Origin of the sequence: Mesorhizobium sp. B2-8-5, from assembly GCF_006440675.2 — a bacterium.
Taxonomy (GTDB): Bacteria; Pseudomonadota; Alphaproteobacteria; order Rhizobiales; family Rhizobiaceae; genus Mesorhizobium.
In genome coordinates this window covers 1,177,878-1,235,389 of the sequence record NZ_CP083951.1, presented here as the reverse complement: position 1 = coordinate 1,235,389, position 57,512 = coordinate 1,177,878, and the positions used below count along the sequence as shown (strand labels likewise).

Genomic DNA, 57,512 nt, shown 5'->3' with positions numbered 1-57,512 from the left:
CGAGCACGTTGAGCGCGACCGAATCCTTGGCTCCCATGTCGGCGGCCAAAACGCCGAAGGTCGTCGAGATGTGCTCGCTGACGAAGACGCCGGCGCCTTGCCGCGCTTCGACCAGGCCATCGGCGGCAAGCTTGGCCAGCGCCTCGCGGATGACCGTGCGGCTGACGCCGAAAGTCTCCGTCAGCTGGCCTTCGGTTGGCAGCTTCTGTCCGGGCGGAACCTCGCCTGCCAAGAGCTGCTTGCGGATCGCCGCGACCACTGTCTCCGACAGTTTCGGCTTGCGTTCGACCCTGAGGTCGGCAACTGTTTGGGACACGTGGTGCCCTCCTAATGGAACAGGCTCGGCAGCCACAATGAGATTTCCGGTATGTAGGTGACAAGCATCAGCACCGCGAAGGCAGCTCCATAGAACGGCCAGATCGAGCGCATCGCCGTCCAGATGGGAATGCGACCGATGGCGCAACTGACGAACAGCACCGCGCCGACCGGCGGCGTGCAAAGGCCGATGCCGAGATTGAGGATCAGGATGACGCCGAAATGCACGGGATCGACGCCATAGGCCATGACCACCGGCAGGAAGATGGGCGTGGTGATAATGATGAGCGGCGACATGTCCATGAATGTGCCGAGGATGAGCAGGACGACATTGATCAGAAGCAGTATGACCAGCTTGTTGTCGGACACGGACTGCAAAAACGCGACAAGCGCTGCCGGAACCCGGAGATAGGCCAGCAGCCAGCCGAAGGCCGCGGCGCAGCCGATAATCATCAACACCATCGCTGTCGTGCGCACCGCCGCTGTGGTCGCGGTGACGAAATCGTTCCAGCTCATCGACCGGTAGATGATCAACGTCACCAGGAAAGCATAGACGATGGCAATGCACGAGCTTTCGGTTGCGGTGAAGATACCGGATCGGACGCCGCCAAAGATGATGCCGATCAGGATCAGCCCGGGAATGGCGGCGACAAGCAACTGCAAGGTCCGGCCGAAACCGGCAAACGGTTCCGTCGGATAGCCGCGCCGGCTTGCCACCAGATAGGCGGTGACCATCAGTGACAAGGCCAGCAACAGCCCCGGCAGAACGCCAGCGGTGAACAGATCCGCGATCGAGATGCGGCCGCCGGCCGAGATCGAATAGATGATCATGTTGTGCGACGGCGGGATCAGCAGCGCAATGATGGCGCCGACTGAGGTGATGTTGACGGCATAGTCGACGCCGTAGCCGCGCGCCTTCATCTGCGGGATCATCAGCCCGCCGACGGCTGAGGCATCGGCCACCGCCGAACCGGAAATACCGCCGAACATGGTCGACGCGGCAATGTTGACTTGGCCCAGACCGCCGCGCAGATGGCCGACCAGGGACCCGGCCAATGCCACCAGGCGGGCGGCGATGCCGCCGCGAACCATAAGGTCGCCGGCGAAGATGAAGAACGGGATGGCCATCAGCGAAAAGACGCTGACGCCGGAATTGAGCCGCTGGAACACCACGACGGGTGGCAGGCCGATCGTGAGGATCGTCGCGAAGCTGGCGACGCCGAGGCAGAACGCGATCGGCGTGCCGATAACCAGCAGGAAGACGAAAGTGCCGAAAAGCACGATCAGCGCCATGGTTCAAAGCTCCTCGCCGGTTGCGTAGATGTCGGCATCGACCGGCAGCCCGGCAAAGCGCCCCGCCAGCCGCTCGAGTGAAAACAGGCAGACCAGCCCGCCACCCAGGATGACGGGCAGGAAACTGACGCCGCCAGGCAAGGCGAGCGATGGCATCACCGTGTTCCAGGTCAACCTGGCCAGTTGTACGCCATAGACGATCATGCCGGCGCCGAAGGCCAGCACGACGAGATCGGAAATGCTGCGCAGCACCGCCTTGGCCGAGGCAGGCAAGACATAGAGCAGCACGTCGAAGCCGAGATGCGTGCGCTCGCGCACGCCGACGGCGGCGCCGAGAAAGATGAACCAGCCCATCAGCAGCACGGATGAGGATTCGGTCCAACTCGGCGAGCGGTTCAACACGTAGCGCGAGAAAACCTGCCAGAAGATGATGACGGTCATCAGCGTCAACCCGGTGCCGCTGACCCATAACGCCAACCGCGCAAGCCCAGAAAGGGTCCGTTCCACCCGCAGCCAGAACCCTTTCGGACCCGACCGGCTGGATGGCAGCGCGGAAACCTCCGTGCCACCGGGCCCGTTGCCCATCCCAGTCATTTCGTCGCCTGGATACGGGCGGCGAGGTCCTTGAGCTCGGGAGTCGACAGATATTTGTCGTAGACCGGCTTCATCGCGTCGATCAGCGGCTGCTTGTCGATCTCGCTGACCTTGACGCCGGCCTTCTCGACGATGTCGCGCGACTTCTTTTCCTGCGCGTCCCACAGCTCGCGCATCTTGACGACGCTGTCCTTGGCCGCCTGGCGCACGATCGCCTGGTCTTCCGGCGCGAGCTTGTCCCAGCTTGCCTTCGACATCACCAGCACCTCCGGCACGATCTGGTGCTGATCCAGCGTGTAGTGCTTGGCGACCTCGTAGTGCTTGGCGGATTCGAAGCTCGGCCAGTTGTTCTCGGCGCCGTCGATGACGCCGGTCTGCAGCGCCGAATAGACCTCGCCATAGGCCATCGGCGTGGCGTTGGCGCCGAGCGCGTTCACCATGTCGACAAAGACGTCCGACTGGATGACGCGGAATTTCATGCCCTTCATGTCGGCCATCGAGGCGATGTCCTTCTTGGTGTTGTAGAAGGAGCGCGCGCCGGAATCGTAGAAGGCGAGTCCGACAAGGTCATGCGCTTCGAAGGCCTTCAGGATCTCGTCGCCGATCGGCCCGTCCATGACATGGCGCATATGCTCGACCGAGCGGAAGATGTAGGGCAACGACGGCACAGCGGTTTCCGGCACAATGCCGTTGAACGGCCCCATGGAGACGCGATCGAGGTCGATGACGCCGGCTTGGGTCTGCTCGATCGTGTCCTTTTCCTCGCCGAGTTGCGCCGAATGATAGACCTCGATCGAATAGCGCCCGTTGGTGCGCTGCTTGATCAGCTCGCCCATATATTTGACCGCCTCGACTGTCGGATAGCCGTCCGGATGCGTGTCCGAAGAGCGCAGGACGGTTTCGGCCCGCGCGGTGCCGATCATCAAGGACCCGATGGCGAATGTCGCCGCCAGCAATCTCGAAATACGCAACATGTTCTTTCCTCCCTTCAAAAATCACGGATGCTCTGGCTCAGAGCCGGTACGCTTTCTTGGCAAGCGAGTAGGCAAGCTCCCGCGCCAGCTCATGCGCCTCCTCCTCCCGGAGGCGATGCTCTGCGACCAGCCGCGCCAGAAAGGCGCAGTCGACACGCCGCGCGACGTCGTGGCGCGCCGGGATCGACGGAAAGGCGCGCGTGTCGTCGTTGAAGCCGACGGTGTTGTAGAAGCCGGCCGTCTCGGTGGTCATCTCGCGGAAGCGGCGCATGCCTTCCGGGCTGTCGTGGAACCACCAGGCCGGCCCGAGCTTGAGCGCCGGATAGACGCCGGCGAGCGGCGCAAGCTCGCGCGCATAGCTCGTCTCGTCGAGCGTGAACAGGATGATTGTGAGGTCGCGCTCCAGCCCGACGCAGTCGAGCAGCGGCTTCAGCGCCGTCACATAATCGGTCCGGGTCGGGATATCGAAGCCCTTGTCGCGGCCGAATCTCTGGAAGACAGAAGGCGAATGATTGCGCCATGATCCAGGATGGATCTGCATCACCAGGGCGTCGTCGCGGCTCATCTTGGCCATCTCGGTCAGCATCTGGGCTCGGAACAGTTTTCGCTCGCGCTCATCCTCGGAGCCGCTCCGGATGCGGTTGAACAGATCTTCGGCCGCCACGTCGGAAAGATTGGCGGTCTCGGCCGTCGGATGGCCGTGATCGGACGAGGTCGCGCCGAATTCCTTGAAATAGGCGCGGCGCTTTCGATGCGCATCGAGATAGCCGGACCACCTTCCGGTGTTGCATCCGGTGATCTCGCCGAGGCGATCGAGATTGGAAGCAAACCCTTCGAAATCGGGATCGACCACGGCGTCCGGCCGGTAGGCGGTGACGACACGGCCGTTCCAGCCGCTGTCGCGGATCGTCCGGTGCCATTTGAGATCGTCGAGCGCGCCTTCGGTCGTCGCGATCACCTCGATGTTGAAGCGTTCGAACAGCGCGCGCGGCCGATAGTCGTCGCGCTGCAGCAGCGTGGCTATCGTATCGTAGATGCGGTCGGCGCTGGTCGCGGTGAGCGGCTCCTCGATGCCGAACAGATGTTCGAACACATGGTCGAGCCAGAGCCGTGTCGGCGTGCCGCGGAAGAGATAATAATGTTCGGCGAACCGCCGCCAGATCGCCCGGCCGTCGGTCTCGACCGGCGAACCGTCGAGCGTCGGCACGCCGAGTTCCTCCAGCCGCACGCCTTGGCTGAACAGCATGCGGAAAATGTAATGGTCCGGCACGATCAAGAGCTGCGCCGGATCGGGAAACGGTTCGTTGAGCGCGTACCAGCGCGGGTCGGTGTGGCCGTGCGGACTGACGATCGGCAGGTCCTTCACACCGGCGTAAAGGTCGCGCGCCAATGATCGCGTTTCCGGCGCGAATAGCAGGTCCGGATCGGTCAATGCGGCCACGCGGCTCCTCCCAAGGCTTCGCTATTGGTAGATCGGTCAGAGATAATGTCAACATACAAATATTATGCAGTTGTATGATGACTTTCCAACGGAACGCGGCCATTGTGTATGGTGACAGCGGGTGTTACGTCGCTGCCGTCGTTTTCCGATCGGAGACTGGCTTCCATGAGCGGCCGCCTGTCCAATGCTACCCTTGCGGAACTGCCGGCTGAAATTCTGGTGCCTCGCTACGACCGCAAGTCCGTCGCGCCCGGCATCGTCCATCTTGGCGTCGGCGCCTTTCACCGTGCCCACCAGGCCGCCTATGTCGATGCCTGCCTGGCGGACGGCGAGAGCGATTGGGGCATCGCCGGGGTCTCGCTGCGCAGTCCCGACACGCGCGATGCGCTCAAGCCGCAGGACGGGCTCTACACGCTGGCAATCAGGGACAGCGCCGGCGAACGGCTGCAGGTCATCGGCTCGATCCAGTCCTTGCTCGTCGCTCCGGAGGATCCTGGCGCGGTGCTCGCCGCGCTCACCGACCCACGCACCCGCATCGTCACGCTCACCATCACCGAAAAGGCCTATCTCAGGGCAGCCGACGGCGCGCTCGGCAGCGCGCATCCCGATATTGTCCACGACCTCGCCAACCCCGGATCGCCGAAGACGGCGCATGGTTTTCTCGCCGAGTCGCTCGCGCGCCGCCGCGCCGCCGGCACGCCGCCCTTCACGGTGCTCTGCTGCGACAACCTGCCGGCCAACGGCGCGACGCTGCATCGGCTGCTGATCGAGTTCGCGAAATTGCGCGACGCCCAGACAGGCTCCGGCAGCCAGCCGTTGGCAGGCCTTATCGCCGATGAAGTGGCCTTCCCGTCTTCTATGGTCGATCGCATCGTGCCGGCGACGACGGATACCGATCGCGCCCGCATCGCCGGCGAACTCGGCCTCGATGACGCGTGGCCGGTGATGACCGAGCCGTTCCGGCAATGGGTGATCGAGGACCGCTTTCCCGCCGGGCGGCCGGCCTGGGAGAAGTTCGGTGTCACCATGGTCGAGGACGTGCGACCGTTCGAGGACATGAAACTGAGGCTGCTCAACGGCGCGCATTCGGGCATCGCCTATCTCGGCCTGCTCAGCGGCCACGCCACCGTCGACCGCGCCTTTGCCGATCCGTCGATCCGGCAATTCGTCGATGCGCTATGGCAGGAGGCCATCCCAACGCTGCCGCAGGATGCCGGGCTCGACACAAGCGCCTACACGGCCGAGCTTGCCGCGCGCTTTTCCAACACCGCGCTCGCCCACCGCACCGCGCAGATTGCCAATGACGGCAGCCAGAAACTGCCGCAACGCATCGTCGCCTCCGCCCTCGCCCGGCTGGAAGCGGGTCTGCTGCCGGAACATCTGTCGCTGGTTGTCGCCGCCTGGATCGCCGCTTGCGCCATGCGCGGCGGGACCCTACCGGAGGGCCATTTCACCGATCCGCTCGATGCCGCCCTCGGCGACCTGTTCGGCCGCAATCTGCCGACAGCAGAAATGACGGCGGCCGTGTTCGATCTCGCCGGCTTTGCCAAGGGCCATGCGGAACGGCGGAAATTGATCGAATTTGTCGCCACGCATTTCGTCCATTTCAAGCAGGGCGGCCCGAAGCTGGCTCTCGCCGCGCTCGGCATCGGCAACGAGAGTGGAACCGCCCGATAGCGTTTGTGCCCGGTATTGGCTGGATGGTGAGCCGGGACGGCTTCACACTTGTTTGCCGGCCTATCCGTTACCTGCAGCGCGGGCATAGTCGACCCCGTTCGCATTCGGGACTGTTTCGCAAACGAAAAAACGGGCAAACAAAAAAGCGGGGCAGGCCCCGCTTTCTCGATCGCTTGTCGGCAGCCGAAATCAGGCCGGCAGCAGCGCGCCTTCTAGCGTGGTGAGCTGGCTGAGGAACTGCTCGGCCTTGCTGCGGCTCTCGTCGTCCTTGGCGTCGGCCGCGTCTTCCTTGGCCTCCTGGATGCGGCGAGCCAGATCGGCGCGATCGATGTCGTTCACATGCGTCGCCGATTCGGCAAGAAGCGTGCAGCCGGAAGGCAGGATGTCGGCGAAACCGCCGAACACGACGAAGCGCTCTTCCTTGCCGCCCGCGGTCTTTATCGTGACGACGCCAGGCTTGATCGTGGTCATGACCGGCGCGTGCTGCGCCATCACGGTCATCTCGCCTTCGGCGCCCGGAATGACCACGGACTCCACCTGCTCGGAAACGAGCAGCCGCTCCGGCGAGACCAGTTCGAACTTGAAAGCTTCAGCCATGTAAAACTTAGCAGGTAGGGAATAGTGAGTAGTCAGTAGTGAAGGGACGCAACCGTCCGGATCACACCGCTATTCTCTACTCACTACTCACTACTCCCTATTCGCTTCATTATGCCGCTTCAGCCGCGAGGCGCTGCGCCTTCTCGACCGCCTCGTCGATGCCGCCGACCATGTAGAAGGCGGCTTCCGGCAGGTGATCGTAGTCGCCGGCGCAAAGGCCCTTGAAGCCCTTGATGGTGTCGGCGAGATCGACCAGCTTGCCCGGCGATCCGGTGAACACTTCGGCGACGAAGAAGGGCTGCGACAGGAAGCGCTCGATCTTGCGGGCGCGTGCAACCGTCTGCTTGTCCTCTTCCGAAAGCTCGTCCATGCCGAGGATCGCGATGATGTCCTGCAGCGACTTGTAGCGCTGCAGGATCGACTGCACCTGGCGGGCGACCTGGTAGTGCTCCTCGCCGACGACCATCGGGTCGAGCATGCGCGAGGTGGAATCCAGCGGATCGACGGCCGGGTAGATGCCCTTTTCCGAGATCGCGCGGTTCAGCACGGTCGTGGCGTCGAGGTGGGCGAACGATGTCGCCGGCGCCGGGTCGGTCAAGTCGTCGGCCGGCACGTAAATGGCCTGCACCGAGGTGATCGAACCCTTGGTCGTCGTCGTGATGCGTTCCTGCAGCGCGCCCATGTCGGTGGCCAGCGTCGGCTGGTAACCCACGGCGGAAGGAATACGGCCGAGCAGCGCCGACACTTCCGAGCCAGCCTGGGTGAAGCGGAAGATGTTGTCGACGAAGAACAGCACGTCCTGGCCCTGGTCGCGGAAATATTCGGCGACGGTGAGGCCGGTCAGGCCGACGCGGGCGCGCGCGCCCGGCGGCTCGTTCATCTGGCCGTAGACGAGTGCTGCCTTCGAACCCTGGCCGCCGCCCTTCTTGTTGACGCCCGATTCGATGAACTCGTGATAGAGGTCGTTGCCTTCACGGGTGCGCTCGCCGACGCCGGCGAACACCGAGAAGCCGCCATGCGCCTTGGCGACGTTGTTGATCAGCTCCTGGATCAGCACGGTCTTGCCGACGCCGGCGCCGCCGAACAGGCCGATCTTGCCGCCGCGGGCGTAAGGCGCCAGCAGGTCGAGGACCTTGATGCCGGTGACCAGGATCTGCGCTTCCGTCGACTGGTCGACATAGGCCGGAGCCGGCTGATGGATGGAACGCAGTTCGACGCCGTCGACCGGGCCTTCCTCGTCGACCGGCTCGCCGATGACGTTGATGATGCGGCCGAGCATGCCCGGGCCGACCGGGACCGAGATCGGCGCGCCGGTGTCGAAGACGTCCTGGCCGCGGACCAGGCCTTCGGTCGAGTCCATGGCGATGCAGCGCACGGTGTTCTCGCCGAGATGCTGGGCAACCTCGAGCACCAAGCGATTGCCGACATTGTCGGTTTCCAGCGCGTTCAGAATGGCCGGCAGGTGATCTTCGAACTGCACGTCGACGACGGCGCCGATGACCTGGCGGACCTTGCCGGCGGCGCCGACGCGCTTGGCCGCAAAGGCCGGCGCGTTGGCGGTCGCTGCCGCCTTGGCGGGGGCTGCTGCCTTGGCCGGAGCGGCCGCCTTCTTGGCCGGAGCGGCTTTCGCCGCCGCTTTGGGGGCCTCTGCCGCCTTGGCGGCGGTCTTCGGGGTAGCTGCTTTCGCCATCGTCTTTGCCCTTTTCGTCTATCCGTTGTTCACGCCGTCCGCCGGATGTCCCGCGCGGCGCGTGATTAGAGCGCCTCGGCGCCCGAAATGATCTCGATCAGTTCCTTGGTGATCTGCGCCTGCCGCTGGCGGTTGTAGGTGATCGACAGCCTGTTGATCATGTCGCCGGCGTTGCGCGTCGCATTGTCCATCGCGCTCATCTTGGCGCCCATCTCGCCGGCCGCGTTTTCCAAAAGCGCGCGGAAGATCTGCACGGCGATGTTGCGCGGGATGAGGTCAGAGAGGATCTCGCCTGGCTCCGGCTCGTATTCGTAGACAGCGGTGGCGCCGTTGCCCGTTTCGGCGACGGCCGAAGCCTGCGCCGCCGGGATGATCTGCTGCGCCGTCGGGATCTGGCTGATCACCGATTTGAACTGCGAATAGAACAGCGTGCAGATGTCGAAGCCGCCCTCGTTGAAGAGGTGGATGATCTTGCGCGCGATCGCATCGGCATTGACGAAGCCGAGAGTCTTGACTTCGCGCAGGTCGACACGCTCGAGGATCATCGAAGCGTAGTCGCGGCGAAGGATGTCGAAACCCTTCTTGCCGACGCAGATGATCTTCACCTGCTTGCCGTCGGCCAGCAGCCGGCGGATGTGGTCGCGGGCGAGGCGCGCGATCTGCGAGTTGAAGCCGCCGCACAGGCCGCGCTCGGCCGTGCAGACGATGAGCAGATGCACATCGTCCCTGCCGGTGCCGGTCATCAGCGCCGGGGCATCGCCGCCGCCGCCGATCGCCTGGGTGATGTTGGCCAGAACCGCGCCCATGCGCTCGGAATAGGGACGCGCCGCTTCCGCCGCTTCCTGCGCGCGACGCAGCTTCGCCGCGGCGACCATCTGCATCGCCTTGGTGATCTTCTGCGTCGCCTTGACCGAGGCGATACGGTTACGAAGGTCTTTTAATGAAGGCATGCTTCAAACCTGATCCCGTGCGTCCGGCTTGTTGTTAGGCGAAGGTCTTGGCGAAGGCGTCGATCTCGGCCTTGAGCTTGGCGCGCAAATCGTCCGACAGCGCCTTCTCCTTGCGGATAGCGTCGAGCACGTCCTTGCCGGCCGAGCGCATATGGCTGAGCAGGCCATGTTCGAACTTGCCGACCTGGTTCAGCGGCAGCTTGTCGAGATAGCCGTTGACGCCGGCGAAGATCACCGCGACCTGTTCCTCGACCTTGAGCGGCGAGAATTGCGGCTGCTTGAGCAGCTCGGTCAGGCGCGAACCGCGATTGAGCAGACGCTGCGTTGCCGCGTCGAGGTCGGAGCCGAACTGCGCGAAGGCGGCCATTTCGCGATACTGCGCGAGCTCGCCCTTGATGGAGCCGGCGACCTGCTTCATCGCCTTGATCTGCGCCGAGGAGCCGACGCGCGACACCGACAGGCCGACGTTCACCGCCGGACGGATGCCCTGGAAGAACAGGTTGGTCTCGAGGAAGATCTGGCCGTCGGTGATCGAGATCACGTTGGTCGGGATGTAGGCCGACACGTCATTGGCCTGCGTCTCGATGATCGGCAGCGCGGTCAGCGATCCGTTGCCGTTGTCGTCATTGAGCTTGGCGGCGCGCTCGAGCAGGCGCGAATGCAGGTAGAAGACGTCGCCCGGATAGGCTTCGCGGCCCGGCGGGCGGCGCAGCAGGAGCGACATCTGGCGGTAGGCGACGGCCTGCTTCGACAGATCGTCGTAGCTGATCAGCGCATGCATGCCGTTGTCGCGGAAATATTCGCCCATGGTGCAGGCGGTGAACGGCGCCAGGAACTGCATCGGCGCCGGATCGGACGCGGTGGCGGCGACGATGATCGAATATTCGAGCGCGCCGCGCTCTTCCAGCACCTTGACGAACTGCGCGACGGTCGAGCGCTTCTGGCCGACGGCGACGTAGACGCAGTAGAGCTTTTCCTTTTCGGGGCCGTTGTCGTGCACCGACTTCTGGTTCAACATCGTGTCGAGGATGATGGCGGTCTTGCCGGTCTGGCGGTCGCCGATGACCAGCTCGCGCTGGCCGCGGCCGACCGGGATCAGCGCGTCGATGGCCTTGAGGCCGGTCGACATCGGCTCATGCACCGACTTGCGCGGGATGATGCCGGGCGCCTTGACGTCGACACGCTTGCGTTCGGTTGCCTTGATCGGGCCCTTGCCGTCGATCGGATTGCCAAGTGCGTCGACGACGCGGCCGAGCAGGCCCATGCCGACAGGCGCGTCGACGATGGCGCCGGTGCGCTTGACGGTGTCGCCTTCCTTGATGTCGCGGTCGGCACCGAAGATGACGACGCCGACATTGTCGGCTTCGAGGTTAAGCGCCATGCCGCGGATGCCGCCCGGGAACTCGACCATCTCGCCGGCCTGGACGTTGTCGAGGCCGTAGACGCGGGCGATGCCGTCACCGACGGACAGAACCTGACCGACTTCGGAGACCTCGGCCTCCTTGCCGAAATTCTTGATCTGGTCTTTCAGAATTGCGGAAATTTCCGCGGCGCGGATGTCCATCAGCCGACCTCTTTCAGTGCAAGCTTGAGCGAATTGAGTTTGGTTTTGAGCGACGTATCGATCTGGCGCGAGCCCATCTTGACGATCAGCCCGCCGAGCAGCGACGGATCGACGGTCATGGCGATGGCCACGTCCTTGCCGGCGATGCCTTTCAGCGCCGCCTTGAGTTCATCCTGCTGCGCGGCCGTCAGCGCATGCGCCGAGGTGACCTCGGCGGACGCCTCGCCGCGATGGTCGGCGGCGATCTGGCGGAACGCCTTGATCATGCCGGGCACCGCGAACAGGCGGCGGTTCTTGGCCACCACGCGCAGGAAATTGCCGACCAGGCCGGTGATCTTGGCCTTGTCGGCGATGGCGGCGATGGCCTTGGCTTGGTCCTCGCTGGAAAACACCGGGCTGTTGATCAGCCGCGAGAGATCGTCGCTGTCATTGAGCATTGCCTCGAAGCCGCCGAGGTCGGCCTCGACCTTGGCGACTGAATTGTCCTGCAGCGCGAGCTCGAACAGCGAGCCTGCGTAGCGTTCGGCGACAGCTGAGATTGGCGATGACGATTGGGCCACGGACCGTCTTTTCTCTTGTCTGACAGGCCGCAGATTGTTGGCGCGAGCGAAAACTCTGGCTAAATCTTTGACCTTACTGCATTTTTCCAAGCACGGAGGCGCGGCTTCCGCTATCCCCGGTCGAAAGTCGATTGCCGTCTAGCACAGGCTTTTTAAGACCGCAATGCATCGTCCGGCATGGTTTTCAGGCACTTTTGTCGCATCAGGCGGCGAAGGCCAAGCTCAAGCGTCGAATTCACGGAACGAAGCCGAAGGCAAAGGCCAGCGGCAGCGCCGCCAATGCCAATTCAACCACGATCGAAACCCAGTTGAAAGGGGTGTTGGCGCTGTCCGACATCATCGACAGAAGCCGGCCGAAGGCGGTGAACAGCCAGGAGAAGCCCAGCGCCATGTAAAGCAGCGGCTGCGCCAGCAGGATGCAGCACAGGCTGACGCCGAGATAGAAGCCCGACATGCGGCCGCGTCCTTCGGCGATCGCCGCCGCTTTCTCCGGCCTTGGCTGCAGGCGCAGCGCGCGAAAGGCAAGCCCCGGCGCCAGGAACAGGAACAGGCCGAGGGCCAGGGTCACGACGGCGCTCGACCAGGCCAGCCATTCACCCTGGCTCGCGGGCCACGGAAACGCGAAGTCCATATAATCCCCCTCGTATTTCTTGTTCTGAAACACCGGCATTCTAGCGAGGGAATGAAACCGCGCCAGAGGATGGCGGGCACATTAGGTACAGCGCATCAAGCGAGCGCGAAATCGACCGCGGCCTCGGCATGGATCCGCGTCGTGTCGAACACCGGAACGTCGAAATCGCCCTGGCCGATCAGCATGGTGATCTCGGTGCAGCCCATGATGACGCCGTCCACGTCGTCGGTGCGCCGCATCCGGCCGACTTCGTCGAGATAGGCGGATTTCGATTCGCCTTTGACGACGCCCTGGCAAAGCTCGTCATAGATCACCCGGTGCACCATGTCGCGGCCGGCGTGGTCCGGCACCACCGGCTGGAGGCCGTATTTGTCGGCAAGCCGACCCTTGTAGAAGTCCTGCTCCATGGTGAAGCGCGTCGCTAGCAGCGCCGGCCGCTTCACGCCGGCATCGACGACGGCATGCGCCGTGGCGTCGGCGATATGGATAAGCGGGATCGATATGGCCGCCTGCACCGCGTCGGCGAGCTTGTGCATGGTGTTGGTGCAGATCAGCAGGCCCTCGGCGCCGCCCGCCTCCAGCCTGCGCGCGGCTTCAACGAGGAGGACGCCGGCGCCTTCCCAGTCACCGGCATGCTGCCGTTCGGCGATCTCGGCGAAATCGAACGACCACAGGAGCAGCTTGGCCGAATGAAGCCCGCCGAGCCGCTCACGCACGATCTCGTTGAGCAGGCGGTAATAGATCGCGGTCGATTCCCAGCTCATGCCACCGATGAGGCCGAGGGTTTTCATGATCGCGCTGTCCTTTCCTCAGCAATTCCTATATTATGACTACATGAGACCACAAGGAGGTTGCTGTGAAAACAATGCAAGTTCGGGAAGCCAAGGCAGGGTTCTCGGCGCTCGTCGAGGCCGCGGAGGGCGGCGAGCCCACCATCATCACAAAGCATGGTAAGCCAGCAGCCGCCATCGTTTCGGTCGAAGACTTGCAAAAGCTTTATCCGGTCGAGCGTCGAAATTTCGGGGAATTCCTTCTGACCTATCCGGGAGGAATCGAGTTTGAAAGGAATGAGTCGCCGTCGCGGGATATCGACCTTTGAGCGGCTATCTTGTGGATACTTCCATCTTATCGGCATTCGCGCCTGGAAGGCCGCCGCTTGCAAAAGACGTCGCCACCTGGATCGTGACCCAAGGTGCAAAGCAGGCACTCTTCATACCGGTTATAGCGATCACTGAAATCGAGAAAGGCATATGCAAGCTGGCCCGCGCCGGGGCCACAAAACGCGCCGAGGGTCTCACTGCCTGGCTCAATGAAACCATTGAAGACTTCGCTGATCAGATTCTAGAGGTCAATGCCGATATAGCGCGAAGGGCGGGTCAAATGGAGGAGGCAGCCTCTGCACAAGGGAAGAATCCCGGTCTAGCAGACATATTGATCGCGGCCACGGCGGCAACCAACGAGCTCACCGTGATAACTGCAAACATCAGGCATTTTGAGGCGCTTGGTGTTTGGTGTTGGAATATACTGCAAGACCCGCCGAGCGACGATTAGTCACCCCATTCTTACAAAAAGCTCTGCGGGTCGATGTCGACCTGCACCCTGACCGAGCCGCGCGGCTTCGGCCCGTCGGCCAGCATGGCGCGGATGAAGCCTTGCATGTCGGCGCGCCGCTCGCCCTGGATGAGCAGGCGGAAGCGGTGACGACCGCCGATCAGCGACAGCGGCGCCTCGGCCGGCCCGAGCACGAAGAGATCGGAAGCCTGCGGCGCCGCGCGCCTTAACCCCCGCGCATGGCTCTCCGCCTCGCCCCGTGTCGCGGCGCTGACGATGATGCCGGCGAGCCGGCCGAAAGGCGGCAGCGCCGCCCGCTCGCGCTCGGTGATCTCGCGCTCGTAAAAAGCTTCCGAATCGCCCGAGACGATCGCCCGCATCACCGGATGATCCGGCTGGTAGGTCTGCAAGAGGCCGAGGCTCTTCTTGCCGGTGCGGCCGGCGCGCCCCGTCACCTGGCTGAGCAGCTGGAAAGTGCGCTCGGCGGCGCGCGGATCGCCATTGGCGAGCCCGAGATCCGCATCCACCACCCCCACCAGCGTCATGCCGGGGAAATTGTGACCCTTGGCGACGAGTTGCGTGCCGATGACGATGTCGGCCTCGCCATTGGCGACGGCCTCGAGTTCGAGCCGCAGACGGCGCACGCCGCCCAGAAGGTCGGACGAAAGCACGATGGTGCGGGCTTCGGGGAAATGCGCCACCACCTCCTCGGCGATGCGCTCGACGCCGGGGCCGCAGGCCACCAGATGGTCGAGCGTGCCGCATTCCGGGCAGGCCTCGGGCCGCCGCTCATTATGGCCGCAATGATGGCAGACGAGTTGGCCGCGAAACCGGTGCTCGACCAGCCACGCCGAGCAGACCGGGCAGCCGAAGCGATGACCGCAGACCCGGCAGAGCGTCAGCGGCGCATAGCCGCGCCGGTTGAGGAAGAGCAGCGACTGCTCCTTCCTCTCCAGCGTGCGCTGCATCTGCTCCAGCAAGACCGGCGACAGGAAACCGCCGCGCGCCGGCGGCGAGCGCCGCATGTCGATCGACTTCAGGTCGGGGAGCGCCGCCTCGGCGAAGCGCGACGACAGCACCGCCCGGCCGTAGCGGCCCTGGCCGGCGTTGACCCGGCTTTCCACCGACGGCGTCGCCGAGGCGAGCACGACCGGGAAAGCACCGATATGGCCGCGCACCACCGCCATGTCGCGCGCATTGTAGAAGACGCGGTCTTCCTGCTTGTAGGCCGGGTCATGCTCCTCGTCGACGACGATCAGGCCGAGTTCCTTGAACGGCAGGAACAGCGCCGAGCGCGCGCCGGCGACGACGCGCACGCCGCCTTCCGCAACCTGCCGCCAGACACGTTCGCGCATCCGGGGCGGCAGGTCGGAGTGCCACTCCGCCGGCTTGGCGCCGAACCGGTCCTGGAAACGTTCGAGGAACGCATGCGTCAGCGCGATTTCCGGCAAAAGGATCAGCACCTGCCTGCCCTTGTCGAGCGCAGCCGCCACCGCCTCGAAATAGACTTCCGTCTTGCCCGATCCTGTGACGCCGTCGAGAAGGGTGACATTGAAAGCATCGGCCGCGATTGCCGTGCGCAGCTTCTCCGCCGCGACATTCTGGTCCGGCATCAGCTCCGGCACGGCATGGCTGGTATCAGGCGCCGCCACCACCGGACGCGGCGGGATCATCACCGTCTCGAACACGCCCTGTGCCCGCAACCCGTCGATGACGGTCGAGGACACGCCCGCGGCATGCGCCAGCCCCGAGCGCGTCCAGGCAAGTCCGCCCTCGGCCGTCTCCAGCACGCGCCGGCGCGCATCCGTCAACCGGTCCGGTTCGGCCAGCGTGCGCTGCAGCCCTTCGATCCACGGCTCCGGGTCGAAAGCCTCGGGGGCCCTGAGCAGCATGCGCGCCACCATGCCGGGAGCCGACAGCGTGTATTGCGCGATCCAGTCGACGAAGCGGCGCATCGCCCTATCGATCGGCGGGCAGTCGAACACCTCCTCGATCGGCCGCAGTTTCTTCGCATCGACGGTTTCGACGGCGCCGTCCCAGACGATGCCCGCGACTTGGCGCGGCCCGAGCGGCACGCGCACGATCGAGCCCGGCACCACGCGCATGCCCGGCGGCACGGCATAGGTGTAGGGCCGTTCGGCCGGCATCGGCACCAGCACGGGCGCGGCTGCGACAAAGGGCGAATCTTCCATCATCAGGCGTGACCTTGCCCTGACTTTGGGCTAGATCAAAGGGGACCCTCGCATCTGCCTGGCTGGCGCCCGGCAATCCCCAAGGAGACCGCCATGAAATTTTTTGTCGACACCGCTGACATCAAGGAAATCAAGGAGCTCAACGATCTTGGGCTGCTCGACGGCGTCACCACCAACCCGTCGCTGATCCTGAAATCGGGTGGCAAGATCATCGACGTCACCAAGCAGATCTGCGACATCGTCGAAGGCCCGGTCTCGGCCGAGGTCGTGGCGACTGTGTACAAGGACATGATGGCCGAGGCCGAAGTGCTGGCCAAGATCGCGCCGAATATCGCCATCAAGGTGCCGCTGACGCTGGACGGCCTGAAGGCCTGCAAGACCATCCGCACCGAGATGAACCGCATGGTCAACGTGACGCTCTGCTTCTCGGCCAACCAGGCATTGCTGGCCGCCAAGGCTGGCGCCTCCTTCATCTCGCCCTTCGTCGGCCGCATCGACGACACCGGCTCGGACGGCATGGAGCTGATCTCGGAAATCCGCACCATCTACGACAATTACGACTTCAAGACCGAGATCCTGACCGCCTCGGTGCGCACGGTGAACCACGTCAAGCAGGCCGCCCTGATCGGCGCCGATATCGTCACCGCGCCGCCGGCGACGCTGAAGGCGCTGGTCAATCACCCGCTGACCGACAAGGGCCTCGCGGCCTTCCTCGCCGATTGGGCCAAGACCGGCCAGAAGATCGGCTGAGGCCGGAGCAGTTCCAGGAAAAGTATGTAACGATTTTCCGTCTGGGAATTGCGCAAGGCAAAAAGTAGCGAAGAAGGCCGGGCAACCGGCCTTTTTCGTGGCAAAGTGTCTATGCCTTGGCAAGTCACATGCCTTGGCGATTGGCCGGGACGCCTATCGCGATCGTCATCCACGGGCGGCAAGGAGCGAAGCGACGCGCGCAGACCCGAGGATGACGAAGTTCGGAAGGCTTCAGCCAATCCCCGACGAGGAACTAGGCCCTTTTGCCGTGCTTGGCTAGGTCCTGCGCGATCGACAGCCGCAGAAGGTCGGCCAATTCGCGCGCGGCGCGGTTCTCCGCGTCGATCTGCGCGCGGTAGGCTGCGAATTCCTGGCGCGGCCGGTCGAAGGACGACGGGATAGAGCGCTTGCCGACGGCAATCACCGTGTTGGTCGCGGTGTCCCGCAGCACGTAATTGGCGGTCAGCGTGACCGTGCCCGCCGTCGGCTCGTCTTCCTGGGTCTGCACCTGCACGATGGCCGCCGATTCGACGAGCTCGGTGACGCCGAGATCGAGCGTGTAGGCCGGCGAGGCCGGCTCGCCCGAGCCTTGCCCGAAGGCGAAGATCAAATTGTTGCGCACCTGCTGCGCGTAGCGGGTATTGACCGGCTTGATCGAGATCGAGCCGAGCTCGGCGGACGCGCTGAGCCGCGATCCGGGCGACAGCGGCTGGTTGGAATAGAGCGGCCGCACGGTGCAGGCCGAGACCAGCGCGAGCGCGGCGACCATGCCGCAGACCGCCAAGCGGCCGCGCAGGCGGGCCGCTTCTGACTTCACCGGATCAGGCAACGACATTGACGATTCTCTGCGGCACGATGATCACCTTGCGCGGGGCCTTACCTTCCAGTGCTTTTTGCACGAAGTCGAGGGCCAGCACCGCTTTTTCGACGGCACCTTGATCCGCGTCGCGGGCAATTGTCAAATCCCCCCGCTTCTTGCCGTTGACCTGTACCGGCAGCACGATCTCGTTGTCGACGACCAGAGCAGGATCGTAGACCGGCCAGGGCCGTTCGGCGACCATCTCGGCGCCGCCGAGCTCCTGCCAGCACTCTTCGGCCAGATGCGGCATGACGGGCGCGACGATGTGCACCAGGATCTCCACCGCTTCGCGGCAGGCGCCTTTCAGCGCGGCATCGGCCTTGCCCTCGGCAACGTCGGCGAGCGGCGTCGCCAGCGCGTTGGCCAGCTCGTAGATACGCGCGATCGCCCGATTGAAGCCGAGCTTCTCGATATCCTCGCCGACCGCCTTCAGGATCTTGTGCGCGGCCTTGGACACGGCGCCCGCCTCGCCATCCGTCGCCGCCGCCGGTTTCACACCGGCAAGCTGCTCGGCCGCGATCTGCACCAGGCGCCAGACGCGCTGCACGAAGCGGTGCGCGCCGGCCGCACCGTCGTCGGTCCATTCGACGTCGCGCTCCGGCGGCGAGTCCGACAGCATGAACCAGCGCGCGGTGTCGGCGCCGTAGCCGTCGGTGATCTCTTCCGGGCTCACCGTGTTCTTCTTCGACTTCGACATCTTCTCCAGCGCGCCGACCGTCGCCTCCTCGCCGGTGGCGATCTCGACGGCGCGGCGCTTGCCGCCCACGTCCTCGAGCCTGACCTCGCTTGGTGACAGCCAGCGTCCGTTGTTGGACGGGCCGCCGACGCGGTAGGTCTCGTGCACGACCATGCCTTGCGTGAACAGGCCCTTGAACGGCTCGGCCAGATCGAGGTGACCGGTCTCGCGCATGGCGCGGGTGAAGAAGCGCGAATAGAGCAGATGCAGGATCGCGTGCTCGATGCCGCCGATATATTGGTCGACCGCCAGCCATTCGTCGGCCGCTTTCGGCTCGGTCGGCTCGTTCGCCCAGGGCGCGGTGAAGCGCGCGAAATACCAGGACGAATCGACGAAGGTGTCCATCGTGTCGGTCTCGCGCCGCGCATCGCGACCGCATTGCGGACATTTCACATGCCGCCAGGTCGGGTGCCGGTCGAGCGGATTGCCCGGACGGTCGAACTCGATGTCGTCGGGCAGCTTCACCGGCAGGTCGGCCTTCGGCACCGGCACGACGCCGCAATGCTCGCAATGGATCATCGGGATCGGACAGCCCCAGTAGCGCTGGCGCGAGATGCCCCAGTCGCGCAGGCGGAAATTCACCTTGCGTTCCGCCATCGGCCGGCCGCCGATCGTCTTTTCTTCCAACAGCTTCGCGACTTCGTTGAAAGCCTTCTGCGGCTTCATGCCGTCGAGGAAGCGCGAATTGATCATCACGCCGTCGTCGACATAGGCCTCCTCGATGATCTGGAAGGTCTTTGCGTCGGCGTCTTCCGGCATCACCACCGGGATCACCGGCAGGCCGTATTTGTTGGCGAAGTCGAGGTCGCGCTGGTCGCCCGACGGGCAGCCGAAAATGGCGCCGGTGCCGTATTCCATCAGCACGAAATTGGCGACATAGACCGGCAGCGTCCAGTTCTCGTCGAACGGATGGACGACGCGTATGCCGGTGTCGAAGCCCTTCTTCTCGGCCGTCTCGAGCGCCGCCACCGAGGTGCCCATGTGGCGGACCTCGTCGATGAACTTGGCCAGCTCGACATTGGTCTCGGCGGCTTTTCTCGCCAGCGGATGGTCGGCGGCGACCGCCATGAAGGAGGCGCCGAAGATGGTGTCGGGCCGGGTCGTGTATACTTCCAGTTCGTTCGTGTCGCCGACCGGCGCCGCCAGCGGCCACCGGATCAGCAGCCCTTCCGAGCGGCCGATCCAGTTGTGCTGCATCAGCTTGACCTTTTCCGGCCACTCTTCGAGCCCGTTGAGCGAGTCAAGCAGGTCCTGCGCGAAGTCGGTGATCTTGAAGAACCACTGCGTCAGCTCGCGCTGCTCAACCAGCGCGCCCGAGCGCCAGCCGCGGCCGTCGATGACCTGCTCGTTGGCGAGCACGGTCATGTCCTCCGGGTCCCAGTTGACCTTGGAGGATTTGCGCGTCACCAGCCCCTTCTCGATGAAGTCGAGGAACAGCATCTGCTGGCGGTGGTAGTAATCGACATCGCAGGTTGCGAACTCGCGCGCCCAGTCGAGCGACAGGCCCATCATCTTGAGCTGCTCGCGCATGACCGCGATGTTTTCATAGGTCCAGTCCTTGGGGTGGACCTTGTTTTGCATGGCGGCGTTTTCGGCCGGCATGCCGAACGCATCCCAGCCCATTGGGTGCAGCACGTTGAAACCCTTGGCGCGCTTGTAGCGCGCCACCACGTCGCCCATCGTGTAGTTGCGGGTGTGGCCGATATGGATCTTGCCCGACGGATAGGGGAACATCTCGAGCACGTAATATTTCGGCTTCGGGTCGTCGTTGCGGGCCTCGAACAGCTTCTTTTCGGCCCAGGCCTTCTGCCATTTGGGCTCTGAGGTGCGCGGATTATAACGTTCGGTTGCCATCGGATGTTTTTCACTTAAAAGCAGGTGCGCGGTGCTGGATCAAGGCGTGTTGATATTCAGGTCAGGCCGAGCCGAAAATGGCGGGTTCCGAGAACCGGAGCGGAGCGTACTTAAAGTACGTGAGCACCGGAAGCGCAGGAAACCGGCATTTGCAGGCCGGCATCACCTGAATATCGACACGCCTGGGCCGGCAGCCGAGACAATGTCGTCGCGGTGTTCACCATGGATTGCCGGACCCGTCAACTGCGGCGAGCCGGCGCGAGCTTTAAAACTATGGGCACGATAGTGGCATGACGAGCGCCGTAGAGCAGCTTCACGCGGTCAAGGCGAGGATCGCGAGCGCCGAACGCGAGGCGAAGCGCCCGCCCGGCGCCGTCACGCTCGTGGTGGTGTCGAAGACCTTCGCGGCCGAGGACATCCGCCCCGTCATCAAGGCAGGCCACCGGGTCTTCGGCGAGAACCGCGTGCAGGAAGCGCAGGGAAAATGGCCGGCGCTGAGAGAGGCATTTGCCGGTCTGGAGCTGCATCTGATCGGCCCGCTGCAGTCCAACAAGGCCAAGGAAGCCGTCGCTCTCTTCGACGTCATCGAGACCGTCGATCGCGAGAAGATCGCCGCGGAGCTTGCCAAGGAGATCGCCAGGCAAGGCCGCGCGCCGAAGCTGTACGTCCAGGTCAATACCGGCTCCGAGCCACAAAAGGCCGGCATCGAGCCGCGCGACGCGGTCGCCTTCGTCAAGCGCTGCCGCGACGTGCACGGCCTCGCCATCGAAGGCCTGATGTGCATCCCGCCCGCCGATGAGAATCCTGGCCCGCATTTCGCGCTGCTGGAGAAGCTCGCTCGCGAAGCGGGTGTCGCGAAGCTTTCGATGGGCATGTCCGGCGACTACGAAACCGCCGTCGCCTTCGGCGCGACCAGCGTCAGGGTCGGCTCGGCGATCTTCGGCAGCCGGTAGCAAGGAGCGCCTCTGGGAAGCGTAGGCCTTTCCTTGGGCCGGCCGCGTCACACCACCGCATTGTCGCCTAGAATCCTGGCGCTAGCTCCGTGCACAGGAAGCAAGTGGCTCCTTTCATAGCAAAGGAGGTCCCTATGACCGCCAAACGCCACAGTCAGCACACCATGCAAAACCGACAAGTCTCCCGCGGACTGCACCGCTGGGTCTATTTCGCCATGATTGGACTTGCGGCCTGCTATGCATTGTCGGCCTGGATCGGCTTCGCGGGCAGCGGCGACGACGACTATTTGCTGTTCGTCGTAACTGGATTCATCGTCATGTCGGTCGTGCTGCCGGCCATCGCCGGCCGTGTCTGGCGCCATCACCGGATCAGCGCTGCCGGCAGACCCACGACGCTCGCCGACTGGTTGGCAGGCGATTTCGACACCGGCGAGAGCCCGATGAAGGCCAGCACGGCGACGATCGAAATCCTGCTGCCCCTTGCCGCCGTCGCATTCGGCATGACTGCCTTCGCGATCCTCGCTTTGGTTGAAAGCTGAGCGCCCTGGCAATCGTCACGATCTCGTTACCGGCCCGCCAACCGGACGATATTCTTTGCGCCCGCGCTTGAAACGAAACGGTCCGTTCCTATTTCCCCGATGTCATTCAATCCTTTTCTCGGGGAAAGCTCACCATGCGCTATAACCAACTTGGCAACACCGGCCTGTTCGTTTCCGAACTCTGCCTCGGCACCATGACCTTCGGCGCCGCCGGCCAGAATGCCCAATGGGGCCTGATCGCCAGCCTCGACCAGAAGGGCGTCAACGAAATCGTCGGCCGCTCGATCGCCGCCGGCGTCAATTTCTTCGATACGGCCGACGTCTATTCATTCGGCCAGTCCGAGCAGCTGCTTGGACAGTCGCTCAAGGACCTCGGCGTCAAGCGTTCGGACGTCATCATCGCCACCAAGGTGCATGGCGCCATGGGCAACGGGCCCAACGAGCGCGGCTCATCGCGCGGCCACATCATGGATTCGGTCGACCGCAGCCTGGAGCGGCTGCAGACCGATCATATCGACCTCTACCAGCTGCATGGCACCGACACGGTGACGCCGATCGACGAGACGCTGCGCGCGCTCGACGATCTCGTCGCCAGCGGCAAGGTCCGCTATGTCGGCGTCTCCAACTGGCAGGCCTGGCGTATCTCCAAGGCGCTGGGCATCGCGGAGCGCAAGGGTTTTGCCCGCTTCGAGACGATCCAATCCTATTACTCGATTGCCGGCCGCGATCTCGAACGCGAGATCGTGCCGCTCATCAACGAAGAGAAGCTCGGCCTGATGGTCTGGTCGCCGATGGCCGGCGGACTGCTCTCCGGCAAATACGGTCCCGACGCGCCGGGCAATGGCGAGGGCCGCCGCGCTTCGTTCAACTTCCCGCCGGTCAACGAGGACCGCGCCTGGGCGGCGGTCGCCGGCATGCGCGAGGTTGCCAAAAAACACGATGTCGGCGTCGCCACCGTGGCGCTTGGCTATGTCCTGGCAAAGCCTTTCGTGATGAGCGTCATCATCGGCGCCAGCCGCATGGACCAACTCGAGCAGAACCTCGCCGCGACAGGTCTGAAGCTCGACACCGACGACCTCGCCAGGCTCGATGAGGTGAGCGCGCTGCCTGCCGAATATCCCGGCTGGATGCTGGAGCGGCAAGGCGCCGGCCGGCGCCCGGCGCCGTTCGTGCCGAAGGCGTAATCCGTCTTCGCAAGCCGACATCCTTCGGGAGCCGCGTGTCCTTGGACGCGCGGCTTTTCCGTTTCAGAGACGAACGGTCTCCGCGAGAAAGTCGAGGAAAGCCCGCACCCGCGCCGGCAGATGCTTGCCATGACCGACATAGACGGCATGTGTCGGCTCCTCGTCGCCAGGATTGAACTCCTCGAGCAACGGCACGAGCAGTCCGGCGGCAATGTCGGGCTCGACATGCCAGCGCGCCAGCCGCGCTATGCCGGCTCCTGCCAGCGTCGTTCGCCGCATCGCTTCGCCGTCGGTGAGCGACATGTTTCCGACAATCGGCATGATGATCGATTTGCCTGTCGCATCGACAAAGGGCCAGCCCTCGATATGCCTGGCGAAGCCGAAGGCCAGCATGTTGTGGCGAGCGAGGTCGGACAATGCGCGTGGCGTGCCGCGTGCTTCAAGATACGCAGGCGACGCGACCAGGACCATCCGGCTCTGGCCAAGCTTGCGCGCAACCAGGCGTGACTCGCGTAGCGGCCCGGCGCGGATAGCGACATCGGCGCGCTCTTCCAGAAGATCGATCACACTGTCGGTCAGCACGGCTTCGACGAAAATCTCGGGATAATTCTCCAGGAAGCGCGGCAACAACGGCATCAGCCGGTGCTGGCCGAACGGCACATAGGAATTGACCCTAAGCCGGCCTCGCGGCGCTGCACCCGCCGCCGCTTCGCGCTCGGCCGAGTCGAGATCGGCGAGGATGCGCAGGCCGCTATCATGGAAGGCAGCGCCTTCCGGCGTCAGCTGCAGCTTGCGTGTCGAGCGGCTGATGAGCCGTGCGCCAAGCCGCGCCTCAAGCCGCGCGATCAGCTTGCTCACCGCCGAGGGCGTCATCCGCAGCGCCCGCGCCGCGGCCGAGAAGCTGCCCGCCTCGACGACGCGGACGAACACTTCGATCTCGCCGGAGCGGTTGATCTCGGGCCTCGCCATTCGTGAATCTATTTCACAGAAAATATGCCTGATGCAAGGCTGGTTCACAGCTTGGCGGATCACGATCTTCCGCCCGGGGCGCGGGACTGAGCGTCCCTTCCTGATCAACCGGACCGCAGCCATGCCTCTTGCTCTTTATGCCCTCACCGCCGGCGCCTTCGGCATCGGCGTCACCGAATTCGTCATCATGGGCCTGCTGCTCGATGTCAGCGCCGATCTCGGCGTCTCGATCTCGGCCGCGGGCCTGCTTATTTCCGGCTATGCGCTGGGCGTCGTCGTCGGCGCGCCGCTGCTTGGCGCCTTGACTGGACGCCTGCCGCGCAAGACCTTGCTGCTTGCCCTGATGGTTGTCTTCACCGTCGGCAACCTCGCCTGTGCGCTGGCGCCCGACTACTGGACGCTGATGGCGGCGCGTGTGCTGACCGCCTTCGCCCACGCTTCCTTCTTCGGCGTCGGCTCGGTCGTCGCGACCAGCCTCGTCGCGCCCAACAGGAAGGCTTCGGCCATCGCGCTGATGTTCACCGGCCTCACCGTCGCCAACATCCTCGGCGTGCCGTTCGGCACCTGGCTCGGCCAGGCCTATGGCTGGCGCTCCACCTTCCTCGCCGTCACGCTGGTCGGCGTCGTCGCCTTCGCCGTGATCGCATTGCTGGTGCCGCGCGACGAGCCGGCCGCCGCGGACGAGGCGGAAAGCGCCGAAGGCACGCTCGCCGTGCTCGGCCGCCGGCCGGTGCTGCTCGGCCTTTTGACCACGGTGCTGAGCTGGGTCGGCGTCTTTGCCGCCTTCACCTATCTGGCGCCGATCCTGACCCGCGTCAGCGGCTTTTCCGAGGCGTCGGTGTCGCCGATCCTGCTCGTCTTCGGCGGCGGATTGGTCGCGGGCAACCTGCTCGGCGGACGCCTCGCCGACCGGCACCTTGTGCCGACCGTCGTCGGCACGCTGGTCGCGCTGTCGGCGGTGCTGTTCGTCATGACGGCGGCGATCCATCAGCCGGTCGCGGCGATCATCGCCGTCGGCCTGCTGGGTGCTGCCGCCTTCGCCACCGTCGCGCCGCTGCAGATGTGGGTGCTGGAGAAGGCCGAGGGCGCCGGCCAGGGCCTTGCGTCCTCCTTCAACATCGCCGCCTTCAATCTCGGCAACGCCATCGGCGCCTGGCTCGGCGGCTTCGTCATCGACCACGGCCCCGGCCTCGGCGCCGTCCCTCTCGTTGCCGGCCTGATGCCGCTCGCCGCGCTCGGCGTGGTGCTCGTGGCGCTGCGCCTCGAACGCGGCCGCGCCATCGGCAAGCCGGTCACGGCGCAGTGCTGAGCGGCCGAATTCCGCCTTCGACATCCCAAGGAGAAAAATCATGGACTATCGACCTCTCGGCGCCTCCGGCCTGAAAGTGCCGGCGCTTTCCTTCGGCGCCGGTACCTTCGGCGGCTCCGGCCCGCTCTTCGGCCACTGGGGCAACAGCGACGCCAAGGAGGCGCGACGGCTGGTCGACATCTGCCTGGAGGCAGGCGTCAATCTCTTCGACACGGCCGATGTCTATTCGAACGGCGCCTCCGAGGAGGTGCTTGGCGAGGCCATCAAGGGCCGCCGCGACGCGGTGCTGATCTCGACCAAGACGTCCCTGCCGATGGGCGACGGCCCGGCCGACTGGGGTTCGTCGCGCTCGCGCCTGATCCGCTCCGTCGACGCGGCGCTGAAGCGCCTCGGCACCGATTATATCGACCTGCTGCAGCTTCATGCCTTCGACGCCTCGACGCCGGTCGAGGAGGTGCTGTCGGCGCTGGACGACCTCGTGCGCCAAGGTAAGCTGCGCTATGTCGGCGTCTCAAACTTCTCCGGCTGGCAGGTGATGAAATCGCTCGGCCTGGCGGAAAAGCACGGCTACCCGCGCTACGTCGCGCATCAGGTCTACTATTCGCTGGTCGGGCGCGACTATGAGTGGGAGCTGATGCCGCTCGGCCTCGACCAGGGCGTCGGCGCGCTGGTATGGAGCCCGCTCGGCTGGGGCCGGCTCACCGGCAAGATCCGCCGCGGACAGCCCTTGCCGGAAAAGAGCCGGCTGCACGACACCGCCAGCTTCGGCCCGCCGGTCGAGGACGAGCATCTTTTCAAGGTGGTCGATGTGCTGGAAGCGGTCGCCGCCGAGACCGGCAAGACCGTGCCGCAGGTCGCCATCAACTGGCTCTTGCGGCGGCCGACCGTGTCGTCGGTCATCATCGGCGCGCGCAACGAGGAGCAGTTGCGGCAGAATCTCGGCGCCGTCGGCTGGGCGCTGACGCCTGAGCAGATCAAGGCGCTCGATGAAGCGAGCGCCGTGACCGCGCCCTATCCTTACTTCCCCTATCGGCGCCAGGAAGGCTTCGCCCGGCTGAACCCGCCAGCGGTTTGACCACGTGTCGACCCGTCCCTATTAGGGCGAGCGTGAACGTTTGCGATTAGCTGCCGCCCTCCGAGCTTCGTCATCCACGGGCAAAGCAGCCGCGAAGCGGCGTCGCGAAGACCCGAGGACCCATGCCGTTACCTTGATCGCAGAGCGCGGCGGAGCAGAATTCTGGATCGCCGCAACGCTTCGAAGTCACGGAATGGATCCTCGGGTCTGCGCTACGTCGCTTCGCTCCTTGCTTCGCCCGTGGATGACGAAGCGACGGGCATTTCCGCCAATCACTGACGATCGATAAAACCTGCACCTAATGTACCAGGAACTCCCCATCCACCTTGCGCCATTCATTCGGCGCGATCAGCTTGTGATGCGTGTAGGTGACCGAGTGCAGCGGTCCGTCGAGCTTGGTCTTCCAGAATTCGATGAAGCGGATCAGCACCGGGAATTTCGGAGCTATGTCGTAATCCTGCCAGACAAAGCTTTGCAGTAGGTGCGGGTGGTCCGGGTAGTGGTAAAGGATCTTGGCCGTGGTCAGCCCATACCCCTTGAGCATCAGGTCCATTTCGGAATTGTCGCGCATTGCGTTTCCTTGGTTGATTCTCCTTCCTCCCAACGCTGAATTGTGCGCACGGTTGCTTAACTGTCTATGGATTTTTTCGAGCTTTTTCAAAATTTTTGCCTTTAAAACAGGTGGTTAGCAGCCGTAAAGCGAGAGTGCTGATAGCGCTTTGCGCTTGACCCTGCGTCATCCCGCCGCGCGAATCCAACGTCTAATATTGCCGTCACGGCGGAACTGTTAATAATGCCCGCGAATTCGCGGCCGCTTCGACGCGATGCCGCCGGCGGCCCAAGCCGGTGGAATGGTTCGGGAGGAAAGCTGAAAAATGTCCGATGTGCATGTCCACCGCGTCCAGCCGGCGTGGAAGAAGAACGCGTTGATCGACAACGATACCTATCTCAAATGGTATGCCGACAGCGTGAAAAATCCGGACAAGTTCTGGGGCAAGCACGGCAAGCGCATCGACTGGTTCAAGCCTTTCACCAAGGTCAAGAACACCTCCTTCGACGGCAAGGTCTCGATCAAGTGGTTCGAGGACGGGCTGACCAACGTCTCCTACAATTGCATCGACCGGCACCTGAAGAAGCGCGGCGACCAGACCGCAATCATCTGGGAAGGCGACAACCCCTACGACGACAAGAAGATCACCTACAACGAGCTTCACGCGCATGTCTGCCGGCTCGCCAATGTGATGAAGAAGCACGGCGTCAAGAAAGGCGACCGCGTCACCATCTACATGCCAATGATCCCGGAAGCCGCCTATGCGATGCTTGCCTGCACGCGCATCGGCGCCATCCATTCGATTGTCTTCGGCGGCTTCTCGCCGGACGCGCTGGCCGGCCGCATCGTCGACTGCGAATCTACCTTCGTCATCACCGCCGACGAGGGCCTGCGCGGCGGCAAGCCGATCCCGCTGAAAGAGAACACCGACAAGGCGATCGAAATCGCCGCCAAGCATCATGTGCGGGTGAAGAACGTGGTCGTCGTACGCCGCACCGGCGGCAAGGTCGGCTGGGCGCCCGGCCGCGACGTCTGGTACCACGACGAGATCGCCACGGTGAAGGCCGACTGCAAGCCGGAGAAGATGAAGGCGGAAGACCCGCTTTTCATCCTCTACACCTCCGGCTCGACCGGCAAGCCGAAGGGCGTGCTGCACACCACGGCCGGCTATCTCGTCTATGCCTCGATGACGCACCAATATGTCTTCGATTACCATGACGGCGACATCTACTGGTGCACGGCTGATGTCGGCTGGGTGACGGGCCACAGCTATATCGTCTACGGGCCCTTGGCCAACGGCGCCACGACGCTGATGTTCGAAGGCGTGCCGAACTATCCCTCGCAGTCGCGCTTCTGGGAAGTCATCGACAAGCACAAGGTCAACATCTTCTACACCGCGCCGACGGCGTTGCGCGCGCTGATGGGCGCCGGCGACAGCCATGTGAAGAAGACCTCGCGCAAATCGCTGCGCGTTCTGGGCTCGGTCGGCGAGCCGATCAATCCGGAAGCCTGGGAGTGGTATTTCAATGTCGTCGGCAACGGCAAGGTGCCGATCGTCGACACATGGTGGCAGACCGAGACCGGCGGCATCCTGATCACGCCGCTGCCCGGCGCCACCGACCTCAAGGCAGGCTCGGCGACTCGGCCCTTCTTCGGCGTCAAGCCGGAGCTGGTCGACGGTGAGGGCAAGGTGCTCGAAGGAGCCGCCGACGGCAATCTCTGCATCACCGATTCCTGGCCCGGCCAGATGCGCACCGTCTATGGCGACCACGACCGCTTCGTGCAGACCTATTTCTCGACCTACAAGGGCAAGTACTTCACCGGCGACGGTTGCCGCCGCGACGAGGACGGCTACTACTGGATCACCGGCCGCGTCGACGACGTCATCAACGTCTCCGGCCACCGCATGGGCACGGCGGAAGTCGAATCGGCGCTGGTGAGCCACGAGAAAGTGTCGGAAGCCGCCGTCGTCGGCTACCCGCACGACATCAAGGGCCAGGGCATCTACAGCTACGTCACCCTGATGAAGGGCATGGAGCCGAGCGAGGAGCTGCGCAAGGAACTGATCGCGCATGTCCGCAAAGAGATCGGCGCCATTGCTTCGCCCGACAAGATCCAGTTCGCGCCCGGCCTGCCGAAAACCCGTTCCGGCAAGATCATGCGGCGCATTCTGCGCAAGATCGCCGAGGACGATTTCGGCGCGCTGGGCGACACCTCGACGCTGGCCGATCCGGCCGTGGTCGACGACCTGGTCGCCAACCGGCAGAACAAGAAGGGCTGATGACCGGCGATCTCGGCACCGTCAGCCAACTCTGGCGCTACCCGGCGAGCTCGCTCGCCGGCGAGCGGCTGGATGCCATCTCCGTCGGGCTGAAGACCGTCGACGGCGACCGGCTGTTCGGACTGGTCGATGCTTCCGACGGCGAGATCGCCAGGCCCGACCGCGAGCCCAGATGGCACAAGGTGCCGCTGATCCGCACCCGGTTGAGCGAGGCCCCGATGAGCAAGGAATGGCGGCTCGAAGTGGCCGTGCCCGGCGGCGGCTGGCTGCCGGCGCCAGACCCTCGAAGCGACCGCGCCGTATCCGCCTTCCTCGGCTTCGAGGCCGCGATCCGACCGTTCGGCGCGCAGAACGCGGCGCCCTCCTATGCCGGTCCGCTGACCGAGGCCCGCTACGCCAAGGCGCCGATCCATCTGCTCACCACCGCCTCGCTGTCCCGGCTGAAGGCGCTGCATCCCGAGGGCACGCCGGATCCGCGCCGCTTCCGCCCCAACATCGTCGTCAATATGGACCCGGTCGAAGGCGCCTTTCCGGAGACGGAATGGATCGGCAGGAAACTCGCGGTCGGCGATCTCGAGCTCACCGTCTCCGAGCCCTGCCGCCGCTGCGGCTTCACCATCATCGCCCAGGACGGTTTCGACACCGATCCTGGCATCCTGCGCAACCTGGTGCGCCACAACGCCCACAATCTCGGCGTCTACTGCACCGTCGACCGGCCGGCGCGGATCGAAGTCGGCGCGCCGATGCGCTTGATGGACTGAAGCGGGCCGGGTCTACCTGTACAAATCCGCCCGTGTCGGTGGCAGTCCGCTCGGGCCGCGGGCGCGCCTGGTGGCGACAGTCTGAAAAATCTGCGCCGAGGCGCGCTGGAAGGTGATCGAGCAACCCGTCAGATAGAGCAGCCACAGCCGCGCCTTGGGCTCGCCGACCTCGGCGACCGCCTCGTCGAAGCGCGCATGCAGACGCTCCGCCCACAGGCGGCAGGTTTGCGCATAATGCTCGCGCAGGTTCTCCACGTCATAGACGAGGAAGCCGTGCGCCTCGAGATTGCCGAGCGTCATGCCGATCGTATCGAGCTCGCCGCCAGGAAAGATGTATTTGATCAGGGCCTTGTATTCCGGCCCCTTGCGCAGCGTCTTGCGGATGTCACCCTTGCTGCGCCTGGTGATGGCGTGATGCAGATAGATCCCGCCGGGTTTCAGCAGGCGATGGACGGTCGAGAAGTAGGCGTCGTGATTGGCGAGCCCCAGATGCTCGAACATGCCGATCGACGATATCTTGTCGAACGTGCCTGAGAGTTCGGCATAGGATTTTATCTCGATGGTGATGCGATCCTCCAGCCCCTCGGCGCGAATGCGCTCGCGGGCAAGGTCGGTCTGGGCTTGCGACAGCGAGACGCCATGGCCGAAGACGCCGTAATTCTTCGCCGCATGGATAAGCATCGCGCCCCAGCCGCAGCCGATGTCGAGCAGCCTTTCGCCGGGCTCGAGCCTGAGCTTGCGGCAGATGTGGTCGAGCTTGTCGACTTGCGCCTGGTCGATGCCATTGGCGAAATCGTGGAAATAGCCGCAACTGTAGACCATGCGCTCGTCGAGGAAGAGTCGGTAGAAATCATTCGAAATGTCGTAATGGTGCTGGATCGCCTCCTTGTTCGATCCGCTGACGAAAGGCTTGCGGCCGGAAAGGTCGCTGCGCGCCGTCATCTGCTTGCGCGAAAACAGCACAGCCGGCAGGTCGCGCAGGATCGCCAGCTTGGGCAGGGATTTGAGCCTCGTCTTGAGCTTGCCTTGCGAAGGCAGGGCATAGAAATCGAACAGCGTGCCCTCTTCGATATCGACGGTCTTGGAAATCCACATCTCGACCAGCGTCGAGAAGGTCGGCCGGCGAACCAGTTGCCAGACGATGTCCTGATCGTTGATGGCAAGCACCGGACCGCTGGCGGGTCCGATCCGCTCGCCGGTCCACAGCCGGACCGCAAAACCCGGCTTCAGCGTTTCGACGACCTTGCGTACGATCCGCGCGGCTCTGTCGGCGGCGTCCATTCCCACCTCCCGCTATGTCGCCCCCAAAGCCGCACTGTCGTCCACCGGCCTGTAGACCGCAATCCCGATCTGTTGCGCAAAAGCACCGCAAGAGCAGTTTCCCGGCTCGTGGCACGACCATTCCGTGGCGTCATCTTGTCTTTTGCCGCGTCGCACCCCATCATCTGAGTGTGTTCAACGAACTGAAAGGAGGTGATCCGATGTCGAGTGATTTCGTTTTCCATAACGTGAGCTCTGCGGATTGCACTTCCGGGAAGCAGTCTTCCCGTTAAGGCGCGAGACGCGCGGCGGGTAGCCCGATGGGGCTGCCGCCAGAAGCCGCGTCATGGACGGAAACACGGAAGGCCGCCGGCTTCGTCAAGAAGCGGCGGCCTTTTCCGTTTGGAGCATCGAGCGGAGGCTTCCAGCTACCTGGCGCGCTACATGGCGCCCGCTATTTGGTGATTGAGAGATTGTCGATGTTGCGCACGATATCCTGAAACGCCTGGTCGAGCTCGGTACCGTTGGCCGCCTGATAGAAATGCTTGTTGTTGCCGCTATCGGGGCTGGCGCAGGATTGCAGCGTCGACTTGGCGTTCTTCTCCGTAAGGGCAAAGCCGATGGTGAATATCTCGATGCCTTGGTCGCGCATCGCCGCGCAGAGCGTCGTCGCAGCAGTGCGTGTCTCAACCTTGCCGGCGTCGTTATAAACCTGATCCGGGCCGTCGGCGTCGAAATAGGACAGGTTGAATTCGCCATCCGTCATCAGGATCACGTATTTTGCGACCTTCTTCGGATCCATCTTCGCCGGCCGTTCCGAGGCCTTCATCACGCTGCCCCAGTTTTCGGAGAGCATGTACCAGGCCCACTGGACGCCGATATGGCCCGCCGTGCCGCCGGAGGCATCGAGGTCCTTGATGACGTTGTTCAGAGCCGAGGCATCCGTGGTCAGCGGCTGTATTGACGCGACCGGACAGGCTCGTGTGCGGGACTGCTTGGCGAAGTCGGACAGGTAGAGGTCGCGGTTGACCATGCTGACATCGGGCCCGGCATCGGAATACTGGTAGGCGCCCTTGCGCTCGGTGGCGCAGTTGTCCGGCCGCGTCGACGCCGAGACATACTTCGGATCGTCATTGCCGGGCGCCTGCTTGCGCTCGCTGGCCTTGGTCTCGACAAAGACCGTGCTTGCGGCGAGCGAGCCGACATTGACCGAATTGGCATAAGGCACGATCGCCACCCGCACCCGCGGATTGGCGGCGTTCTGGCCGGTGAGGAAGGAATTGACCGCGTTGCTCGCCGCGGTTCTCAGGTCCTTGATCTTCTGGCCCGCCATCGAACCGGTGACGTCGAGCATCATCGCGACCTCGACCGTCTTGTCCGAATAGAGCGCCGTGGTCGAGGACGTCACCCGTTGCATGTCGCCGATGCTGAACAGGGGGAAATAGAGGCTGAGATCGGTGTGCACATCCGCCTTCACCGTGCTGGCCGTCCTGTCGACGGTGAGTTTGTCCAGCACGATCCGGTTGGCCTGCAGGATGCCGGCCGCGCTGTTGGCGTCGAGGAACGCCTGCACCGTCTTGTTGGCGTCGGCTTCGGTGATGACGCCGAGGGTGAGATCGCGGGCCGTCGAGGTCACAGCGGCGTCGACGATGCCCTGCAGGCTCGATCTCGCATTGTAGAGCTGCGAGATATTGACCGCGAATCCCACCCCCAGCGCGAGGACCGATGCGGCAGCTCCGAACAGAACCGCGAAATTGCCTTCGCGATTGCGGGTAAAGCCGTCCACCCCACGAACGACACCTCTGAACTGCCGCATCTCTTCCGCCTCCACTGTTTGCGGCACCCGTGCCGCGCGACAAAGGCGCTGCAGGATTTCGGCCAGATCCGGCCGTCGGCCGCCGAAAGACGCTTAACGGCAGGTTAATCCATTGTTTTTGCTGGGTTTCGGCAAATACTAGAGTGAACGGGAAGTAAACGAAAATACGCTGGCCAAGCGACCTTCATGAAGTGCTTACCATGATCTCGAAGGCTGTCGCGGTCGTTCTCTCTTCGGCACAATCGAACTGTGCCGAAGCGGGTCAGCGGCAGCCATGAAACAGGCGCAGCGCAGGGCCTGTTGAGATAGAGGTCAGGCCGGCATCACCTGAATATCAAAGGAGCATCTGCGCGCTGACCGTCCGATCGATGCCATGATGCGGAGGATTGAAGCGGTTGCCTTCCTGCTCGTAGGTCCAGACCTTGAACAGGCTGAGCTGGTGCGGACCGAAACTGTGCAGCAGCGGCACGTCGGTGGCGTCGCGGCCGCGCGCAATAACGACGCGGCCGATGCGCGGGCAGTTGTGGCGCGGATCGAACGTGTACCATTTGCCGTCGAGAAAAACTTCCATCCAGGCCGAGAAGTCCATCGGTGCCGGATCGGCCGGCACGCCGATATCGCCGAGATAGCCGTTCACGTAGCGGGCCGGAATGTTGATGCATCGGCAAAGCGCGATCGCCAGATGCGCGAAGTCGCGGCACACGCCGACGCGCTCCTCATGCGCCTGGGCCGCCGTGCGCGTGGCGCGCGCATAGCCGTAGCCGAAGGAAAGCCTGCTGTTGACATAATCGACGATCGCCTGCACCCGCGCCCAGCCAGGCGGCAAATGGCCGAAAAGCTGCCAGGCGATGTCGCTGAGGTGGTCGGTCTCGCAGTAGCGGCTGCCGAGCAGATAGACCAGCACGTCGTCGGGCAGTTCCGCGACCGGCGTTTCGCGCGCCAATGTATTGACTTCGTCGGTCTCGCCGCTGTCCTCGATCGCCGCATCGTAGAGGATGCGGAAGCTTCCGGCGGGCGCCGTGAAGCGACGGCAGATATTGCCGTGGCGGTCGCGATAGGTCCTGGTCGGCACCGAGGGCGAGGTCAGAACCCGCGTCTGCCGCTTGATGTCGGCATGCCGTTCGGCATGGATGTCGAGAAGCGAGATGATCGGCGTCGCCGCCGCGCATTCGATGGCGATTTCATAGCCGAGCCGGATCAGCATCGCATGCCCCCCTTCGTGATTTTGGAAAGACTGCCTGTTCAACGCCGCGAGCCGGAGCTGGTTCCGGCGCAGAGTCGAAATGGCGGCGTCTGGAGCAATTCAGGAAAAGTGCGCGGCGGTCTTCCGTCCGCAATTGCGTAAAAACAAGGAGTGGGAGCAGGTCAGCGTTCTATCAACGCTGACCTGCTCCCTTCTCAGGCGGTCCTGCCCGGTCTAAACTGCGCTTCGCGTTTCGCCCCTCCCCCAAAACGATTCTCCAGGACATCCGATGTTTGCAGGCTCAAAATTCGCCGCCTTCCTGTTCGACATGGACGGCACGGTGATCAACTCGATCGCCGCGGCGGAACGGGTGTGGACGGCATGGGCAAACAGGCATGGCCTCGATGTGGCGGCTTTCCTGCCCACGATCCATGGCAGGCGCGCGCGCGAGACGATTGCCGCGCTGAGGCTTCCGGGTGTCGATCCGCTGGCGGAGGCGGATTTGCTGCTCAAGGCCGAGGCGGATGACCTCGAAGGCATCGTCCCGATCCCCGGCGCCGTTGCGTTTTTGCAATCGCTGCCGCCAGAGCGCTGGGCGATCGTCACCTCGGCGCCGCGCGAGCTGGCGCTGCTGCGCATCAAGGCGGCCGGCATCCCGGTTCCCGCCATGATGGTGACCGCCGAAGACGTCACCCATGGCAAGCCGGCGCCGGACTGCTTCCTTCTGGCGGCAAGGCGTCTCGGCGTCGAGGCGCGCGACTGCCTGGTCTTCGAGGACGCGCCGGCGGGCATAGCGGCGGGCGAGGCTTCCGGCGCCTCGGTGATGGTGATCAGCGCCACGCATGTCCACCCGCTCGTCACGTCGCACCCGACAATCCGTTCCTACGACGAAATCGCCATCGCGACGGACGACAATGGCTGGATCGCCCTCGCGCCCGAGCGTGCCGTTGCTTAAAAGTCGCTGGTGAGACCCTTGACTTCCCAGTCGCCGTAGCGGCCTGGTTCCTTGCCGCCGCGGCCGCCGATCTCCTTCGGCAACTGCGCTTCCGCCGCTCGATACTTTTGACGACGCGCTTCAGCCTCTGCTAACGCCCGCTGCGCTTCGGGCGCCAGCGTCTTTTGCAGCTCTTCGGTCGTTGCAACCGCTTCGGTTTTGCTTGGCTCTTCGGTCATGCGATACTCCCGCCGATTGAAACGAAGCCCGGCCTCTCCCATCATATAGCCATGACGACAGAAGGATCGACCCCTATTAATGAGCATCGGAATATTCCGAAAACCGGATTCCACTTTTCGGTCCGATGCTCTGGCTCCCTCCGCCACCACGTCAGACGGATGAAACGATGAACACGCTTCGCACCACCATGCTTCTTGCCGCGATGACGGCGCTGTTCATGGGCGTCGGCTATCTGATCGGCGGCCCGGGCGGCATGGTCATCGCGCTTCTGATCGCCGCCGGCACCAATCTGTTCAGCTATTGGAACGCCGACAAGATGGTGCTGTCGATGAACCGCGCCGTCGAGGTCGACGAGAAGAGCGCGCCCGAATATTACGCGATCGTGCAGGCGCTGGCCAAGCAGGCCGGCCTGCCAATGCCGAAGACCTATCTGATCGACAACCCGCAGCCCAACGCCTTCGCCACTGGCCGTAACCCGGAGAATGCCGCGGTGGCGGCGTCCACGGGCCTGCTCCAGCGCCTCTCCCATGAAGAGGTCGCGGCGGTGATGGCGCATGAGCTTGCGCATGTGCAGCATCGCGACACGCTGACCATGACGATCGTGGCGACGCTCGCCGGCGCCATTTCGATGCTCGGCAATTTCGCCTTCTTCCTCGGCGGCAGCCGGGAAAACAACAATCCGTTCGGCTTCGTCGGCGTGCTTGTGGCGATGATCGTCGCGCCCTTCGCCGCGATGATCGTGCAGATGGCGGTGAGCCGCACGCGCGAATACGAAGCCGACCGGCGCGGCGCCGAGATCTGCGGTCACCCGCTATGGCTTGCTTCGGCGCTCAACAAGATTGCGCGCGGCGCCGAACAGATTCCCAATCCGGACGCCGAGCGCAACCCGGCTATGGCGCATCTTTTCATCATCAACCCGCTCCACGGCGAGCGCATGGACAATCTGTTTTCGACCCATCCGAACACGGAGAACCGCATCGCCGCCTTGCAGGAGATGGCGCGCGCGATGGGCGAGGCCGCGCCGGCCAATCGGCGCGAGGCTTCCGCGCCGCCCATCCAGCCCGAGGAGCCATCAGCGGGGCCATGGGGCAAGCCGGCAGACGCGGCCTCAGAGGCTGGGCCGGCGCCGCCAAAGCCCAATCCCTGGGGCCGCAACCCGACCGGACCGCGCAATGTCCGGCCGAAGGGTCCCTGGTCGTGACGCCGCCGAGGCGCGGACAGCCAGGCAATCCGCAACACAAGAATGGCGACGAGAACGTCGCCGGCCTTGCGGCGCGCAAGGCGGCCGCGCGCCTGCTTGCCGCCGTCATCGACGCGCATACGCCGCTCGATGGCCTGACCGACAACGAGCACGGCCACCCGCAATACAGGGCGCTGGACGGCCGCGACCGGGCGCTGGTGCGCGCCATCCTGGTCACCGCGCTGCGCTATCGCATGACCATTGCCGGGCTGCTGGCCAGGCGCCTGGAAAAGCCGCTGCCGGCCAATGCCACCGCGCTCTCGCATATCCTCAACGTCGCCGCCGCGCAGATCCTGTTCCTCGATGTTCCCGACAGCGCCGCCGTCGACCTTGCCGTGACCCACGCCAAGTCCGATCCGCGAACACTGCGCTTCTCCGGCCTCGTCAACGGCGTGCTGCGCTCGCTGGCGCGCGCCAAGGAGGCGGAGCTTGCCCCGGCGCTCGCTGCGACCAGCGAGGCGCCGCAATGGTTTTCGCAGCGGCTGACCGCCGCCTACGGCGCCGACAAGGCGCGCGCCATTCTTGCCGCGCATCGCCATGAGGCGCCAGTCGATTTCACGGTCAAGGCCGATCCGGCGCTCTGGGCCGAGCGCCTGGGCGGCATCGTGCTGCCGACCGGCACGGTGCGTGTCGAAAAGCTCTCCGCCAATGTCATCGACCTGCCCGGTTTCGCCGACGGTGCCTGGTGGGTGCAGGATGCCGCGGCAAGCCTGCCGGCGCGCCTGTTCGGCGACATCCGCGGACAGCGCGTCGCCGACCTGTGCGCAGCGCCCGGCGGCAAGACGGCGCAGCTTATCCTGGCCGGCGCCGAGGTGACCGCGGTCGACACCTCGAAGAGCCGGCTGGCGCGGCTCAGTCAGAATCTCGAGCGCCTCGGCCTGACCGCCGAACTCGTCCAGACCGACCTCCTGGATTACCGGCCGGCGCAATTGTTCGACGCCGTGCTGCTCGACGCACCCTGCTCGTCGACCGGCACGGTACGCCGCCATCCCGACGTGCCCTGGACCAAGACCATGGCGGATGTCGAAAAGCTCGCCGATCTCCAGCGCCGGCTGCTTGCCCATGCCGTCGGTCTCGTCAGGCCCGGCGGCCGCATCGTCTTTTCCAACTGCTCGCTCGACCCGATCGAGGGCGAGGAGCTCTATCGCGATTTCCTCGCCGGGAACCCCGGCGTGGACGTCGATCCGATCCGGCCTGGCGAAATTGCCGATATCGACCCATTCCTGACGCCGGAGGGCACATTGCGCACCACGCCGGCCGACCTCGCGCTGGAATCGCCCGGGATTTCGGGCTTGGATGGCTTCTTTGCCGCGCGGATGAGACGGACCGATTGAAACGTTATCTCATAAAACTTGCTGACTTTTTTAGGGAAGACCCGGCCGCGGCCGCGTGAATTGGTTCACTTCGGCGAAATCCGCCTTCGCATAAGTTCTTGAATCGCATAAGCTTGTGCTCGGGTTATGGGGACATCAGGAGGGCTATTGGCACTTGTTGCCGGCAGCACGACGCGTCTTTGGACGCTTGTCGCGAGGGAGTTCTGGCGCAAAACGCGCCGGCGCCTCCGCGCCGGCCCGGTCTATCGCTGGCGCTATTCCGGCCGCACGCCCGAACGTGTCCTGATCGCGCCGCCGGATCTGCGGCTCGCCGATCCGCAGATCGCGCTGGAGATCTATTACGGCCGCTACCCGCTGTCCGGCCACCTGGTCGAGACCGGCGGCACATCGCCCTTCCAGCTCGACGTGCCCAATCGCGGCTGGCAGAAATCGCTGCATGGCTTCCGCTGGCTGCGCCACATGCGCGCCACCGGCACCGAGCTTGCCGCCGCCAACGCCAGGGCGCTCGTCACCGACTGGATCGCCATGCACGGCAATCAGATCTCCGGCATCGCCTGGGAGCCGGGCACGACGGCCAAACGGGTGATCGCCTGGCTGCAGCATTCCTCGGTGGTGCTGCAAGGCGCCGAATTCCCCTTCTATCGCGCCTTCCTGAAATCGCTCGCCGTGCAGATCCGCTATCTCCGCTCGATGGCGCGCGAGATGCCGGATGGCGAGGCCAGGCTGCGCGCCCGCATCGCGCTTGCCTTCGCCGCGCTGTCCTTGCCGGCGCCGGCCTCGGCGCTGCGCGCCGCGACACGCAACCTGGCCGAGGAGCTGGAACATCAGATCCTGCCCGATGGCGGCCATATCTCGCGCAAGCCGATGGCGGTGCTGGAGCTGCTGGCCGATCTTCTGCCGTTGCGCCAGACCTATGCCAACCAGGCCGAGGCACCGCCGTCGGCCTTGATCGGCGCCATCGACCGCATGTTGCCGGCGCTGCGTTTCTTTCGCCACCAGGACGGCAGCCTCGCCCGCTTCAACGGCATGGGCGCCACCATCCACGACCGCATCGCCACCATCCTGCGCCATGACGACACGGTGGGCGCGCCGCTGCTGCACGCGCCGCACTCCGGCTACGAGCGCCTGTCGATGGGCGGCGTGACGGTGATCGCCGACACCGGCCTGCCGCCGCCGGTCGACGTCTCCAACGCCGCGCACGCCGGCTGCCTTGCCTTCGAACTCTCCTCCGGGCGCCAGCACTTCATCGTCAATGCCGGCATCGACACCTACGGCGCTCCGGAATTCCGGCCGCTGGCGCGCGCCACCGCCGCGCATTCGACCGCCACGCTCAACGACACCTCGTCGGCGCGCTTCAGCCATTCGCTGCGCGTCAGCGACCTGCTGGGCTCGCCGCTGATCGGCGGCCCGCAGCATGTGCCCTGCAAGCGCCTCGACCAGAAGGGCGTGCACGGCTTCGTCGCCCGCCACGACGGCTATGCCCAGCAATTCGGTTTCCTGCATGAGCGCGAGCTGAAGCTGACCACGAACGGCAACGTGCTTGCCGGCCGCGACCGTTTCCTGCGCCCGGGCAATGCCGCGATCCGCAACAACGGCCGCGACTTCGTCACGGTGCGCTTCCACGTCCACCCCGACATCAGCCTGCTGCAGGACGACCACGACCGCCTGACGCTCGCCGCCGCGCAGGGCGACTCCTGGGTTTTCACCTGCGCCGAAGTGGCGCCGGAGGTCGAGGAATCGATCTACTTCGCCGGACTGAGCGGCCCGCGCCGCAGCCGGCAGATCGTGCTTGCCTTCAAGGCCTCGGAGATTGCCGAGGTCCACTGGCAGCTGACCCGCACCGGCATCGCCGGCCATCCGGAAAACAACTGAGCCTGGCCGGCAGAACGGGCTGCGCGCCTGATGCCAGACCCACTTGATTTCCGGGGCTCATATGCTAGGGCCGGCCAACGTCCCCTTCCAACAGCTCCGAAAGGCCGCCTGTCCATGGCCGTGCCCACAAAAAACATTCCGGCGCCCGACCTTGTTCCGGTGCGCCGGGCGCTGCTTTCCGTCTTCGACAAGACCGGGCTCATCGACTTTGCCAGGGCGCTCGCCGCCGCCGGCGTCGAGCTGGTTTCGACGGGCGGTACGGCGAAGGCCATCGCCGAGGCGGGCCTGGCGGTCCGCGACGTTTCCGAGCTCACCAGCTTTCCCGAGATCATGGACGGCCGGGTCAAGACCTTGCATCCGTCGGTGCATGGCGCGCTGCTCGGCATCCGCGACGATGCCGAGCATGCCAAGGCCATGCGCGACCATCGCATCGAGCCGATCGACCTTGTCGTCTCGAACCTCTACCCGTTTGAAGAGGTCCGCCGCTCCGGCGCCGGCTATGCCTCGACCGTCGAGAACATCGACATCGGCGGACCAGCGATGATCCGCGCCGCGGCCAAGAACCACGCCTATGTCGCCATCGTCACCGATCCGGCCGACTATGCGTCCGTCGTCAACGCGCTGGAGATGAACCTCGGCTCGCTGTCGCTCGACTTCCGCAAGATGCTGGCGGCCAAGGCCTTTGCCCGCACCGCCACTTATGACGCCGCGATCTCCGGCTGGTTCGCCGAGGCGCTGCAGATCGAGCACCCGACCTGGCGCGCCTTCGGCGGCCGTCTCGACCAGGTCATGCGCTATGGCGAGAACCCGCACCAGAACGCGGGCTTCTACCTGTCGGGCGACAAACGGCCGGGTGTGGCGACGGCAAAGCAGCTGCAGGGCAAGCAGCTCTCCTACAACAACATCAACGACACCGACGCGGCTTTCGAGCTGGTCGGCGAGTTCGATCCCGCCCGCTCGGCGGCGATCGCCATCATCAAGCACGCCAACCCTTGCGGAGTCGCCGAGGGTGAAACGCTCAAGGCGGCATACGCCAAGGCGCTGGCCTGCGATCCGGTCTCGGCCTTTGGCGGCATCGTCGCCATGAACCGCATCCTCGACGCCGAGGCGGCGCGGGAGATCGTGAAAACCTTCACCGAGGTCATCATCGCGCCCAACGCGACCGACGAGGCAGCCGCGATCGTCGCCGCGAAGAAGAACCTGCGCCTGCTGGTCACCGGCGGCCTGCCCGATCCGCGCGCCGCCGGCACGATGGTCAAGTCCGTCGCGGGCGGGCTGCTTGCGCAGAGCCGCGACAACGCGGTCGTCGACGACCTCGAATTGAAGGTGGTGACGAAACGCGCGCCGACGCCGGCCGAACTGGCAGACCTCAAATTCGCCTTCCGCGTCGCCAAGCACGTCAAGTCGAACGCCATCGTTTATGCCAAGGACGGCGCCACGGTCGGCATCGGTGCTGGCCAGATGAGCCGCGTCGATTCCTCGCGCATCGCCGCCCGCAAGGCGCTCGACGCGGCGGAGGCCGCCGGTCTCGCCGAACCGCTGACCAAGGGCTCCGTGGTTGCCTCCGACGCCTTCTTCCCCTTCGCCGACGGCCTTCTCTCGGCGATCGAGGCCGGCGCCACGGCCGTCATCCAGCCCGGCGGCTCGATGCGCGACGAGGACGTCATCGCCGCCGCCGACGAGCACGGCATCGCCATGGTGTTCACGGGCGTGCGGCACTTCCGGCATTGAGGCTCGGCGCGGAGATGCTTCAAGAATTCGCTCCGCTGAGTCGATTGCCGCGGTTTTCGAGAACCGGAGCGGAGCGGACATTCAGGTCCGTGAGCACCGGAAGCGCAGAAAACCGCGGCAAGCGGCCAGCGGAGTAGAATTATCAAAGCATCTCTTTCGGCTTGTCCGCCGGATAGGGCGTCCCCACCAGGATCGCCATGCCGACGCAGAGGAACAGGATGATCGCCGCCATGCCGAGCCGTGGTGAATCGCTCATGGTGGTGATGGTCGCCACCATGAGCGGCGCCAGGAAGCTGGTCGCGCGTCCCGCCAGCGCATAGATGCCGAAATAGCGGCCCGACTCGGCGGCAGTCACGCTGCGCGCCATGTAGGAACGCGACGATGCTTGCACCGGCCCGAAAGCGAGCCCGATCAGCAGCCCATAGAGGATATAGGCCTTTTCGGCCGCGGTGCCGAACAGGCCGCCGGAATCGGCGGTCGACAGCGGGATCAGGCCGAGCAGCGTGAAGCCCGGACCGGTCGAGACGACGCCGATCGTGGCGACCGACAGCATCACCAGCGCGATCATCACCACGTGCTTCGAGCCGAGCGCGGTATCGAGCCGCGCCGCGATCCAGCACCCGAAGATGGCGACGACGTTGAGGACGATGCCGAACAGGCCGATCTCGGTGATCGACCAGTGGAACATGCCGGCCGCGAAGGTGCCGCCGAGCGCGAGCAGCGCATTGACGCCGTCCTGATAGATCATGCGCGCCAGCAGGAAGCGCAGGATGCCGCTGCGCTGGCGCACTTCCACCAGAGTAGACTTCAACTCGGACAGGCCCTCGCGCACCGCCGGGCCGATCGGGATTCCCTTGCTGGCGTCCGGCGTGAAGAAGAACATCGGCAGGATGAACAGGAAATACCAGCCGGCGGACATCGGCCCGGTGAAGCGCGCGTCCTCGCCGAGCTTCGGATCGAGTCCGAACAATGGATCGAGGCCGATGAGCGTCTTGCCGGTTTCGAGATTGCCCGCCAGGAACAGCACCACGAAGATCAGTGCGATCATGCCGCCGAGATAGCCAAGCCCCCAGGCCATGTTGGATATCCGGCCGATCTCTTGCTTCGGCACCAGCCGCGGCATCATGGAGTCGTTGAACACGGTGGAGAATTCGGCCGCGACCGAGGCCAGCGAGAACAAGAGCACGACCAGGAAGAGGTTCGAGCCGGGAGCGGCGAACCACAGCAGGCTGAGGCTGACGATCTTGATCGTCGCGAAGAAGGCGATCCACGGCTTGCGCGGCCCGGTCTGGTCGGCGATCGAGCCGAGCACCGGGGAGAGCACCGCAATGACCAGGCCCGCGGCGGCGATGCCATAGCCCCAGGCGGCCTGCCCGGCGGTCGGATCGCTCGCCATGCGCGAGACGAAATAGGGCCCGAAGATGAAGGTGGTGACGACGGTGAAGAAAGGCTGCGCCGCCCAGTCGAAAAACATCCAGCCCCAGATGCCGCGCCCCGATGCCCGCTGCACTGTCTCTACCGCCACCATGCTGATTCCCCTGGCACCGCTCGCATCGGGCGCCATGTCTGCATGTTTTCAAGCAGCGATGCAAATGAACAAGCGCGGCGCCAATTCCTCGCCCCACGAAGGCGGCTACGCGATGCACGCATCTTCTGGCGTGACCGATCAGGCCGAGGCTTGATTGCCAGGTGGTTCCCCCAATCCGTCGCTGCTTCGCAGCGCCACCTTTCCCCCTCCGGAGGGAAAGGAAGGGAGCGTTGCTGGACGAGCATTGACGGCAAAAAGCTTGGCGCCTTCCTCTACCCCGTCGATCGAGGGAGAGGTGGTTCGGCGAAGCCGAGACGGAGTGGGGGTCGACCAGCGCAGCATAGGATAACGCAAGCGCCAAGCTGCCATGCGCGCTATCGCCAAAGACCAGCCGCTTTGGCAGGGGCGAGGAACTTCACATCCCCGTCAGGTCGCTCATCAGGCCGGACGCCACCGAGAGCCGCGACACGGTGATGTCGCCGCCTTCGGTCAGCGCCTGCAGCCGCTCGCGGATGCGCGCGACGCGTTCGCCGCCGGCCTCGAGCCATGCCCCGACCGGATCCGCCGCCGTGCCGTGCGCGGTGAGCGCCGCCACCGCGATGCCGCGCCGCGCCACGCCGATTGTGTCGGTCGCGCGCGACAGCGCCAGCTGGTCGTAATAGTCGGGCGGCATGATCGAGCGCGCGGCCTCCTCGACGCGCGGGATGCGGAAGGCATCGCTGACGGCGAAGAACGCCTTGGCCGCGCTGACGATGTCGGCATTGGCCGTGCGCGCGGTGAGCGCGACATCCGGGATCAGCTCGGCCACTTCGGTCAGAGCGAGCTGCCCGGCGAGTTTTTCCGGCGCGCCGCCCTTGAACAGGCCGTGTCGCCGCTCCTCGATACGCTCGCGCGAGAAGGCCGGCAGCAGCGACGCCAGCTTCGGTTCGAGCGCCTTGCGCGCGTCCTGCAATTCGGCGATGCGCTGCCCCAGCGGCGCGGAGCCCACTTCGTTCTTCAGGGACCAGCCGCTGGTCACGAAGATAAGCCGGCTGACCGACTGATAGAGATCGAGCTGGATCTGGCCGTCGATCTGGTTATCGAGCGCGTCGATCTCCTTGTAGAGCGCCGGCAGCGCGAAGCCGTCGCGGATCACCGCGAAGGTGCGCACGACATCGGCCGCCGTGCGGCCGGTCGCTTCCTGCAGCCGGTTGACGAAGGACGGCCCGCCGCGATTGACCAGATCGTTGGCGACGACGCGCGCGATGATCTCGCGCCGCAGCCGGTGGTCGCGGATCTCTCCGGCGAATTTCTTCGCCATGCGTTCCGGGAAATAGCCCATCAGGTCGCGGTCGAAATGTTGCTCGTCCGGCACGTCGCTGGCGACGATGTCGGAGAACAGCACGATCTTGGCATAGGCGAGCAGCACGCCGAGTTCGGCCCTGGTCAGCGGCTCGCCGCGCGCCTCGCGTTCGGCAAGCGCCGCCGGCGAAGGCAGCGTCTCGACCGCGCGGTCGAGCAGGCCGCGCGATTCCAGCGCCGTCATGAAACGGGCCTGGTGCGCGATGTCGGCGAGGCCGCGCTTGCGCGCCAGCGAGAGCGCCAGCGTCTGCTGGTAGTTGTTGGAGAGCACCAGCGCGCCCACCTCGTCGGTCATCTCGGCGAGCAGCTTGTTGCGCGCCGGCCGCGTCAGCGAGCCCTTGCGCATGGCGGAAGCCAGCGCGATCTTGATGTTGACCTCGACGTCGGAGCAGTTGACGCCGCCCGAGTTATCGATGGCGTCCGAATTGCAGCGGCCGCCATTCAGGCCGAACTCGATGCGCGCCCGCTGCGTGACGCCGAGATTGGCGCCCTCGCCGATGACTTTCGCCCGGACATCGAGCGCGGTGACGCGGACGGCGTCGTTTGCCCGGTCGCCGACATCCTGGTTGCTCTCGCCCGAAGCCCGCACATAAGTGCCGATGCCGCCGAACCACAGAAGGTCGACCGGCGCCTTGAGGATGGCGTTCATGATCTCGACCGGCGTCGCCGTCGTCTTGGCGAGACCGATCGCGGCAGCCGCCGCCGCCGGCAGCGTGATCGATTTCTGGTTGCGCGAGACGATGACGCCGCCTTCCGACAGCTTCGACTTGTCGTAGTCCTGCCAGGACGAACGCGGCAGCGCGAACATGCGCACCCGCTCGGCCATCGATGCGGCCATGTCCGGATCGGGGTCGATGAAGATGTCGCGATGGTCGAAGGCGGCGATCAGCCTGGTCTGCGGCGACAAGAGCATGCCGTTGCCGAACACGTCGCCCGACATGTCGCCGACGCCCACCACGGTGAAGGGCGAGGTCTGGATGTCGCGGTTGATCTCGCGGAAATGCCGCTTCACCGCTTCCCAGGCGCCCTTGGCGGTGATGCCCATCTTCTTGTGGTCGTAGCCGGCCGAACCGCCGCTGGCGAAAGCATCGTCCAGCCAGAAGTGGTGTTTTTCGGAAATGGCGTTGGCGGTATCGGAGAAGGTCGCGGTGCCTTTGTCGGCGGCGACGACGAAATAGGGATCGTCAGGATCGCGCCGCACCACGCCGGCCGGCGGGATGACGCCGTCGACGCCGATATTGTCGGTGATCGAGAGCAGGCTGGAGACGAAATTCTTGTAGGCCGAAGTCCCGGCCTCGAAGATCGCGTCGCGCCCGGCGCTCATCGGCAGCTTCTTCGGGTAGAAGCCGCCCTTGGCGCCGACCGGCACGATGACCGCGTTCTTCACCTGCTGCGCCTTCACCAGGCCCAGCACCTCGGTGCGATAGTCCTGGGCGCGATCCGACCAGCGCAGGCCGCCTCGCGCCACCGGACCGAAGCGCAGATGCACGCCCTCGACCTCGGAGCCGTAGACGAAGATTTCGCGCCATGGCCGCGGCGCCGGCAGGCCCTCAACCGCTTGCGAGTCGAGCTTGATCGCCAGCGACTGCCCTTTCTCTTTCGTATCGGCTACGAAATGATTGGTGCGCAGCGAGGCTTCGATGAGGTTCAGATAGCGGCGGATGATCGTGTCGTCATCGATATTGGGCACCTCCTCCAGCGCGTCCTTGATCTTGGCCTTGAGGTGCTTGGCGGCGACCGCGCCATCGCCATCGCCCTCCGCCGCCGGCCCGAGCCGGGCGACGAACAGCGCATGCAGGCCGCGCGCGATCTCCGGATAGCGGTTGAGTGCCGCGGCGATGAAATCCTGGCTCTGCGGAATACCGGCCTGCTGCAGATAGCGGCCATAGGCGCGCAATATGGTGATCTCGCCCGACCACAGGCCGGCGGTCTGGGCCAGGCCGTTATAGCCGTCATTGTCGACATCGCCACGCCAGACCGACAGGAACGCGTCCTCGAACAGCGCGCCGCCATCGGCAAGGTCTATTCGTGCGCCGTAGCTGTTCTCCAGCTCCATGTCGTGGATGAACACCCGGTCGGCCGGATCGTCGCCGACCTCGAAAGTGCGCTCGCTGATGACGCGGAAGCCGATGTTTTCCAGCACCGGCACGCGCCGCGACAGCGCCACCGGGCTGCCGAAATGATAGATTTTCAGAACCGCCTGTTGCGGCTTCTGGTCGGCATGGCGGTAATAGTCGATGGCGATCGGATTGACGGCGCTGATCTTGGCAATGCGCCCGGCATCGGCCAACGCCACGGCGGCCGAGAAGGAGTCGCGGTAGCTTTCGGGGAACCGCGCCGCGATCGCCTTCAGCGCCGGATCGCTGCCGGCCGCTTCCGCGGCTTCGGAGAGCGCGTCCTCCCAAGTGCGCACGATGTCGCGGATCGCCGCCTCGATCGTCGACTGCTCGACCTTCGGCGTCTTGCCGCCGGAACGGCCGATGATGAAATGCACGCGCGCCAGTCCGCCTTCCGGAAAGGCCGGGTAATAGGCCGACAACCGGCCTTCGAACGCCGTCTTGAGATAGGTGCCGACCTTCTCGCGCACGACGCTGTCGTAGCGGTCGCGCGGCACGAAAACGATAATCGAGACGAAGCGGTCGAACTGGTCGACGCGCACCAGCGCCCGCACGCGCGGCCGCTCGATCAGCCCGAGTATGGCGACCGCGTGCTTGCGCAGGATAGGAATGGGAACCTGGAACAGCTCGTCGCGCGGATAGCTTTCCAGGATGTTGATCAGCGCCTTGCCGGAATGATCGTGCGGATCGAAACCGGATTTCGAGATCACGGTCTCGGCCTTGGAGCGCAGATAGGGGATCTTCATCACCGAGCGCGTGTAGGCGGTCGAGGTGAACAGGCCCACGATGCGCAGCTCGCCCGCGAGCGCGCCTTTCGCCGTGTAGGTCTTGATGCCGATGTAGTCGAGATAGATGCGGCGATGCACCGACGACTTGGCGTTGGCCTTGGTGACGATCAGCGGCTCCGGCCCGTGCAGGAAGGCGCGGATCTCCGGCGTCGTCGTCACCGCCTCGGTGCCGCGCCTCAACACCAGCACATCGGGATCCGAAAGGATGCCGAGGCCCGGCTTCTCGGCGCGCTCCAGCGAGCCGCTTTCCTCGCCGCCGGTATATTTGAACTCGCGCATGCCGAGGAAGGTGAAATTGTCGTCGCGCAGCCATTCGAGGAAGGCGATCGCCTCGGCGACGCTCTTCTTGTCGAGCGGCACCGCCGAATAGCGGAATTCGGAAATCGCCTGGTCGAGGCGGGCAAGCATGCGCTTCCAGTCGGCGACGGCCGCCCGGACCTGGGAAAGCATCTTGCCCAGCCGCTCGGTGAGGCTCTTGGCCTGCCCGGCGTTCAGCCTTGGAATGTGGACATGGACGACACTCAGCCTGTCGTCATCCTCCTTGCCGCCATCGCCAAGCACCTCGACCACGCCATCCTTGCCGTGGCGGACGGTGACGATCGGATGGGTAACCAGCGTCGGCTCGCCGCTGATCTCGGTGATCTCGCCGAGGATGGAATCGAACAGGAACGGCATGTTGTCGTTGACGACGGTGATGACCGTGACCGGCCGGCCGTCGCAGGCGACGCCCGAATCGGCTTCGACGGCGACGACGCTTTCGCCTTTCCTGTGGCTGGCGACCGCTTGGGCGGCGAGTTCGCCGGCGCGTTCGAGGTCGGTCACGTCATAGGACGCGATGTCCTCGGCGGGCGCCCGTGCCAGCAGATAGTCGGCAAGCCTTGCGGGTTTCTCCTCCGCTTTCGCGGCGGCGGCTTTCTTCTTCGGCTTGGATTTCACGCTGGCCATGACGCTTATTGCCTCCCGTGGCATGCTTTTGCGACTATGGTAGCCAGATGACTGCGGTTTGGCGACAAAGGTTTGACGACGCTTTAAAAAATTCGAACCGACGCCATCGCCGCGCGAGGAGAACGACCATGACCGGCAAAATAACCGCGCTCGACCTTGTCCAGGCGGAGCTCAGCGAGGCCACGAAAGCCTATTTCGACAAATGCCGGGAGAAGCTCGGCCTCGTACCCAACGTGCTCACCGCCTACGCCTTCGACGAGAAGAAGCTGCGCGCCTTCACCGACATGTACAACGATCTGATGCTGGGCGATTCCGGTCTTTCGAAGCTGGAGCGCGAGATGATCGCCGTGGTCGTCTCCTCGATCAACCACTGCTTCTATTGCCTGACCGCGCATGGCGCGGCAGTGCGCCAGCTGTCGGGCGAACCGGCGCTCGGCGAGATGATGGTGATGAATTTCCGCGCCGCCGAGCTGTCGCCGAAACAGACAGCGATGCTCGAATTCGCGGTCAAGCTGACCGAGGAGCCGGCCACGATCGTCGAGGCCGACCGCGCGGCCCTGCGACAAGCCGGCTTCACCGATCGCGATATCTGGGACATCGCCTCGACCGCCGCCTTCTTCAACATGTCGAACCGGGTGGCCGCCGCGGTCGACATGCGGCCCAACCGCGAATACCACGCCATGGCGCGGTAGCGGCCGCGGCTTTATATTAGCAATATCGAATTTTTCGTTGCCCATCCCGCCATTTGGTCCGATGATCAGGATTGCGGCGTAGCCGCATATCCGGGACTGCGGCACAAGCCGCATAATCGCAAGCGGCGTGGCCGCATGCCGGTTCGACGCCGCCGACAAGGGAGGAGAACATGGCGAAATTTCTCTATGTCTATCACGGCTCCGGCAAGATGCCCACCGATGACGCCGAACGGAAAGCGGCTATGGATGCCTGGACCGGCTGGTACGACAGGCTCGGCTCGGCCGTGGTCGACGGCGGCAATCCGGTCGGCATGTCGAAGACGGTGCTGCCGAGCGGCAAGATCGAGAACAATGGCGGCAGCAATCCGACTGCCGGCTACACCATCGTCGAAGCCAGGGACATCGACGACGCCGTCGCCAAGGCAAAGGATTGCCCGATCCTGATGGACCCAGCCTTCAGCGTCGAGATCGCGCCGATCATCGAGATGATGTAGCGCTTAAGCGTTTTGATGCATGTCGTTATCCCAAAACCGCAGTGCACTTTTGGGCGACATGCATTAGGAACGCGCCGCGATTGCCGCGGCCGCGCCCGCCATTGTCGTGGCGCTGACGCGGTTGGCGATCTTCATGGCGCGCTTGCTCTTCAGGAGCCGGCGCGCCTGCGAAGCGGCCAGCACCCAGGCGAGGTCGATGACCACCAGCACGATAGCCATGGTCAGCGTCAGCTCGACCCAGCCGACAACGCTGACCGAGGCAAGATCGATGATGGTCGGCAGCAGCGCCAGATAGAACATCATGATCTTCGGATTGCCGAGCGTCACCGCCATGCCGGCAAAGAACAGTTTCAAGGGCGAGTCCTCGCGCGGCATCTCGCCTTCCTTCGCCTCGACCGGCGCCGTCCACATCTTGAACGCCAGATAGGCGAGATAGGCGACGCCCACCCATTTCACGACGACGAAAGCGTAGTGGAAGGTCTGCGCCACGACGGCGAGCCCGAACACCGCCAGCGACAGCCAGACGGCTTCACCGATCCACATCGCCAGCAGGAACGGGAAGACATCGCGGAACCCCTTCGAGACCACCCGCGCCACCAGTGCTGCGATCGACGGGCCGGGCGAGCCGGCGGCGACGAACAAAGCGGCGGCGAAGATCAGCAGCGAGGCGAGATGCATGGCGGACCTCTTGTGGTGAAGAACTTGAGCCCACGAGACTAGCGCAACCGCCGGGATGGCGAAAGTCGGACGGCTTGCCGGCTGGACGCCATGCGGTTAGAAGACCCACCCCGATAGCCATTTTCGAGCATCACTTTGCCTCAGTAACCGCCGGTCTCGCCAACTCCTCTGAATGCACCGCAGGCGCAGCCATTGGCGCGTCTGCTTCATCTCACGTGTTCTTCAGGCGGCGGTTCGAGACCGGTTTGGCATTGCTGAGCCGCCGCGTGTGACCCACGCCGACGCCTGACTTCCAACGCACCCAGCCTTCGCCACGCCGTGCCCGCACGAGCATGATGCCGAAAAGTGGTACCCGGTTTTCGGAAAAGATCATGCTCAACAAAAAGGGGCATCTCGGACATTGCCGGCCTGACGGACTTCCCGACGGGAAGGGCCTGCCGGCATGTCTACCTTGCGTGTCCACTGGACGATCGCGCCCGCAATCGCACCTCGACCTCTGATCAACTGCAATCGCTGCGGTGGCATCAAACCGTATCGATGCGGCGAAAAATTCCGCGTCAACGCCAACGGCAAGCGCATCGACGTCTGGCTGATTTATCGCTGCGTCGACTGCGACAACGCCTGGAACTTCACCATCCTGGAGCGGCAAAACCGCCGCGAGATCGAGCCGGCACGGCTTGCGGCGCTCGAAAGCAACGATCCGGCGTTTGTGCGCCGCTTTGCTTTCGATGCCGCCGCGCTGCGCGACCGGACTGGCCGGATCGAGGAATCTCCCGATGTCACGGTCCGAAAGGAGTTTCTGGACGGCGAGCCGGGACGCGCGGTCGCGCTCGCGCTCGACCTTCGTCTCGATGGCACGACACCTTTGCGGCTTGACCGCCTGCTTGCCGACGAACTCGGCCTTTCGCGGTCAAGGCTTCAGGCCCTGGACGACCGAAGGCGACTGACCATCGAACCGGATGGCGCCAAAGCCTTGCGCAAGCCGGTTCGCGACGGCTTGGCGGTGCGCATCGATCTGGCTGGAGAGGCGGATTGCAGCGCTATCTTGTCTGCCGCGTGCCGCTGAAACGAAAAGAGGGAGCACCGGGTCCCTCTTTGAACTTCATCTGGAAGCTTACGCCGCGCCCATCACCTTGGCGGCCTTTTCGAAACGCTTGCGCTCGTTCGGGTCGAGATAGAGCTTGCGCAGGCGAATGGTCTTCGGCGTCACCTCGACCAGCTCGTCGTCCTGGATCCAGGCCAGCGCCCGCTCCAGCGTCATGCGGATCGGTGGCGTCAGCTTCACCGCCTCGTCCTTGCCGGCGGCGCGGATGTTGGTGAGCTTCTTGCCCTTGAGCACGTTCACTTCGAGGTCGTTGTCGCGCGAATGGACGCCGATGATCATGCCCTGGTAGACCTTGACGCCCGGATCGATGATCATCGGGCCGCGGTCTTCGAGGTTCCACATCGCATAGGCGACCGATTCGCCCTGCTCGTTGGAGATCAGCACGCCGTTGGTGCGGCCGGGCAGCTCGCCCTTGTAAGGCTCATAGGCGAAGAACAGGCGGTTCATCACGGCGGTGCCGCGCGTGTCGGTCAACAATTCGGACTGGTAGCCGATCAGGCCGCGCGTCGGTGCGTGGAAGACAAGGCGCTGGCGGTTGCCGCCGGACGGGCGCAGCTCGACCATTTCGGCCTTGCGTTCCGACATCTTCTGCACGACGACGCCGGCATGCTCCTCGTCGACGTCGATGACGACTTCCTCGACCGGCTCCAGCAGCTGGCCGTCGTCGCCCTTCTGCATGACGACGCGCGGACGCGACACGGCAAGCTCGAAACCTTCGCGGCGCATCGTCTCGATCAGCACGGCGAGCTGCAATTCGCCGCGGCCGGAGACGAAGAAGGAGTCCTTCTCCGCCGATTCCTCGATCTTCAGCGCGACATTGCCCTCGGCCTCGCGCAGCAAGCGGTCGCGGATGACGCGGCTGGTCACCTTGTCGCCCTCGGTGCCGGCAAGCGGCGAATCATTGACGAGGAAGGACATGGTGACGGTCGGCGGGTCGATCGGCTGCGCATGCAGCGGCTCGCTCACCGCCGGGTCGCAGAACGTGTCGGCGACGGTGCCCTTCGACAGGCCGGCGATGGCCACGATGTCGCCCGCTTGGGCTTCGTCGATCGGCTGGCGCTCGAGACCGCGGAAGGCGAGTATCTTGGAGACGCGGCCGGTCTCGATCTGCGTGCCGTCATGGTGCAGCACCTTGACCGCCTGGTTGGCCTTCAGCGTGCCGGACTCGATGCGGCCGGTGATGATGCGGCCGAGGAACGGGTTGGCTTCGAGGATAGTGCCGATCATGCGGAACGGGCCGGGATGGACGGTCGGTGCCGGCACATGCTTGACGACCAGGTCGAACAGCGGGGCGAGACCCTGGTCCTTCGGGCCCTCGGGATTTTCCGAAACCCAGCCGTCACGGCCAGAACCATAGAGGATTGGGAAATCGAGCTGCTCGTCGGTGGCGTCAAGCGCCGCGAACAGGTCGAACACCTCGTTGACCACTTCGATGTGGCGGGCGTCCGGACGGTCGATCTTGTTGATGACGACGATCGGTCGCAGTCCGACCTTGAGCGCCTTGCCGACCACGAACTTGGTCTGCGGCATCGGGCCTTCGGCGGCGTCGACGAGCACGATCGCCGAATCCACCATAGACAGGATGCGCTCGACCTCGCCGCCGAAATCGGCGTGTCCGGGCGTGTCGACGATGTTGATGCGGGTGCCGTGCCAGTCGACCGAGGTCGCCTTGGCCAGGATGGTGATGCCGCGTTCCTTTTCGAGGTCGTTGGAATCCATGGCGCGCTCGGCGACGCGCTGGTTGTCGCGGAAGGCGCCGGACTGTTTCAGAAGTTGGTCGACCAGCGTGGTCTTGCCATGGTCGACGTGCGCGATGATCGCGATATTGCGGAGGTTCATTTTTCTGGTCTCGGGAACGTTGCAGGCAGCAGGCCCAAAAGCGCCGCCTTTTTCGGTTGCGCGGCTCATACAAGGTTTTTCGCAATTGCGAAAGGGGAGGCACGACCCCAAATGGATGGTCACTGATTCTTAAACGTCTTGGTGTGAAATGATTCTGTTAACCAAGGCGGAACCTTTGAGGGGCCGGACAGTTCGATGTTCATGACCGATCATATGCCCAGATTGCGTCCGGTTTTTGTGTGGGCGGCGCTTGGCGTGCTTGTAGCGGCAGGCGCCGCGCAGTCGGCGGCCGCGCTGCGGGAAGCCGACCCGATCGCACCGCCCGACGCCAGGACAGTACAGCAGATGTTCGCCGACGCCCCCGACGGCGTCGACCCGATCGTCACCGGCCCGGTCAGCGCCGCCTTCAAGCAGCGCCAGAAGGATGCCAACTGCGACACCGCGGTCTGGCCGAACGTTCCGCGGGCTTGCTATCCCGACTGACGCTCTTCATTGCATTTTGGAATTGGTTCTGGACCGCCGCAGCGCTTTGACGCCACGGCAGGATCTTTGACGCTGCTGCTCGCCTAGGGTGTGTTGAGATTCAGGTCAGGCCGGCATCACCTGAATATCAACGCAGCCTAAGCCGACCGCACCGGATCGAGCGTCACCTTGTAAAGCTCGTTGTCGTCGCGATCCATCAGCCGCACGGTGAGCTGTTCGGTCGCGCCCGAAATATCGACCAGGCCGAAGAACTGCAGCCCGGCCGACGGCGGCAGATTCTGGCCCTGTTCGGCGGTCGGCGCCTTGATGAATTTCAACTCCGGCCCGAAGGTCATGTCGAGGTCGTTGGGGCCGAAGGTGCCGGCATGGATCGGGCCGGAGACGAATTCCCAGAACGGATTGAAATCCTGGAACTGCGCCTTGTCGGGGTTGTAGTAATGCGCCGCGGTGTAATGCACGTCCGCGGTCAGCCACACCGTGTTGGTGATGCCGGCATTCTTGATGAAGCGCAGCACGTCGGCGAATTCGAGCTCGCGGCCCTTCGGCGCGCCATTGTCGTTATTGCTGACGGCCTCGAAACCGACCTTCTTGGCCGCGTCGTCCCAGACGACGAGGCTGAGCGGCATGTCGGCGGCGATGACCTTCCAAGTCGCCTTGGAGTTGGCCAGCTCGCGCTTCAGCCACTTGGACTGCTCCTCGCCGATCATGCGCGACTTCGGCGTCAGCGTTTCTTCCATGTCGGGGCCGTTCGGGCCGCGATAGGAGCGCATGTCGAGGAAGAACACGTCAAGCAGCGGCCCATGCGAGATCTTGCGGTAGACGCGGCCTGGCTCCGACGGCTCGTAGCGGATGGTGGTCATCTCGTGGAAGGCACGCGCCGCTCTGGCCGCCAGCACATGGATCGACTTTTCGTGATAGCGGTCGTCGGCCGTCAGGTCCTTCGAATCCGACCAGTTGTTGAGCACCTCGTGGTCGTCCCACTGGTAGAAGGTCGGACAGATGGCCGACAGGCCAAGCACATGCTTGTCCATCATGTTGTATTTCCACTGGTCGCGGTACTCGTCCAGCGTCTCGGCGACCTTGCGCTTGCCGTCGAGCATGACGACGTTCTTCCACTTGCCGCCGCCGGGCAGGTCGACCTCGTCCTTCAAGGCGCCGTCGGCATAGATCGTATCGCCGGAATGCAGGAAGAAGTCCGGCGTGTGCTTGGCGATGGTCGAATAGGTCTTCATGCCGGTCTCGTCGATGCCCCAGCCCTGGCCGGCCGTATCGCCCGACCAGGCGAAGCGCACATCACGCTTCGAAGACGGCGCGGTGCGGAAGCGGCCGACGATCGGCTCGGAGACAGCGTTGATATCGGAGAGATCGGCGGCCACCATGCGGTAGAAGATATCCTGGTCCGAGGCGAGGTCGGTGAGCAGCCGCTTCACCGTGTAGTCGCTGGCCGGCGAGGTGTCGAGCGGCGCGAGCCGGGTCGCATTGGCGAAGCTTTCGGTCGTCGACACCTCATACATGACGCGCGCCGGACGGTCGGTGCGGGTCCACACCATGCCGGAGGTGGCGTCGACGTCACCGGACTGGACGCCATGCGTGAAGGCCGGGCGCTGGCTGGCGCGGGAATAATATGGCAGCGCGAGACCGGAGGCGCCGACAAGGCCGAAGGCGCTGGCCGAGGTGACGAAAGCGCGGCGGGTCAACGAAAGCTTGTTCATGGCTGTCTCCGGATGGCGTTGAACGGGACCGCCAAGCTCTCGCCTCAATGTTTCAGGCGCATTTCGGAACCATGAAGTTTTGATAACAGTTCATCTTTCCCCGTCTCCCTTTGTGGAGAACGGGAAACCTGCGCCGGGAGCCGTGTCGATATTCGGGTCAGGACGAGCCGAAAACGGCGGTCTCCGAGAACCGGAGCGGAGCGTACTCAAAGTGCGTGAGCACCGGAAGCGTAGGAGACTGCTGTTTGCAGGCCGGCCTCACCCGAATATCGACATGCCTCAAGCCGCCTGCGCCTCCGGCTCGAAAGCCGGCCTGTCGGTGTTGATCAGCAACGAGATGCAGGCCGCCGCGATCCCGGTCATCCCGGCAATCAGGAACGCCAGCTCGTAATTGCCCTGCAGCTCGCGCATCGTGCCGCCGAAGGCGGCGGCCGCCGCGGCGCCCACCTGGTGGCCGGCGACGATCCAGCCGAACACGATCGGTCCGCTGCGATCGCCGAACGCCTCGTTGGCAAGCCTCAGCGTCGGCGGCACGGTGGCGATCCAGTCGAGCCCGTAGAGCACGGCGAAGATGACCAGGCTGGTCGCCGAGAAGCCTGAATAAGGCAGGTAGATCAGCGACAGGCCGCGCACCGCGTAATAGACGCCGAGGAGCTTGCGCGGATCGAAGCGGTCGGTGAGCCAGCCGGACAGCGTGGTGCCGATCAGGTCGAAAATGCCCATCATCGACAGCAGTCCGGCAGCCTGCACCTCGCCGATGCCCATATCGCCGCAGAAGGCGATGAGATGCGTGCCGACGAGGCCGTTGGTGGTGAAGCCGCAAACGAAGAAGGTGGCGAACAGATACCAGAACACCCGCGTGCCGGCAGCCCGGCGCAGCGTGTTCAGCGTATGCGCAAGGAAATTGCCCTGCGATGCGGGCGACACCGGCGGCACGTCGTCGGCATCGGCGCCGTAGCGCACCTGGCCGATCGAGGCGGGGCGCTCGGGCACCAGCAGCAGGACGAACGGGATCAGGGCCGCCGTCGCGATCGCCACGGCGATCGCCACCGGCTTCCAGCCGCCGCTCTGCGCCAGCGAGGCGATCACCGGAAGGAAGATAAGCATGCCGGTAGCGCTGGAGGCCGACATCAGCCCCATCATCAGGCCGCGATTGGTCTTGAACCAGCGGTTGACGATGGTGGCGCCCAGCACGCTCGCCACCGCGCCCGAACCGATGCCGGAAAACACGCCCCAGGTGAGGAAAAGATGCCAGGGCTCAGTCATCAACAGGCTGAGCGCGGTCGATCCGGACATCACCACTAGCGCGCCGAGCAGCGTGCGGCGCAGCCCAATGCGCTCCATCAGCGCCGCGGCGAACGGCCCGGTCAGGCCGTAGAGCAGGATGCCGACGCTGGCGGCCCAGGAGGTCACGTCACGGCGCCAGCCGAAGCTTTCTTCCAGCGGCACCATCATCACCGAGGGCGCGGAGCGAAGCCCGGCCGCGATCAAAAGGCAGAAGAAGATGACGGCAACGACGACGAATGCGTAGCGCTGGCCAAACGGGCGGGACTGGGCTATCATGTTACTGACCGGTACGTTGCAATGGGATGAAGCCATACATACGTACCGGTCAGTAACATTGTCAAGCGAGTTGTTTGCATGCCATCGGACAATAAAATTGAAGGGTCGTTGAGCGATGCCCCTGCTCCCAGGGCGGCGGACAAGATCCTGGACGTTGCGCGCGACCTGTTTTATCGCGAGGGCATCCGGGCGATCGGCGTCGACGAGATCGTCAAGCGCGCCGGCGTCACCAAGCCGAGCCTCTACCGCAGCTTCCCGTCCAAGGACGAGCTTGCCGCCTCCTATCTGCGCAAATACGACCTGGAATTCTGGGAGCGCTTCGACGAGGCCGTCGACGCGCATCCAGGCAATCCGCGCGCGCAGATCATCGCTTTCCTGACCCGGGTCGGCAAACGCACGCAAAAGCCGGATTATCGCGGCTGCGGCATGACCAACGCGGCGGTCGAATATCCGGAACATGGCCATCCTGCGCGTGTCGTCAGCGAGAACAACAAGCAGGAGTTGCGCCGGCGCCTGCGCGCCATGGCGGCCGCGATGGGCGCGCCCGATTCCGATACGCTGGGCGACGGCCTGCTGCTCCTCATCGAGGGCGCCTATATCAGCGGCCAGCTGTTTGGCCTGGGCGGACCGGCGGCCGCCGTCGCCCGCAACGCCGACCTCCTGATCGAAGCCAGCTTGAAGAAATAGCAATTGAAGCTACGCTTTCGGCAACTCGAACGGAGTTGTCAGCCATGCGTGCTCTTCTCATCCCGCTTGCCCTCGCCGGTT

The 57,512-nt window shown here is 64.6% G+C and carries 49 protein-coding genes (2 of these 49 cut by a window edge); 22 read left to right on the top strand and 27 right to left on the bottom strand.

All coding sequences use genetic code 11. The features are described from left to right. The 5 genes in view from FJ430_RS05935 to uxaC are tightly spaced (at most 37 nt apart) and all read right to left on the bottom strand, a layout consistent with a single transcriptional unit that may run on beyond the window. Positions 1–316, bottom strand: partial view of a FadR/GntR family transcriptional regulator gene (locus tag FJ430_RS05935; RefSeq protein WP_140704415.1) — the beginning only. Its footprint begins 458 nt before the window's first position; 316 of the gene's 774 nt are visible here — the first part of the coding sequence; the start codon lies at positions 314–316; its stop codon lies off the left edge, out of view. A gap of 11 nt (positions 317–327) precedes the next feature. Then, positions 328–1,608, bottom strand: a complete 1,281-nt coding sequence (locus FJ430_RS05930) for a TRAP transporter large permease (RefSeq protein ID WP_140704413.1) — start codon at positions 1,606–1,608, stop codon at positions 328–330. A 3-nt stretch (positions 1,609–1,611) separates the two neighbouring features. Continuing rightward, positions 1,612–2,202: a TRAP transporter small permease gene (locus tag FJ430_RS05925; protein ID WP_413467829.1), complete on the bottom strand. Its 591-nt coding sequence runs from the start codon at positions 2,200–2,202 to the stop codon at positions 1,612–1,614. Then, a complete protein-coding gene (locus FJ430_RS05920; protein ID WP_140646489.1) occupies positions 2,199–3,176 on the bottom strand; it encodes a TRAP transporter substrate-binding protein in 978 nt (325 codons plus the stop codon). Before FJ430_RS05920 ends, FJ430_RS05925 begins: the two co-directional genes overlap by 4 nt. Before the next feature lie 37 nt (positions 3,177–3,213). Continuing rightward, positions 3,214–4,617 (bottom strand): glucuronate isomerase, encoded by a 1,404-nt coding sequence (uxaC, locus tag FJ430_RS05915; protein ID WP_140704409.1) that lies wholly within the window; start codon positions 4,615–4,617, stop codon positions 3,214–3,216. 165 nt (positions 4,618–4,782) lie between these two features. Between uxaC and FJ430_RS05910 the strand changes: the two genes are divergently transcribed. Further along, complete coding sequence (locus tag FJ430_RS05910; protein WP_181175297.1) at positions 4,783–6,294, top strand: mannitol dehydrogenase family protein; 1,512 nt, start codon at positions 4,783–4,785, stop codon at positions 6,292–6,294. 189 nt (positions 6,295–6,483) lie between these two features. Here the strand turns inward: FJ430_RS05910 and FJ430_RS05905 are convergent, their stop codons facing one another. From FJ430_RS05905 to FJ430_RS05875, 7 genes are all read right to left on the bottom strand, one after another. Continuing rightward, positions 6,484–6,891 (bottom strand): F0F1 ATP synthase subunit epsilon, encoded by a 408-nt coding sequence (locus FJ430_RS05905; RefSeq protein ID WP_095769727.1) that lies wholly within the window; start codon positions 6,889–6,891, stop codon positions 6,484–6,486. 109 nt (positions 6,892–7,000) lie between these two features. Next, a complete protein-coding gene (gene atpD, locus FJ430_RS05900; protein ID WP_140704407.1) occupies positions 7,001–8,581 on the bottom strand; it encodes a F0F1 ATP synthase subunit beta in 1,581 nt (526 codons plus the stop codon). 65 nt (positions 8,582–8,646) lie between these two features. Beyond that, positions 8,647–9,531 carry a F0F1 ATP synthase subunit gamma gene (locus tag FJ430_RS05895; RefSeq protein ID WP_140704404.1) on the bottom strand — a complete coding sequence of 295 codons (885 nt, stop codon included), beginning with the start codon at positions 9,529–9,531 and terminating at the stop codon, positions 8,647–8,649. A gap of 34 nt (positions 9,532–9,565) precedes the next feature. Continuing rightward, positions 9,566–11,095, bottom strand: a complete 1,530-nt coding sequence (gene atpA, locus FJ430_RS05890) for a F0F1 ATP synthase subunit alpha (RefSeq protein WP_140646477.1) — start codon at positions 11,093–11,095, stop codon at positions 9,566–9,568. After that, positions 11,095–11,655: a F0F1 ATP synthase subunit delta gene (locus FJ430_RS05885; protein ID WP_140704402.1), complete on the bottom strand. Its 561-nt coding sequence runs from the start codon at positions 11,653–11,655 to the stop codon at positions 11,095–11,097. Before FJ430_RS05885 ends, atpA begins: the two co-directional genes overlap by 1 nt. 235 nt (positions 11,656–11,890) lie before the next feature. Further along, positions 11,891–12,286: a DUF4345 family protein gene (locus tag FJ430_RS05880; protein WP_140704400.1), complete on the bottom strand. Its 396-nt coding sequence runs from the start codon at positions 12,284–12,286 to the stop codon at positions 11,891–11,893. A 95-nt stretch (positions 12,287–12,381) separates the two neighbouring features. Then, complete coding sequence (locus FJ430_RS05875; RefSeq protein WP_140704398.1) at positions 12,382–13,077, bottom strand: aspartate/glutamate racemase family protein; 696 nt, start codon at positions 13,075–13,077, stop codon at positions 12,382–12,384. Positions 13,078–13,142: 65 nt separating this feature from the next. Between FJ430_RS05875 and FJ430_RS05870 the strand changes: the two genes are divergently transcribed. Continuing rightward, positions 13,143–13,385 carry a type II toxin-antitoxin system Phd/YefM family antitoxin gene (locus FJ430_RS05870; RefSeq protein WP_140646473.1) on the top strand — a complete coding sequence of 81 codons (243 nt, stop codon included), beginning with the start codon at positions 13,143–13,145 and terminating at the stop codon, positions 13,383–13,385. Next, a complete protein-coding gene (locus FJ430_RS05865; RefSeq protein WP_140646471.1) occupies positions 13,382–13,837 on the top strand; it encodes a type II toxin-antitoxin system VapC family toxin in 456 nt (151 codons plus the stop codon). Before FJ430_RS05870 ends, FJ430_RS05865 begins: the two co-directional genes overlap by 4 nt. Before the next feature lie 11 nt (positions 13,838–13,848). Here the strand turns inward: FJ430_RS05865 and FJ430_RS05860 are convergent, their stop codons facing one another. Further along, on the bottom strand, positions 13,849–16,032 hold the full coding sequence (locus FJ430_RS05860; protein ID WP_140704396.1) for a primosomal protein N': 2,184 nt from the start codon (positions 16,030–16,032) through the stop codon (positions 13,849–13,851). Positions 16,033–16,122: 90 nt separating this feature from the next. Here FJ430_RS05860 and fsa point away from each other — a divergent pair, with 90 nt between their 5' ends. Next, a complete protein-coding gene (gene fsa, locus FJ430_RS05855; protein ID WP_140704394.1) occupies positions 16,123–16,779 on the top strand; it encodes a fructose-6-phosphate aldolase in 657 nt (218 codons plus the stop codon). Between the two features lie 253 nt (positions 16,780–17,032). Here the strand turns inward: fsa and lptE are convergent, their stop codons facing one another. Continuing rightward, on the bottom strand, positions 17,033–17,614 hold the full coding sequence (gene lptE, locus FJ430_RS05850) for an LPS assembly lipoprotein LptE (RefSeq protein ID WP_140646467.1): 582 nt from the start codon (positions 17,612–17,614) through the stop codon (positions 17,033–17,035). Next, a complete protein-coding gene (gene leuS / locus FJ430_RS05845) occupies positions 17,601–20,228 on the bottom strand; it encodes a leucine--tRNA ligase (RefSeq protein WP_140704392.1) in 2,628 nt (875 codons plus the stop codon). Before leuS ends, lptE begins: the two co-directional genes overlap by 14 nt. 290 nt (positions 20,229–20,518) lie before the next feature. Here leuS and FJ430_RS05840 point away from each other — a divergent pair, with 290 nt between their 5' ends. From FJ430_RS05840 to FJ430_RS05830, 3 genes are all read left to right on the top strand, one after another. After that, entirely contained in the window at positions 20,519–21,181 is a 663-nt protein-coding gene (locus tag FJ430_RS05840; RefSeq protein WP_140704390.1) for a YggS family pyridoxal phosphate-dependent enzyme, read from the top strand. Positions 21,182–21,315: 134 nt separating this feature from the next. Beyond that, entirely contained in the window at positions 21,316–21,720 is a 405-nt protein-coding gene (locus FJ430_RS05835; RefSeq protein WP_140704388.1) for a hypothetical protein, read from the top strand. A 134-nt stretch (positions 21,721–21,854) separates the two neighbouring features. Then, positions 21,855–22,904, top strand: coding sequence for an aldo/keto reductase (locus FJ430_RS05830; protein WP_140704386.1), 1,050 nt, complete (start codon positions 21,855–21,857; stop codon positions 22,902–22,904). Positions 22,905–22,967: 63 nt separating this feature from the next. On the opposite strand, the gene FJ430_RS05825 is transcribed toward FJ430_RS05830, so the two are convergent. Continuing rightward, on the bottom strand, positions 22,968–23,873 hold the full coding sequence (locus FJ430_RS05825) for a LysR family transcriptional regulator (protein ID WP_140704384.1): 906 nt from the start codon (positions 23,871–23,873) through the stop codon (positions 22,968–22,970). 121 nt (positions 23,874–23,994) lie between these two features. On the opposite strand from FJ430_RS05825, the gene FJ430_RS05820 reads away from it, so the two are divergent. Beyond that, the gene (locus FJ430_RS05820; protein ID WP_140704382.1) at positions 23,995–25,182 is read left to right on the top strand and encodes an MFS transporter; all 1,188 of its coding nucleotides are present in this window, start codon (positions 23,995–23,997) and stop codon (positions 25,180–25,182) included. Positions 25,183–25,222: 40 nt separating this feature from the next. Beyond that, positions 25,223–26,257 (top strand): aldo/keto reductase, encoded by a 1,035-nt coding sequence (locus tag FJ430_RS05815; RefSeq protein WP_140704380.1) that lies wholly within the window; start codon positions 25,223–25,225, stop codon positions 26,255–26,257. A 298-nt stretch (positions 26,258–26,555) separates the two neighbouring features. On the opposite strand, the gene FJ430_RS05810 is transcribed toward FJ430_RS05815, so the two are convergent. Next, the gene (locus FJ430_RS05810) at positions 26,556–26,828 is read right to left on the bottom strand and encodes an usg protein (RefSeq protein WP_140646989.1); all 273 of its coding nucleotides are present in this window, start codon (positions 26,826–26,828) and stop codon (positions 26,556–26,558) included. A gap of 304 nt (positions 26,829–27,132) precedes the next feature. Here FJ430_RS05810 and acs point away from each other — a divergent pair, with 304 nt between their 5' ends. Together acs and FJ430_RS05800 are read left to right on the top strand one after the other, a co-directional pair. Then, positions 27,133–29,088 carry an acetate--CoA ligase gene (gene acs / locus FJ430_RS05805; RefSeq protein WP_140704378.1) on the top strand — a complete coding sequence of 652 codons (1,956 nt, stop codon included), beginning with the start codon at positions 27,133–27,135 and terminating at the stop codon, positions 29,086–29,088. Then, positions 29,088–29,849, top strand: coding sequence for an MOSC domain-containing protein (locus FJ430_RS05800; protein ID WP_140704376.1), 762 nt, complete (start codon positions 29,088–29,090; stop codon positions 29,847–29,849). Before acs ends, FJ430_RS05800 begins: the two co-directional genes overlap by 1 nt. A 12-nt stretch (positions 29,850–29,861) precedes the next feature. Here FJ430_RS05800 and FJ430_RS05795 read toward each other — a convergent pair whose 3' ends face one another. The 3 genes from FJ430_RS05795 to FJ430_RS05785 form a co-directional block, all read right to left on the bottom strand. Continuing rightward, positions 29,862–31,130: an SAM-dependent methyltransferase gene (locus tag FJ430_RS05795; RefSeq protein ID WP_140704374.1), complete on the bottom strand. Its 1,269-nt coding sequence runs from the start codon at positions 31,128–31,130 to the stop codon at positions 29,862–29,864. Positions 31,131–31,563: 433 nt separating this feature from the next. After that, complete coding sequence (locus FJ430_RS05790; RefSeq protein ID WP_140704371.1) at positions 31,564–32,925, bottom strand: pilus assembly protein; 1,362 nt, start codon at positions 32,923–32,925, stop codon at positions 31,564–31,566. Positions 32,926–33,259: 334 nt separating this feature from the next. Continuing rightward, positions 33,260–34,129 (bottom strand): transglutaminase-like domain-containing protein, encoded by an 870-nt coding sequence (locus tag FJ430_RS05785; RefSeq protein WP_140704368.1) that lies wholly within the window; start codon positions 34,127–34,129, stop codon positions 33,260–33,262. A 268-nt stretch (positions 34,130–34,397) separates the two neighbouring features. Here FJ430_RS05785 and FJ430_RS05780 point away from each other — a divergent pair, with 268 nt between their 5' ends. Then, entirely contained in the window at positions 34,398–35,063 is a 666-nt protein-coding gene (locus FJ430_RS05780; protein WP_140704366.1) for an HAD-IA family hydrolase, read from the top strand. Here the strand turns inward: FJ430_RS05780 and FJ430_RS05775 are convergent. Beyond that, a complete protein-coding gene (locus FJ430_RS05775) occupies positions 35,060–35,281 on the bottom strand; it encodes a DUF1674 domain-containing protein (RefSeq protein ID WP_140704364.1) in 222 nt (73 codons plus the stop codon). The genes FJ430_RS05780 and FJ430_RS05775 overlap by 4 nt on opposite strands. A gap of 167 nt (positions 35,282–35,448) precedes the next feature. On the opposite strand from FJ430_RS05775, the gene htpX reads away from it, so the two are divergent. The 4 genes from htpX to purH all read left to right on the top strand — a co-directional run bounded on the left by htpX (position 35,449) and on the right by purH (position 41,459). Continuing rightward, positions 35,449–36,483: a zinc metalloprotease HtpX gene (htpX, locus tag FJ430_RS05770; RefSeq protein ID WP_140704362.1), complete on the top strand. Its 1,035-nt coding sequence runs from the start codon at positions 35,449–35,451 to the stop codon at positions 36,481–36,483. After that, a complete protein-coding gene (locus FJ430_RS05765) occupies positions 36,480–37,856 on the top strand; it encodes an RsmB/NOP family class I SAM-dependent RNA methyltransferase (protein WP_413467828.1) in 1,377 nt (458 codons plus the stop codon). Before htpX ends, FJ430_RS05765 begins: the two co-directional genes overlap by 4 nt. 126 nt (positions 37,857–37,982) lie before the next feature. Further along, positions 37,983–39,728 carry a heparinase II/III family protein gene (locus FJ430_RS05760; RefSeq protein WP_181175293.1) on the top strand — a complete coding sequence of 582 codons (1,746 nt, stop codon included), beginning with the start codon at positions 37,983–37,985 and terminating at the stop codon, positions 39,726–39,728. A 114-nt stretch (positions 39,729–39,842) separates the two neighbouring features. Further along, positions 39,843–41,459, top strand: a complete 1,617-nt coding sequence (gene purH, locus FJ430_RS05755) for a bifunctional phosphoribosylaminoimidazolecarboxamide formyltransferase/IMP cyclohydrolase (RefSeq protein WP_140704358.1) — start codon at positions 39,843–39,845, stop codon at positions 41,457–41,459. Positions 41,460–41,601: 142 nt separating this feature from the next. On the opposite strand, the gene FJ430_RS05750 is transcribed toward purH, so the two are convergent. Further along, entirely contained in the window at positions 41,602–42,987 is a 1,386-nt protein-coding gene (locus FJ430_RS05750; RefSeq protein WP_226892090.1) for an MFS transporter, read from the bottom strand. A 415-nt stretch (positions 42,988–43,402) separates the two neighbouring features. Then, the gene (locus FJ430_RS05745) at positions 43,403–48,178 is read right to left on the bottom strand and encodes an NAD-glutamate dehydrogenase (RefSeq protein WP_140704357.1); all 4,776 of its coding nucleotides are present in this window, start codon (positions 48,176–48,178) and stop codon (positions 43,403–43,405) included. Between the two features lie 128 nt (positions 48,179–48,306). Between FJ430_RS05745 and FJ430_RS05740 the strand changes: the two genes are divergently transcribed. Together FJ430_RS05740 and FJ430_RS05735 are read left to right on the top strand one after the other, a co-directional pair. Then, complete coding sequence (locus FJ430_RS05740) at positions 48,307–48,870, top strand: peroxidase-related enzyme (RefSeq protein WP_140704356.1); 564 nt, start codon at positions 48,307–48,309, stop codon at positions 48,868–48,870. Positions 48,871–49,040: 170 nt separating this feature from the next. Next, positions 49,041–49,364: a YciI family protein gene (locus FJ430_RS05735; protein ID WP_140704355.1), complete on the top strand. Its 324-nt coding sequence runs from the start codon at positions 49,041–49,043 to the stop codon at positions 49,362–49,364. A 63-nt stretch (positions 49,365–49,427) separates the two neighbouring features. Here FJ430_RS05735 and FJ430_RS05730 read toward each other — a convergent pair whose 3' ends face one another. Continuing rightward, positions 49,428–50,042: a LysE family translocator gene (locus FJ430_RS05730; RefSeq protein WP_140704354.1), complete on the bottom strand. Its 615-nt coding sequence runs from the start codon at positions 50,040–50,042 to the stop codon at positions 49,428–49,430. A 442-nt stretch (positions 50,043–50,484) separates the two neighbouring features. On the opposite strand from FJ430_RS05730, the gene FJ430_RS05725 reads away from it, so the two are divergent. After that, complete coding sequence (locus FJ430_RS05725; RefSeq protein WP_140710967.1) at positions 50,485–51,108, top strand: DUF1062 domain-containing protein; 624 nt, start codon at positions 50,485–50,487, stop codon at positions 51,106–51,108. A 48-nt stretch (positions 51,109–51,156) separates the two neighbouring features. Here FJ430_RS05725 and typA read toward each other — a convergent pair whose 3' ends face one another. After that, the gene (typA, locus tag FJ430_RS05720; protein ID WP_140647004.1) at positions 51,157–52,986 is read right to left on the bottom strand and encodes a translational GTPase TypA; all 1,830 of its coding nucleotides are present in this window, start codon (positions 52,984–52,986) and stop codon (positions 51,157–51,159) included. 195 nt (positions 52,987–53,181) lie between these two features. On the opposite strand from typA, the gene FJ430_RS05715 reads away from it, so the two are divergent. Further along, positions 53,182–53,469 (top strand): hypothetical protein, encoded by a 288-nt coding sequence (locus tag FJ430_RS05715; RefSeq protein WP_226892086.1) that lies wholly within the window; start codon positions 53,182–53,184, stop codon positions 53,467–53,469. A gap of 137 nt (positions 53,470–53,606) precedes the next feature. Here the strand turns inward: FJ430_RS05715 and FJ430_RS05710 are convergent, their stop codons facing one another. Next, the gene (locus tag FJ430_RS05710) at positions 53,607–55,181 is read right to left on the bottom strand and encodes an alkaline phosphatase D family protein (protein ID WP_140710965.1); all 1,575 of its coding nucleotides are present in this window, start codon (positions 55,179–55,181) and stop codon (positions 53,607–53,609) included. A gap of 279 nt (positions 55,182–55,460) precedes the next feature. After that, complete coding sequence (locus FJ430_RS05705; RefSeq protein ID WP_140647006.1) at positions 55,461–56,744, bottom strand: MFS transporter; 1,284 nt, start codon at positions 56,742–56,744, stop codon at positions 55,461–55,463. 78 nt (positions 56,745–56,822) lie between these two features. Here FJ430_RS05705 and FJ430_RS05700 point away from each other — a divergent pair, with 78 nt between their 5' ends. Together FJ430_RS05700 and FJ430_RS05695 are read left to right on the top strand one after the other, a co-directional pair. Then, the gene (locus tag FJ430_RS05700) at positions 56,823–57,431 is read left to right on the top strand and encodes a TetR/AcrR family transcriptional regulator (protein ID WP_140710963.1); all 609 of its coding nucleotides are present in this window, start codon (positions 56,823–56,825) and stop codon (positions 57,429–57,431) included. Between the two features lie 44 nt (positions 57,432–57,475). Then, positions 57,476–57,512 carry the 5' end (the start) of a hypothetical protein gene (locus FJ430_RS05695; protein ID WP_140710961.1) on the top strand. Its footprint extends 554 nt past the window's final position, so the window shows 37 of its 591 coding nt (coding positions 1–37); the start codon lies at positions 57,476–57,478; its stop codon lies off the right edge, out of view.

Bases quoted from the DNA above. Each gene is read 5' to 3' on its own strand.
- FJ430_RS05875 (WP_140704398.1), bottom strand. From the start codon at position 13,077: ATGAAAACCCTCGGCCTCATCGGTGGCATGAGCTGGGAATCGACCGCG.
- FJ430_RS05830 (WP_140704386.1), top strand. From the start codon at position 21,855: ATGCGCTATAACCAACTTGGCAACACCGGCCTGTTCGTTTCCGAACTC.
- FJ430_RS05925 (WP_413467829.1), bottom strand. From the start codon at position 2,202: ATGACTGGGATGGGCAACGGGCCCGGTGGCACGGAGGTTTCCGCGCTG.
- FJ430_RS05710 (WP_140710965.1), bottom strand. From the start codon at position 55,181: ATGAACAAGCTTTCGTTGACCCGCCGCGCTTTCGTCACCTCGGCCAGC.
- FJ430_RS05840 (WP_140704390.1), top strand. From the start codon at position 20,519: ATGACGAGCGCCGTAGAGCAGCTTCACGCGGTCAAGGCGAGGATCGCG.
- leuS (WP_140704392.1), bottom strand. From the start codon at position 20,228: ATGGCAACCGAACGTTATAATCCGCGCACCTCAGAGCCCAAATGGCAG.
- FJ430_RS05795 (WP_140704374.1), bottom strand. From the start codon at position 31,130: ATGGACGCCGCCGACAGAGCCGCGCGGATCGTACGCAAGGTCGTCGAA.
- FJ430_RS05930 (WP_140704413.1), bottom strand. From the start codon at position 1,608: ATGGCGCTGATCGTGCTTTTCGGCACTTTCGTCTTCCTGCTGGTTATC.
- FJ430_RS05790 (WP_140704371.1), bottom strand. From the start codon at position 32,925: ATGCGGCAGTTCAGAGGTGTCGTTCGTGGGGTGGACGGCTTTACCCGC.
- FJ430_RS05920 (WP_140646489.1), bottom strand. From the start codon at position 3,176: ATGTTGCGTATTTCGAGATTGCTGGCGGCGACATTCGCCATCGGGTCC.
- FJ430_RS05910 (WP_181175297.1), top strand. From the start codon at position 4,783: ATGAGCGGCCGCCTGTCCAATGCTACCCTTGCGGAACTGCCGGCTGAA.
- FJ430_RS05880 (WP_140704400.1), bottom strand. From the start codon at position 12,286: ATGGACTTCGCGTTTCCGTGGCCCGCGAGCCAGGGTGAATGGCTGGCC.
- FJ430_RS05780 (WP_140704366.1), top strand. From the start codon at position 34,398: ATGTTTGCAGGCTCAAAATTCGCCGCCTTCCTGTTCGACATGGACGGC.
- fsa (WP_140704394.1), top strand. From the start codon at position 16,123: ATGAAATTTTTTGTCGACACCGCTGACATCAAGGAAATCAAGGAGCTC.
- FJ430_RS05750 (WP_226892090.1), bottom strand. From the start codon at position 42,987: ATGGTGGCGGTAGAGACAGTGCAGCGGGCATCGGGGCGCGGCATCTGG.
- typA (WP_140647004.1), bottom strand. From the start codon at position 52,986: ATGAACCTCCGCAATATCGCGATCATCGCGCACGTCGACCATGGCAAG.
- FJ430_RS05895 (WP_140704404.1), bottom strand. From the start codon at position 9,531: ATGCCTTCATTAAAAGACCTTCGTAACCGTATCGCCTCGGTCAAGGCG.
- FJ430_RS05800 (WP_140704376.1), top strand. From the start codon at position 29,088: ATGACCGGCGATCTCGGCACCGTCAGCCAACTCTGGCGCTACCCGGCG.
- acs (WP_140704378.1), top strand. From the start codon at position 27,133: ATGTCCGATGTGCATGTCCACCGCGTCCAGCCGGCGTGGAAGAAGAAC.
- FJ430_RS05785 (WP_140704368.1), bottom strand. From the start codon at position 34,129: ATGCTGATCCGGCTCGGCTATGAAATCGCCATCGAATGCGCGGCGGCG.
- FJ430_RS05725 (WP_140710967.1), top strand. From the start codon at position 50,485: ATGTCTACCTTGCGTGTCCACTGGACGATCGCGCCCGCAATCGCACCT.
- FJ430_RS05860 (WP_140704396.1), bottom strand. From the start codon at position 16,032: ATGATGGAAGATTCGCCCTTTGTCGCAGCCGCGCCCGTGCTGGTGCCG.
- FJ430_RS05760 (WP_181175293.1), top strand. From the start codon at position 37,983: ATGGGGACATCAGGAGGGCTATTGGCACTTGTTGCCGGCAGCACGACG.
- atpD (WP_140704407.1), bottom strand. From the start codon at position 8,581: ATGGCGAAAGCAGCTACCCCGAAGACCGCCGCCAAGGCGGCAGAGGCC.
- FJ430_RS05700 (WP_140710963.1), top strand. From the start codon at position 56,823: ATGCCATCGGACAATAAAATTGAAGGGTCGTTGAGCGATGCCCCTGCT.
- FJ430_RS05705 (WP_140647006.1), bottom strand. From the start codon at position 56,744: ATGATAGCCCAGTCCCGCCCGTTTGGCCAGCGCTACGCATTCGTCGTC.
- FJ430_RS05810 (WP_140646989.1), bottom strand. From the start codon at position 26,828: ATGCGCGACAATTCCGAAATGGACCTGATGCTCAAGGGGTATGGGCTG.
- FJ430_RS05735 (WP_140704355.1), top strand. From the start codon at position 49,041: ATGGCGAAATTTCTCTATGTCTATCACGGCTCCGGCAAGATGCCCACC.
- FJ430_RS05740 (WP_140704356.1), top strand. From the start codon at position 48,307: ATGACCGGCAAAATAACCGCGCTCGACCTTGTCCAGGCGGAGCTCAGC.
- FJ430_RS05825 (WP_140704384.1), bottom strand. From the start codon at position 23,873: ATGGCGAGGCCCGAGATCAACCGCTCCGGCGAGATCGAAGTGTTCGTC.
- lptE (WP_140646467.1), bottom strand. From the start codon at position 17,614: ATGTCGTTGCCTGATCCGGTGAAGTCAGAAGCGGCCCGCCTGCGCGGC.
- FJ430_RS05905 (WP_095769727.1), bottom strand. From the start codon at position 6,891: ATGGCTGAAGCTTTCAAGTTCGAACTGGTCTCGCCGGAGCGGCTGCTC.
- FJ430_RS05775 (WP_140704364.1), bottom strand. From the start codon at position 35,281: ATGACCGAAGAGCCAAGCAAAACCGAAGCGGTTGCAACGACCGAAGAG.
- FJ430_RS05820 (WP_140704382.1), top strand. From the start codon at position 23,995: ATGCCTCTTGCTCTTTATGCCCTCACCGCCGGCGCCTTCGGCATCGGC.
- FJ430_RS05715 (WP_226892086.1), top strand. From the start codon at position 53,182: ATGTTCATGACCGATCATATGCCCAGATTGCGTCCGGTTTTTGTGTGG.
- FJ430_RS05835 (WP_140704388.1), top strand. From the start codon at position 21,316: ATGACCGCCAAACGCCACAGTCAGCACACCATGCAAAACCGACAAGTC.
- FJ430_RS05815 (WP_140704380.1), top strand. From the start codon at position 25,223: ATGGACTATCGACCTCTCGGCGCCTCCGGCCTGAAAGTGCCGGCGCTT.
- FJ430_RS05745 (WP_140704357.1), bottom strand. From the start codon at position 48,178: ATGGCCAGCGTGAAATCCAAGCCGAAGAAGAAAGCCGCCGCCGCGAAA.
- FJ430_RS05730 (WP_140704354.1), bottom strand. From the start codon at position 50,042: ATGCATCTCGCCTCGCTGCTGATCTTCGCCGCCGCTTTGTTCGTCGCC.
- purH (WP_140704358.1), top strand. From the start codon at position 39,843: ATGGCCGTGCCCACAAAAAACATTCCGGCGCCCGACCTTGTTCCGGTG.
- htpX (WP_140704362.1), top strand. From the start codon at position 35,449: ATGAACACGCTTCGCACCACCATGCTTCTTGCCGCGATGACGGCGCTG.
- atpA (WP_140646477.1), bottom strand. From the start codon at position 11,095: ATGGACATCCGCGCCGCGGAAATTTCCGCAATTCTGAAAGACCAGATC.